Source organism: Chlorogloeopsis sp. ULAP02, assembly GCF_038404745.2.
GTDB lineage: Bacteria > Cyanobacteriota > Cyanobacteriia > Cyanobacteriales > Nostocaceae > Chlorogloeopsis.
The window spans coordinates 115,344-173,014 of record NZ_JAYKTT020000081.1 but is presented as its reverse complement, the minus strand read 5'-3'; the positions used below and the strand labels follow the sequence as shown (position 1 = coordinate 173,014).

Genomic DNA, 57,671 nt, shown 5'->3' with positions numbered 1-57,671 from the left:
AAGTAGGAGAGAAATTAGCAGTTAGTAGCTTTTTACCTTGATAATACAGTTAATTTTATCTTTTGCATAATTAACTTTAAGATGTCAAGAAAATGTCAAGCCCAATTTGCGTAGTATACAGAATTCAATACTCAAAAGTAGTAAAACATACATAACTACGTTATTCTTGGCTAGACCTCAAGTTTGTAACTATATTTTAGCTAGCAGGTACTAGATAAAAATTTAAAATCATTTTATTTTTCAATTAGTATAGTAGTTAAACTCTTATAGATTTTATGCACACGACATTGAAGATGAAACAATGATTAGTTTTTCTTACTGTTTTAACAAGCAGGATTAATGAATCATGTCTTCCATTATGTCCAGCAGAACAATAATTATTCTTGGTAAAGTTGCTCCACGAATCGGAAAATGTGTATAAATTCTGAGTATGTCTGATACTACTTTGCCAGTAAATAGCCAATCAATTCCACAATAGCAGTAAAATTAGTCAAAATTCTGGACGACGAGTAGCCATAGGGCATTCTCACTTGCAAGGGACGCACGAGGAAAAAGCGTGAAAGTTTTAGTTGTAGGTAACGGAGGGCGGGAACACGCCCTTGCTTGGAAGCTATTGCAATCAAAGCAAATTGAGCAAGTTATATGTGTGCCAGGCAATGGCGGCACAGCAAGTATGCCAAGTTGTCGAAACTTGTCGTTAGCAGCAGATGACTTTGAACGAATAAGCCAATTTGCTAAACAAGAAGGAATTTCTCTGGTTGTAGTAGGGCCGGAAGTGCCTCTAGCTCAAGGAATTTCAGATTATCTCCAAAATAGTGGTTTTAAGGTTTTTGGTCCAACTAAGGCAGGAGCGCAAATTGAGGCAAGTAAAACGTGGGCTAAAACTCTGATGCAGGAAGCAAAAATTCCTACTGCTCATGCTGCGGTATTTACGCAAGCGACAGCGGCAAAATCCTATGTAAAAGAACATGGAGCACCTATTGTCGTCAAGGCTGATGGTTTAGCAGCAGGCAAGGGTGTGACAGTTGCACAAACAGTGGATGAAGCGATCGCCGCAATCGAGGCTATTTTTAGGGGACAATTTGGCAAGGCTGGGAATTTTGTCGTCATTGAAGAATGTTTGAGTGGGCAAGAAGTTTCTGTTCTCGCCTTAACTGATGGGTTAACAATTCGAGCACTATTACCAGCTCAAGATCATAAGCGTATCGGTGAAGGCGACACGGGAGAAAATACTGGAGGCATGGGAGCTTATGCTCCGGCACCGATCGCCACTCCAGAATTGATGGAACGTGTGCAAAAAGATGTACTAGAAAAAGCGATCGCGGCTTTAAGAAAAAAGAACATTGACTATCGAGGCGTACTTTATGCCGGATTGATGATTACTCCGGATGGCAATTTTAAAGTTCTGGAATTTAACTGTCGGTTTGGCGATCCAGAAACACAGGTAATTCTGCCGTTGTTGGAAACTCCTTTAGAAGAGTTGCTGCTTGCCTGCGTAGAACAGCGATTAGCAGCAATGCCACCTATTGCCTGGAAATCAGGTGCAGCTGCCACTGTTGTTGCTGCTTCAGGAGGTTACCCTGGAGTTTATGAAAATGGTATGGTAATTACAGGAATTTCAGAAGCTGAATCCTCAGGAGCCACTGTATTTCATGCGGGTACCAAGTTAGATAGACAACAGTTGGTCACAAATGGTGGTAGGGTGCTAAATATTACAGGAACAGGAGAAAATTTTGAACAAGCTTTAGCCCAAGCCTACGCAGGAATTGAGCGCATTCATTTTGAGGGAATTTATTACCGAAGAGATATTGGGCATCGAGTCAAGGCATTGAGAAATAGTTAGTGGTTAGTTAGTAGGGGAGGCAGCGCGTTGCGGAGCTAGTGCGCCCTTGCGGCTCTGCGGACTTGTAGCACCTGGCGTCGGGTTAAGCGCGTTGCAGCGACTGCCGTGCGGGTTTTGCTGATTATATGAACGATTGAAATAGATAATTTATCTTCTAAACCCGCCCGTACAGTGGTTAGTAGTTAGTGGTTAATAGGTTGCTTGTCTATTTGTCCCCTTATCCCCGCGTTTCCACCTCCCCGTGTCCTCTTTCTCCTTGTTCCCTTAACGGGGTGATTTCAATCCTTAAATTTGGATTAATGCTAAATTGGCTATTTAATTGCCTAGATTAGTTAATATCATTCCTTGATTCGGAGTAAACAAACGATGTTGGCAACTAGTGAATGAAAATCTTACAGCTTCTGCGCTTTAACTTATCTTTGGGGCGGGTGTTTGGTAAATTGTACACTATATACTTTAACTTTACCTACTTCAACAAAGTCGTACTTGATGCCAACGACTACCGCTATAACAACCTTTTATTAAAATGCTGGCTCCTTTAAAAACAATCCGAGAAGCGATCGCTAATTGGTGGTCAGAGTTTACCCTCCAGACCAAGCTTTTGGCTGCCGTAACTTTGGTGGTATCATTGGTGATGAGTGGACTGACTTTCTGGGCAGTAAATACAATTCAGCAGGATGCACGTCTGAATGATACTCGCTTCGGTCGTGACCTGGGACTGCTACTTGCAGCCAATGTTGCCCCACTGATTGCGGATCATAATTTGACTGAGGTGGCACAATTTTCCCAACGCTTCTACAGCAGCACTTCGAGCGTCCGTTATATGCTCTATGCTGATGAAACTGGGAAAATATATTTCGGTATTCCCTTTTGGGAACCAGAAGTTGAAACTTCCCTGACGATAGAACGGCGCATACAACTGCCAGATGATTACGCTAGTGATGCCGAGAAGCCGATGGTGCGGCAACATATGTCTCCAGATGGTGTAGTCACCGATGTATTTGTGCCTCTCACGGTTGATAAAAAGTATCTGGGGGTTTTGGCGATCGGTATCAACCCCAATCCAGCTGCGGTGATTTCTACAAATTTCACTCGTGATGTCACTATTGCTGTGTTTATCTCGATTTGGGTAATGGTGATTTTAGGAGGGGTAATTAACGCTTTGACAATTACCAAGCCTATTAAAGAACTGTTGCTAGGGGTTAAGCAAATTGCTGCGGGGAATTTTAAGCAGCGCATTGACTTGCCATTTGGAGGAGAACTCAAAGAATTAATTTTCAGCTTTAACGAAATGGCAGAGCGTTTAGAGCGCTATGAAGAACAAAATATAGAAGAGTTGACTGCCGAAAAAGCTAAGTTGGAAACTTTGGTTTCTACAATTGCTGATGGAGCAGTTTTAATTGACAATGATATGCAGGTGATTTTAGTCAATCCAACGGCACGGCGAATTTTTAGCTGGGAAGGAGTTGATGTAGTTGGTGAGAATGTTTTGCACCATTTGCCATCAGCGGTACAAGCCGAAATCACCCGTCCTTTGTACCAAATGGCAGCAGGAGATTGTGAAAGTGCGGAGTTTCGTATTCACCTCATCCAAGGAATTCATCGCACAATCCGCATTCTCTTGACAACAGTACTCGATCAGCAAAGGGAAAATGTTAAAGGCATTGCCATTACAGTACAAGATATTACCCGTGAAGTAGAGTTAAACGAGGCAAAAAGCCAATTTATTAGCAATGTTTCTCACGAACTGCGAACACCCTTATTTAACATCAAATCTTTTATTGAGACTTTGCACGACTACGGCGAAGAACTCAGTGTAGATCAAAGGCAGGAATTCTTAGCAACTGTCAATCACGAAACTGATCGCCTGGCTCGTTTGGTAAACGATGTTTTAGATTTGTCCAGACTAGAATCTGGACGGCGCTACAACTTAGATGCAGTAGATTTAGGACAAGCAATTGAACAGACTTTGCGAACTTACCAACTTAATGCTAAAGATAAGGGTATTGAAATCATTCAGGAAGTAGAACCCAAATTACCTCTAATAGTAGGTCATTACGACTTATTGCTGCAAGTTTTAGCTAATTTGGTTGGTAATGCCCTTAAATTTACTAAAGCAGGAGGCAAAGTCGCCATCCGTGCCTATGGGCTGACATCGCATTCCCACAAAAGCGATCGCCCCTATCGTGTTCGTGTAGAAATTGCCGATACAGGTATTGGCATTGCCCCAGAAGATCAAAAAGCTATTTTTGATCGCTTTTTCCGGGTAGAAAATCGTGTTCACACTCTAGAAGGCACTGGTTTAGGACTATCAATTGTCAGAAATATTATTGAAGACAAACATCACAGTAAAGTCCATTTAGTGAGTGAGGTTGGGGTAGGTACAACTTTTTGGTTTGATTTAGCAGTTTTTGAAGAAGAAATAACTGTACCGGAACAACCAACAGTTGTGGAGACTGTTACAGAAACACACACTATTTCCGCAAGTTGAAGATTGAAAGGATCAGTTATCAGTTATCAGATTAATCAGTATGATTGATAACTGTTAACTGAAATTCAACAAAGTAATCAGTAAACACACTAATAATAAAGCGAGTAGCAGAACTAAAGTCTGATTACGTCTGATCCAATTTTTTACAGATGTATTAAAGCTTTTCGCTTCACGAATCTGCTGCAAATCGAACTTGCTCTGTTCTATATTTTGATACAGCGTACACTCTTTAGCATAGGGGCGCTGAGGAAAATTACAACTGTCGTCGGCATGATAGGTACAACTGTCACAAAGATATTCGTCTTTGCCAGCCCGGTGCAGAGGAATACCAGGATGCCCGTAAGCTTTTAGTTGAGTACGACAATAGGGGCAAGTGATAGCCTGCGGGCTAACTTTTTGATGACAGCGAGGGCAAGTAGCAGTGTCCACAGCCTAGATGTCAAGAAATGAACATTATGATTTTAGCTATTTACTAGAAGAATGGGTAAAAAACTCATGATGGAGTTCTAATGCTCGGTAAAAAGGTTCTCAGATGCTATTGGATGTCATACGTCGTAACGCTGATGCAGAGGGATATCTCAGCGCTGCTATCAAAGCTTGTCGTTCAACCACTCGTTCATCGTTATTAAAATTTAGAATTCATGCCGTCACTTCTCCAATATCTGTCAGTGGTTGAATCACAGCCTCATCTAGTTGAAAGTGTTCTCCCCAAAAGTCTCTACGAGGATTGAAAAAGCGTACAAGTTCTCCCGTTCGCCAATTAATTGAGCCTAAATCAGTACCTTTTTGAAGATTTGAAGATTACAAAAATACAGGCATAGCAGCAAAAATTATCCTCTGTTGTCAGCCCTCCATGTTTAACGCTAATAATATGGTCAGCTTGAAATCTAGATGCTCTGTCTGTTTCCAAGATGAGACAGTACTCACACATAAAATCAGCACGTTCAGCAACTAAACGCCTTAGCTCTAAACTAATGTATGAACGAGACGCTTTAAATCCTTACTTAGTGTTAATGTACTTATAAGCTCGTGCTTTTGCTAGCGTCATAATATACTCTAAAGTGAGGAAATGGTCTAATTCTTTCTTGTCCTCTGAAGTCAGTTCTCCCATTTTGTGGCGGTAAACTAGATCCTCTAAACGCTCTTGTGCCGCTTCTGAAATTTTAAAATTAACTACACTTTGGGGGGTAGTTCCACTAGCAATAAAGTCAATGATTTCGTCGTAAACTTTAGTTGTCTGAGTATGTGTATTCGTTAGCATATTCCTCCTGCTGATAATTTTACTGCTCTAATTTGGCCAACTTATTTTGAATAAATTGACTGTATTCAAATGTGCTAAATTTATGTCATTTGTATGCCAAAGATTAGGTTTGCAACTTACGCAGATGGGGTTGGTATGTTTAGTTGCTAATGCTATTCGCCAAACTGCCTCCTCTACAAAATGGTAGTCAAATGTTGTTAAGTAATGTAACAATAAAAGTTAGATATATTTTTCTCAACAAAAGTTCAGGCTAATAATCACACAGTCACTCATAAAGGTTGACAAAAATAAGCAATCTGCTTGAGTAGACTTGAACTATCAGCCAAGAAATCCATTTCTTGGTTTGGTTGTGCTGCTCAGAAAACATCAAAATTAACTGGCATCCGCTGTGAAAGTATTTCGTACATTTGATACCCAATTACAGCGAAACCTGCTGATTTTATTTGCAGCAGGTTTATTATTCTGGTCTAGTTTATCTTCTTTGTTGCCTACCTTGCCGCTCTATTTGCAAGATGTTGGTGCAAGCAAGCAACAAATAGGGATAGTCATGGGCAGTTTTGCAATAGGAATGTTAGTATTCCGCCCGTGGCTAGGGCAATTAGCGGATAAACACAGTCGTAAACTTGTATTACTGATTGGTATTTTAGTAGAAGCGATCGCTCCTATTGGTTACGAACTAGTCACATCCATTCCTCTATTAATGGTGCTGCGTGCTTTTCATGGCATCAGTATCGCTGCCTTTGCCACTGGCTACATGGCACTCATAGCAGACTTAGCACCTCCCAAGCATCGTGGTGAAATCATTGGTTACATGAGTCTGGTAAATCCGATTGGTTTAGCGATTGGGCCTGCTTTAGGCGGTTATATACAATCTATGGTTGATTATACTGCTGTTTTTTTCTTAGCTGCGGTATTGGGTGGGTTGGGGGCGTTATGTGTTGTGCCGATTGTGAATCCACCAGTTCAAACGCAGCAAGCAACCGAAACTCAAGATACTAATTTTTGGCGTATATTAATCAGTCCAAGGGTAAGAATACCAGCTTTAGTCATGTTAGTAGTTGGTTTGGCAGTAGGAACTTTGCATACGTTTGCGCCCTTATTCATCAAATCTACTCAAGTCGAGTTGAATGCTGGGTTGTTTTATACAGTTGCAGCAGTTTCAAGTTTTAGTAGCAGAGTATTTATTGGTCGTGCCAGCGATCGCTTTGGTCGAGGATTGTTTGTCACCATTGGCTTAATTTTGTACTCTGTGTCAATGGCACTGATGTGGCTAGCAAACGATAGCACTACTTTTTTAGTAGCTGCCTTGATTGAAGGTGCAGGAGGTGGTACGCTAATTCCCATGATTTCTACTATGATGGCAGACCGTTCATTTCCTCAAGAAAGAGGGCGAATTTTTGCTGTTTGCATAGCTGGATTTGATTTGGGAATAGCGATCGCCGGGCCGATTCTTGGTTCCTTTGCCGAACAAGTCGGCTACCGTCATATGTTCGGTATCACTGCTGGTTTAACTGCACTTGGCATCATCATCTTTGTTACTAAGTCCAGCAAAGATTTAGGTGCCTCAATACGCTTCGCCTTCGGTCGCACTCAAGATGCTTACGCCTTAAACAAAATATAAGTATAGAAAATACAACAGACGCCAATTGTGCGTCTGTATAATCAGCGGGCGAGGAGGGATTCGAACCCCCGACACCGTGGTCCGTAGCCACGTGCTCTAGTCCACTGAGCTACACGCCCTTATCTGTCACGAGAATCTATACTAACATAACATTAGCAAATGACACAAGAAAATTCTCACTTTTTATCTGCCAATCTCACACACTTAGATCGTGAGGGACAAGCTCAAATGGTGGATGTTTCTGAAAAAGCACCTACAGTTCGCCAAGCTGTAGCTGCTGCTAAAGTGCGGATGTTACCAGAAACCTTTGCAGCCATCCAAGCAGGCAATGCTCCCAAAGGCGACGTGTTGGGAACGGCAAGACTAGCGGGAATTATGGCAGCTAAACAAACGGCTAATTTAATTCCTCTATGCCATCCCTTGCCGCTGCAAAAAGTAGAAGTGCTTTTAACACCCGATGCCCAGCTACCTGGTTATCAAATTCAAGCTACAGTCAAAACAAAAGCTGAAACTGGTGTAGAAATGGAAGCTTTAACTGCTGTTTCTGTTGCGGCTCTTACCCTATACGATATGGCAAAAGCTTTAGAAAAGTCGATTCAAATAGAATCGATTCAATTAATCAGTAAAAGCGGAGGGAAATCAGGAGATTATTTACGTTGATAGTTGGTAGTTAGTAGGGGCAGGTTTAGAAGATAAATTATCAGTTTAAACGGCAAGATTATCAACAAAACCCGCCCGTACAGTAGTTGGTAGTTAGTAGTTAACCACTATCTACTAACAGCCAGCACGAGAAATCCCTGAATTGATGCTGCCCTCACTTAAACTTATTCAATATTACCTACAGCTTCACTAACATCAGTTGGAGTTTGATACTCCTGATCGGGTATCTGCTGTAAGACAGAGATAGCGTTTTCATCGGCACCTTGTTGTTTTGCGCGCTCAATCAACTGTTGTTTATTAGCTGGATAATCAACACCTTTCAAGTGTTTTTGTAGTTGAATCGGGTTTACTTTAGCCATTTTTACTTACCTCTAACCTTCCATCTTGAAAAGTCATTTCCATATTTACAACCAGATAGATTTGTGTCCTCTGTCAAATAGATTAGGTAGAAAGATTCAGCAGTTTTAATTATTTAAAGCAAAGCTCATCCGTTCGGCTGATGAGGAGAATTTATGCCTTTGATAGGTTGAAGTTGAAGCAAGAGGTTTGTAAATCTTGCATTCGATAGATATCGGAGGGTAGAAATATGACACTATCGCGTTGGGATCCCTTCCGAGAAATGGAACGTTGGGATCCTTTTCGAGAAATATCTGGTTTGCAACGTGAAATGAATCGCCTGTTTGATCGCATGATGACTACTAGCGGCGAGAGTGGCGAAATGACTGGCTATGCTTTTATACCAGCAGCAGAAATGCATGAAAACTCCAACAATATAGAACTGCGAGTTGAACTTCCTGGTATGGAAGCAAAAGACTTAGATGTGAAAGTTACAGCTGAAGCTGTTTCTATCAGTGGAGAACGTAAATCTGAAACTAGTAGTGAGCAAAAGGGAGTGAGACGTTCGGAATTTCGCTATGGCAGATTTCAACGGATAATTCCTTTACCAACTAGAATTCAAAACGATCAGGTGCAAGCAGAATTTAAGAATGGCGTTTTATGCCTAATAATGCCTAAAGCTGAGGAAGAAAAAAATAAAGTTGTAACTGTTAACCTCGGCGGGCAACAAACTCAGGCGATCGCTGGAGAATATGACAGACAAACTCAACAGCAATTACAATCTGAGCAGCAATCACAATCTGGTCAAAAATTACAATCTCCAACCAGTTAATTTAATTAAATTTTGTAATTGCTGAAGTCTATATCTAGCTGTTATTTCTGCTAGTTAAACTAGTAGTGGTACCAGAAAAATTCAAAGCAGGATTGATGGGACAATCTCTACAAAAAATTGTGCTGTCAGTCCTATTTTTGCTTGCTCAAAATGATAGGAGTTGAGCATTATGGCAAAAGTAGTTGGAATTGATTTAGGAACAACAAACTCTTGTGTTGCTGTTATGGAAGGTGGGCAACCCGTTGTCATTCCCAATGCTGAAGGACAACGCGTTACTCCTTCTGTTGTAGCTTATACGAAAACAGGTGACCGTTTGGTTGGTCAAATTGCCCGACGCCAAGCAGTCATGAACCCAGAAAATACTTTTTACTCGGTCAAACGCTTTATCGGCCGCAAGTATGATGAAGTTACCAGAGAACTAACCGAAGTTTCTTACAAAGTCCTGCGCGACAGTAATGGTAACGTGAAGCTTGATTGTCCCGCGGCACGCACACAATTTGCTCCGGAAGAAGTTTCCGCTCAAATACTGCGCAAGTTAGCAGACGATGCTAGCAAATATCTGGGAGAAAGAGTAACTCAAGCTGTTATTACCGTCCCCGCCTACTTTAACGACTCCCAACGCCAAGCCACCAAAGACGCTGGCAAAATAGCGGGTTTAGAAGTGCTCCGGATTATTAACGAGCCGACTGCGGCAGCTTTAGCCTACGGTTTAGACAAAAAGACTAACGAAACCATTCTCGTTTTTGATCTTGGTGGCGGAACCTTCGATGTTTCCATTTTAGATGTGGGTGAAGGTGTTTTTGAAGTCAGAGCTACCAGTGGCGATACTCACTTGGGTGGTGATGACTTTGATAAAAAGATTGTAGATTGGATTGCTAACGAATTTCAGCGCCACGAAGGCGTAGACTTGCGTAAAGACAGGCAAGCACTACAACGGCTCACCGAAGCAGCTGACAAAGCCAAAATTGAACTTTCTAGCGCCACTCAAACTAATATTAACCTGCCATTTATCACCGCCACTCATGAAGGGCCGAAACACATTGACACAACCTTGACACGGGCAAAATTTGAAGAAATGTGTGGGGATTTGTTGGATCGCTGCCGCATCCCTGTGGAGCAAGCTCTCGGTGATGCCAAAATGAGTAATGCAGATATCGATGAAGTCATATTAGTGGGTGGTTCTACCCGGATGCCTGCCGTTCAACAGCTAGTGGGGCGCATGACGGGTAAAGAACCTCATCAGGGTGTCAATCCCGACGAAGTGGTTGCAGTAGGAGCGGCTATTCAAGCTGGTGTTCTGGCTGGGGAAGTCAAAGACATTCTCCTATTGGATGTTACACCTCTGTCTTTGGGTGTGGAAACTCTCGGCGGTGTGATGACTAAAATTATCAACCGCAATACAACCATTCCTGTCAAGAAATCAGAAATCTTCTCTACCGCCGCTGATGGGCAGACGAATGTCGAAGTTCACGTCTTGCAAGGCGAGCGAGAAATGGCAAGCTATAACAAGAGCTTGGGAAATTTCCGCTTGGATGGTATTCCCCCTGCTCCTAGAAGTATACCGCAAATCGAAGTTACCTTTGATATCGACGCTAACGGTATTCTCTCTGTCACTGCCAAAGATAAGGCAACGGGTAAAGAACAATCAATTTCAATTACTGGCGCTTCTACGCTCGATAAGCGGGATGTAGAGCGCATGGTACAGGATGCGGAAGTTCACGCCGAAGAAGATAAAAGACGCCGTGAACAAATTGATACTAAGAATAATGCCGACTCCTTGGCATATCAAGCCGAAAAACAATTGCGAGACTTGGCTGAGAGAGTTCCTGCAAATGATAGAAGTCGGGCAGAAGCGCTAATTAAAGATTTGCGTGAAGTGATCAATCAAGAAAATTATGATCGGATGCGATCGCTAACTCAAGACTTGCAACAGGCAATGATGCAAATCGGTAGCGCTATTTATGCCCAAGCTGGTGGTGGTACAACTGGAACTACCGGTACTACTGGTACTACTGGTACGCGTGACGACGGTAAAGATGTAATTGATGCCGATTTTGTGGGGTGAACCCAGATATTAGCACGTAGTGATGAGCGTGTACGCTACTTAATAGGTATAATTTCGGCTTTTAATTTAAACGCAGAGGAACACAGAGTCAGCGCAAAGAACGCAGAGTGTTTTCAAATTTAATCTGTTACGCCAATTGTATTAAGGAGGAAATCTTTAAGAGCGTAGTGGCTCCTGTGCCTTCTGCCTTCAGAGCACTAATGCCATACTGACGACAGATTTCCCCTGGCAATCCCTTAATTAAACTGAAGTCAGGTTTTCCACTTAGCAATGAAACAGCTATGCCGGCTGCAAGCGACTTCAAGGACTATTACCAAATTCTAGGGGTGAGCAAAAATGCTACACCGGAGGAAATTAAGAAAGCCTACCGCAAGCTGGCACGTAAGTATCACCCCGATATCAACCCTGGAAATAAAGAAGCAGAGGAACGCTTCAAAGAAATTAATGAAGCTAACGAAGTACTTTCCGATCCAGAAAAACGCCAAAAATACGATGCTTTTGGACAATATTGGCAGCAAGCGGTGACAACTGGAGCAGCACCACGCAGTCGGGGTACAAGAGTAGATGTTGGTGGCTTTGATTTCGATCAATACGGTAACTTTGATGATTTTATCAATGATCTGCTAGGTCGTTTTGGTGGTGTGGGTGGAGGTGGTAAAACTTATAGTTATCGTACTTATACAGGCGCTCAACCTGGGTTTGGCGATTTTTATGAAAATGTTGCCACTGAAGCACCTGCTCCGGATACAGAAGCAGCGATCGCCCTCAGTTTTTCTGAAGCGTTTCACGGCACGCAGAAGCGGCTGCAAATCGATGGGGAAACGGTTACTGTGCGCATTCCAGGCGGTGCAAAACCTGGAAGTCGCCTTCGCATCAGGGGTAAAGGACGTCCTAGTCCATTTTCTCAACAACGAGGAGATTTATATTTAACAATTGAAGTTTTGCCCCATCCATTCTTTCGATTTGAAGGCGATAATATCACTTGTGAAATTCCCATTCGACCGGATGAAGCCGTTTTGGGAGCGGAAATTAAAGTACCTACGCCCGATGGTAGTGTCACAATGAAAATTCCTGGGGGTGTGCGTTCTGGGCAATCTTTGCGGTTACGGGGTAAAGGATGGAAACAGCCCAAAGACGGACACACTGATTTAATTGTCAAACTACAGATTGTATCTCCCAAAGATTTAAGTCCGGTGGAACGCGAGTGCTATGAAAAAATTCGCGACAGTAGCACTTTCGAACCGCGTGCAGCTTTACAAGAGGTGAAATTATGAATTCAGCTGGGCTATCACGGGTGGTTATCTCCGAAGAGGGCGATCGCCTTTACACTTTTGAATATGCGGCTTTAATTACACAAACATCAACTGCACTGGTAGAACGCTTTGCCACACTGGGATTGATTTCACCGATTAACTCGATGTTGCGATCGCGCGATATTGCTCGGATTAGTCAAATTTTACGTCTGCGTCGCGATTTAGGACTCAATTTAGTGGGAGCTGCAATGGTATTAGATATGGCTGAAGAAATTGCCCAACTGCGCGCCCAATTGCAAGCTTATCGCTCACGCTCATCTTAAAGGCTAAGAGGCTGGTTAGCGGATGGGAATTTGAATTACAAACTGAGTTCCCTCACCAGGAGTGGAAAAACATTCCAATTTTCCCCTATAAATTTTAGTAATAATTTGATATGGGAATCCGATTTGATTACTGAATAAATTAAGTGTGTTATGACTTTAGTCTCGCACCCAACCCTTGAAAACGGTGCGTTATGCTTCGCGACAAAACACCCTACGTGTTTTTCAAAAATCAAATCTGAGTCCTATAGCTGTGATGTTATGAAGGTATGCATACTATATATTAAAATAGCCAATTTATCTCTCTTGAGTCACAAATGTTCCAAAATTGCTTTGATTGAGTATCTTAAAGCCTGATTTTCAGTATTCCCAAGCAAAACTATTTTTATCACTATGAACAAAGTTTTGAAATAAGTATAGTAACACACCAATAAATACAGTACATTCAAACAATGCTTAAAAACTCTACAATTTGAGGTTTAGTTTATGAATCATTTCTAAGTGTAAATATGGCTAATATGCTGCTATATCATTGATGAATTGAAATTAGCCATTTCCCAGTGTGCAGTTTATGATTTTAGTTCGCACAAATACAAACCTCAAACCCCTACCAAGTTATATCTTCAAAATAATTGAATTACTATAAATTTATTCGCCTGATCAGACTAAATGTAATCAAATAGAAAAAGGGATAGGCGATTAACCTATCCCAAGGCAATAGCCTTAGAAAACCTAGTTCTAGCTTAAGCTTTTATCCTATTGCCGTAATTAAATTCTCGGTAAAGATTAGGTGCCAGAAGTCCAAGAGTTCATGTACTCGATTTGCTCTGGCGTCAGGGTGTCAACTTTAATTCCCATTGCCTGCAATTTCAAGCGTGCAATTTCTTGATCTACTTCTGTAGGAATTGCATGAATACCGGGTTCCAATTTACCCTTATTCTTGATTAGGTATTCGCAACCAAGGGCCTGGTTAGCAAAGCTCATATCCATCACTGCACTAGGATGTCCTTCAGCAGCAGCAAGGTTAATTAAGCGCCCTTCGCCAAGAACTACAACTGATTTACCATTTTTTAGGCGATATTCTTCAGTAAAAGGACGTACTGTTTTTACTTCCTTAGCTTTATCACCTAGAGCAACAAGGTCAATTTCGATATCAAAGTGACCGGAATTACAAACAATTGCACCGTCTTTCATCACGTCGAAGTGTTCGCCGCGAATTACGTGCTTGTTACCAGTAACTGTGATAAATAAATCACCTAATGGTGCGGCTTCTGCCATTGGTAGGACGCGGAAACCATCCATCACTGCTTCAATTGCTTTGATGGGGTCAATTTCGGTGACAATTACATTAGCACCAAGTCCCCGTGCACGCAGGGCAGTACCTTTACCACACCAACCGTAACCTACAACCACAACGGTTTTGCCAGCCAGTAGGATATTTGTAGCGCGGATAATCCCGTCGAGTGTAGATTGTCCTGTACCGTAGCGGTTGTCAAAAAAGTGCTTGGTATCAGCGTCGTTGACGTTAATAGCCGGGAAGGTGAGAACACCATCTTTGAACATGGCACGTAGCCGAACAATTCCCGTGGTGGTTTCTTCGGTGGTGCCGATGATATCAGCGAGTTGCTGCTGGCGTTCTTTGACTAGGGTAGCAACCACATCACAACCGTCATCAATAATAATGTTGGGACGGTGATCTAGAGCGATTTGGACGTGGCGGCTGTAAGTTTCGTTATCTTCACCTTTGATGGCAAAGACGGGAATTTCATAATCGGTAACGAGACAAGCAGCTACGTCATCTTGAGTGGAAAGGGGATTGCTGGCAATTAATACGGCGTCTGCGCCACCAGCTTTGAGAGCAATTGCTAGATTTGCTGTTTCTGTTGTGACATGACAGCAAGCAACAAGACGAATACCCGCAAAGGGTTTTTCTTGAGCAAAGCGATCGCGAATTTGCCGCAAAACAGGCATCTCGCGTCCAGCCCATTCAATGCGCTGTCTTCCCAAGGGAGCTAGGGCGAGGTCTTTAACCTCGTGCTTTAATCGGGGAGATGTTGCAGTCATCAAATAGTTCCTCAAAAAAGTAAAAAATTAGCGTAAATGCTTACGCACTCTACTAGATTATTCTAAGACTGGCAAACTCAGCTAAGATTTAAGCTTCTTTCTTAAAATTCATCTTTAAGGTAGAGGGAAGAGACTGGATTATTAGCGAACCGTAAAGTGTGTACTATTACCAACGTCAAAATAAGGGTTTGAGGAAAGTTAGGTAGTACCCACCCTACAAAAATTGCTTGATAATCTTGATGATTTAGAAAAATTTAATAACTTTTTCTAAAGTCAAGACCAACAGACACTTGACTATGGACAGGTACAATTACTTAAATTGTTTGCCAGCATGGCTCGAAAAGGACTAACAAAGATGGGGGCATCGGGGAATAATTGACGCGAAGACTAGGAGATGCGGCGACGCCCAGAGAAATGAGGACAAGGAGAAGGATCGTGACTCACGTCTTCTCCCTTTCCAGATCACCTCTTTCCCCGCGTCCCCGCGTCTGGTTGTCCCCGTGTCCCCTATCCCCAGTCCCCAGTATTGTAAAGAGCAAGGAGGTGTCAATTGCGCTTTAAATTTGTAGCGATCGCTTTTTCTTCAATGGTGATAACTATTGGAGTAATGCCAAAAGCTACAGCGCAGTTTCCTTTTTTCCCTAACCTGCAACCACCTACTTTAAGATCTGCCGATCCAGAAGGCAGAATAGTTACAGGATGGGTTTATTTGGATGGTAGGCGCTTGTTTCAGGTATCCGCACCAAGAGCGAACTTTACGGAGCGTTTGGAGAGTATTCAGAGTAATTTGTACAGAGCTACCCAAAATTACTTGGATTCCTCTTCTGAGGAAGTCAATGTAGACATCGAACCGAACAATGGACTACCAGTCATCACAGTTAATAATCAATATTTAATGACCGTTACTGCCCAAGATGCTAATCTGCGACAGGTAGATCCTTTAACGGCGGCGAATCAAATCTCCGAAATTTTAAAGGAAGATTTAAAACAGGCGAGACAAGAACGACGCACTGAGTTTATACTTAGCCAAGGCGTAATTGCTACCACAACTGGACTCGGCGTGATCGTCATCAGTTGGGGGCTTTATCAGTGGCGGCAACGCTCAAAACGGCATTCACTACAGCTAGCCTCCCCGACTTCAACCGCAGCTAAACCGATTACTTCCCAGCTCAATCAACAGCATCATCGACATCTTGAAGAAGTAAAAAGACGGCTGCATCAGCTAGCTCAAACGATGCTTTGGGGAGGTAGTACATTCTTCATACTTGGTTTATTTCCCTATACGCGATCGCTACAATTAGGAATTTTCATCGGTTTACAAATTCCTATAAAATTGGCTGGTGTGGGAATTGGAACTTATGTAGCTATCCGTCTTAGCTATGCCCTGATTGATCGCTTCACTTCTGCTTTTGTCAGTAGTAGTGCGCTACTAACTCCAGAAAGTTCTGAAAGGTTGCAGTTACGAGTTTCTACCATTTCTGGTGTCACAAAAGGTATTGTTGGTGTTGCTTTATTGGGAGTTGGTACTTTATTTGCTCTCATTTCTTTGGGTATAGATATTGTTCCATTGCTAGCGGGTGCTGGTTTGGTGGGTGTAGCAATATCTTTGGCTTCCCAAAGCTTAATTAAAGATGCAATTAACGGTTTTCTGATCATCTTAGAAGACCAGTACGCGCTAGGTGATGTTATTAATGTGGGAAATGTGGGAGGTTTGGTAGAAAATTTGAATCTGCGCATGACCCAAGTTCGAGATTCGGAAGGACGCTTAATTACTATCCCCAACAGTGAAATTAAAATAGTTGCTAATCTTTCTAGTCGTTGGTCGAGAGCCGATTTAACTATTCCGGTTGCTTACGAAGCCGATATTGACGAAGCTTTGCAATTAATTAAGACTGTTGCCCTAGAAATGGATCAAGATCCGCAATGGCAACTTCCAATTGTAGAAACACCGCAAGTTTTAGGAATAGATAATTTTGGCGATCGCGGTTTATTAATTCGTGTGTGGATTAAAACACAGCCACTCAAACAATGGGATGTGGCACGCGAATTTCGGCGCCGATTGAAAGTCGCCTTCGACAAAGCCGGAATTGCCATTCCTGTGCCGCAGCAAGCTGTCTGGGTAAATGATGTTCACTTGCTCAAATCTCAAGCTGATGGAAAGACAAATTAGTTTAAAGCTTACTTTCATTCTTGGACTATGAGCAATTACCCATGAAAGCCTCTAGCTCTATCAATCGTAGGGCGTAGCCCTTCCCACAGGATATAGTGCCATCAATTCATTGTCCCACCATCCACTAACCACTATCTTACTATTTAATAGTACTTTTGTACTATACTAAAAAAGTAGCGTTCACAAAGCCGCTTTATACTTGAGCAGGCTTTGTGACAGTCCTCTCGAAGATGGATTCAAGGGTTCTGTTCTATGAAAAAGCACTATATTCTTAGCCTCAATCCGACTGCCAAGCACGATTGGGATCGCTGTATCTTGCGCGATCCATTGACTGCCAAGCGCCCAGATCTGGCGAAATTAGTTGCTGAAGCAGTCGGTGCTAATACAGGCAATTATTTGATAAGTGTGAATATCGAAATACAAGTTTTAGAGCAAGCAGCAGTGCCTCAGGCTGAACAATTATCTTTGAATGTTCCAGAGGTAAATGAAAAGCCACAACTACGGGAAGCTGCCTAGAGAAAATAAGTAGAAAGCAGGAGGCAGATGGCAGGAGGGAAAAACTTATCTGTCTAGTTTTTGGCGATAAGCATTTTATGTCTAATTATGTCCACCAACCTATAAACCCAAGTGTTAAACCAACTTAGCAAGGCAAACAAGGATAATGGTTAATTGTAGAGACGTGCCACTCACATCTCTACTAAATATCCTTATTTTTTTGTATAAATTCCCATGAACGTTGCAATCATTGGTTGTGGTTATGTTGGTTCTGCTGTTGCTCACCATTGGCAACAAAAGATGACTTTAGTTGTTACTGCAACCACAACAACTCCTGAAAGAGTGCCAGAATTACAATCACTAGCTCAACGAGTTGTAACAGTCCAAGGAAGTGACTTGGAAGGGGTAAAATCAGTCTTAAAAAATCAAGATGCTGTACTTTTAAGTGTAGGTACAAAGGGAAGTGGCACCTACGAAGAAACTTATTTACAGACTGCCCAAACTTTAGTTTCAGCCTTAAAGCAGACACCAAGCGTTCAGCAACTTATATACACAAGTAGTTGTTCTGTATACGGTGAACAACACGGCGCTTTGGTAGATGAAGAAACGCCAGTTGCACCAATAACCCCTAGTGGAAAAATTCTTAATGAGACTGAGCAAGTATTGCTTTCGGCATCTAGTGAAAATCTCCGCGTTTGTATCCTACGCTTGGGCGGAATTTACGGCCCTCGTCGAGAACTGATAAAAATATATCAGCGACTTGCTGGTACAACTCGCCCAGGCAGTGGTGAAGAACCAGCCAACTGGATTCATCTTGAGGACATTGTTGCTGCAAGCGAGTTTGCGCGTCGTCACCGCTTTCAAGGTATTTACAATCTTGTGGATGATGACAATCTCACAAATGGTGAAATTGCTAACCGCATATGCGAAATCCATAATCTACCCAAAGTTAAATGGGATTCTTCCCTAAGCAGTAAGCGTTCCTATAATGCTAAAGTGTCAAATAAAAAAATAAAAGAAGCGGGCTACAAGTTTGTTTATCCACAAATGATTTTTAGCTAGTCATCGAGGCTTAGAGATTATGTAGAAATTTTCTGCTTTTCTTTAAGATAACAATGACGGTTGTTTTTCAAATATTTCTATGATTACTCAAGATAAATCAGCATCTTTTACCCAGTTTTATACCTGGCATAATTATCGTTGTGCATATGAAGTTTTTAAACCAATAAATTCTACTTCTCAGAGTATTCCTTTACTATTAATTCATCCTGTTGGGGTTGGTTTATCAAGACAATTTTGGCAACGCTTTTGTCGGGAATGGTATCAACAAGGAAATAGCAATCAAATTTATAATCCTGATTTACTCGGTTGTGGCGAGAGCGATAAACCCCACGTAGCTTGTACTCCAGGTGATTGGGCTGAACAGTTACGACACTTTGTACAAACAGTAGTTCAAAAACCTGTTATTGTCGTAGTCCAAGGTGCTTTATTTGCAGTTGCAATCGAATTAGTTAAAAAAGAACCAAATTTAATTGCTGGATTAGTAATTGCTACTCCTCCTGCTTGGCCTTTAATTCAGAAAGAAGCACCAGAATGGCAAAAGAAAGGTGTTTGGAACCTTTTAAATTCTCCTTTAGGTCATCTTTTTTATCGCTATGCCCGCAGGGAGAAGTTTTTGCGTAATTTTTCAATTAAACAGCTATTTGAATCTGCCAATAGTGTTGATGCAGAATGGTTAAATACTTTACGCACGGGTGCAGAAGATATTGCCAGTCGCTATGCAGTTTTTTCTTTTTTGGCTGGCTTTTGGTTAAAGGATTACAGTAGTGCAGTTGTCTGCATCAAGCAACCAGCATTGGTAGTTGTGGGTGAAAACGTATCGAGTATTTCCCAAGAAGGAAAAGAACTTACAGCAGACGAGTGGTTGGCTGACTATCTCACAGCTTTACCTCAAGCTAGTGTGAAAAAAGCTCCCGGTAGAAATGTTTTACCTTATGAGTCTACCACTGAGTTTGTAAGTGCGATATCGCCATTTATTAATGAAATTAGTTCCGATTAAATTAATTGACTATGGGACTCATATTTGATTTTTGAAAAACACGTAGGCTGGCTGATAGTGGAGCTTAACGCACTTTTTCAAAGTTTAGGTGCGTGAGACTAAAGTCATAACACAACGGCAGTTTTGTGGGAAGAAAATCTACACTGCAAACTGCCTCCCCTACAAATACTTAATTTTTTCAGGAATAAACCGGATTCCTATATTTATTGTCTTATTTATAGTCAGCGATCGCTTTTTCGATGAGTTTCTCTGCTCAATCAATAGTATCAGCTTTTTTAAAAGATAATACAGGGAATAAACCTAAGTTTATCCCTGTATTTAATATCTTTAGATTGTCGAGTTTAGTAATCAGAAAAATTACAACTTCAGCGAGGATATTTAAATTTCGGCGCCTGCTTTTGGTTGAGCGCCCATTGGCGACACGTAGTCACGGAAAAGAGTAATTTGTTGACCAAAATCTAATTGTTTAATCTTGTTAAAAAGCTCTTGAGCTTGTGAGGAAAGCTCGTAATTAGCAGGCATTGGGATAATTGTAGAGTTTTCCATTCCTTGAGCAAGGCGATACCAAAATAGCAGTTTTGTAGTATCGCTAAAAGAGCCATACTCACGAGCTAATTGATTATCTACTTTATTAATTAAGTCTCGCTGAAGTTGTAGTTGTTCTTCGTGAGATAGTTCCTTAACTTGATTGAATAAACCTTCAGCAACTTCTGGAGAAACTGTACTAGCACCAGGAGCAGCAGGAGTAATAGAATCACCCATCTCTTTGTAGATAAACCAGAATAATGCAAGCTGTTCATCTACAGGTAAACTTTGAAAAGCTTGTACGTGTTCACGAAGATTTGGATCGTTAGATTGAGTGAATGTCATTATAAACTCCGATTGCAATTACATTAATCAACTCCACTAGCAAAGTTATCAAAGTAGACTTTGGAATCGAACCCTACTGAAGACAGATGTATCTCAATCAAAGAGAAGAACAATTGAAAAATGAAAACGGCTAATGCGAGTGAACAATTAGCTATCAGCAATCACACACTAGTAGTTAAATATTCATAAGGGTGAAAAAGATGGATAGACGTTTAGAAGGCAAAGTGGCTATTATCACGGGTGCTGGTACTGGTATTGGAGAAGCCATTGCCCATAAATTTGCCAAAGAAGGTGCTTCAGTTGTTGTCAATGGACTACCAGACGATCCAATAGAAGATGTAGTGCAAAAAATAAAACATTATGGCGGCAAAGCGATCACTTATGCAGGTGATGTTTCCCAAGAATTTCATGCTCAAAACTGCGTGCAAACAGCACTCAACGCCTACGGTAAGTTGGATATTCTAATTAATAACGCTGGAGTATTTCTTGCCACAGCCGAAACTCAGGACTACCCGATTGAGGTATTTGATGAAACCATCCGCATGAATCTCCGTTCAGCATTCTTGATGACAAAATACGCACTGCCACACCTACAAAAAACACGGGGTAACATCGTCTCGGCTGGTTCGGAAGCAGGCTTTAATGGTTTAGCATATAATACGCCATACGGCGGTACGAAAGGCTGGATGCATTCGTTTATGAAAGGTGTTGCTGTTGAGCAAGCCAAACACGGCGTTCGAGCTAACTGTGTATGCCCTGGCGCAATTGATACCGCTTGGACACATAAAGAAGAAGGGTCAATGAATGCGGAGATGGAAAAGACTCTGATTCAAGCCACACCTATGGGAAGACGCGGTACAAGTGAAGAAATGGCAAACGTCTACGCTTTCATAGCCTCTGATGAAGCTAGCTACGTAACAGGTGCATTGTGGCTAGCTGATGGTGGTGTCACTGTTGCTAAAGGAGCAGTTGGCAAAGAAACTCCATTCTGGTTGCGCTTTGAGCCAAAGGATGAATTACGTCTCGATCACTCTCGCGAAGGATTAGAAAATAAGGAAACGCAGTCACGGCTGTAGGCGAAGAGGACACGGAGACACGGGGAATATATTTGATAATTTCTCCGCGTCACCCTCCGGGTACTCTACGAGAAGCCGCCTTTCAGGCGTCTACGCAGTTCCTACCCTACGGGAAGGCGTTCCGCCTACAACGGAGGGAACCTCCCTCCGGGTTCGCCAGTTCCCCTACCCTTACGGGAAGCCCTTCGGGTTCATGGGTTCGCAATCGTGACGGAAACCGCCAAGACTGCGCCATTCACCGCTACACGTCTACGTGACGGGAACCGCCAAGACGGGGACTGGACTCACCGCAACGGACTGCTCACCGCGTCTCAATCTCTCCGCGTCTTCTTCACTCTCTTCGCTGCTCATAATCTTCGCTAGATGTGGGATCTAATTCCCAACGGCGATCATCGCGTTGCTCTAAAATTTCGTTTGTTCGCAGGAATGCCTTATCATCCATCTCTAGTCCTACGGCGGCACCAAGTTCATCGACAATATCTTGATCGGGAGTGGGAGCAGTACCACCAACTGCTTCATCTCCTACGTCTGCCTCAAGTTCCCAAGCTGCATCTATATCTCCTCCTGTTATCTCTGGGCTAGCTTCCGCGTTTCCCTGTGTCTGATATCGTTGTTTGCGATCGCCTATGTTATACCCCGGCTCATCCTTAACACCAGTACCGTAAGATTCTGTAATTTCTTGCGGTAAATCAGAAACTTGGGATGACAAATCTTTTTGTTGAGGTTGCTCATCTGGATCTATTTGATTAAGTTGAGCTTCTAAATCTTCTTCAGATTGTGGATTTACCATAAACACTTAACCTTTCTGCACACTCACAATAACGCTTTATTTTTCAAGCTTTGTCATCCTCAAGGTCTATCCCTTTAGGATGAAAACTATTTCACTCTTTGGAGCGAAGAGCAAATAGAAATTTATGCATAACCTTAAAAGAGTGAATCCACGCTATAGCCACTTCATCTAAGTTATGAGTTATGGAATACAGGCATGAATAATTTTATTATTGCCTAGAAAAATCATAGCTCATAACTATTTTTTTAATCCATATCTTAAACAAAAATATTTTTTGTTTCTTTCCTAAGACATATCAAATTCATATTGTTGAATATTTCTCTTGAATGAAGAAATCTAAAATCTTAAAATCCAAAATAGCTGTATAACTAAGAGTTCATGGTCAAGTCACATAGGATTGAGTTGGGGTTTATAAAATGAATGTTCTCTCTTCAATTCACTAATTCTTAATTGAATAGATTGTAGTAGAGCGTGATTTTATAAATCCTAACCATTTTTTAGAAAAGCTACAATTATTTCTATTCATTTAAATAAGAAAGTTATATCATCAATCTGAATATTGTGTCAAAGTTATAAAATTTAATCTGATTGTTGTATTTAAAAGAAATAGATAAAAAATAAAGATTGATTTTATGTCGTTAGCGGAGGCAGAAAGGTGAAATATGAAGAATTCCTTAAACACGTTGAAAGTGTTGCTCAATTAAATTCTCGTGAAGAGGCAGAACGTGCTACCCGTGCAACACTCGAAACAATTAAAGAACGGATAGTTGGCAATGAAGCCAATCACTTAGCCGCCCAGTTACCAGAAGAATTAGCAGGATACCTACGTGGTCGAGAAGGTGAGAGTGGTCAAGCATTTTCTATAAAAGATTTTATATCTAGGGTAGGTGAAAAAGAAAACGTTGACCCAACAGCAGCAGTCATACATATCCGCTCTGTATTTACAGTTTTACAAGATGCAATTACACCTGGTGAATTTGTTGATTTTCAACATAATTTTTCAGAGGATTATGCAGAACTATTTCCTCCTAGTAGTGAAATAACTGCGTAAAAGTAGGGGCTTATACGCACTCTGCAAAGCTTTTGACAAAGTACGTCAACTTGCCCGTAAAGAAGTTATGAGTTTGGAATCAATACAGTATTACTCATAACTTTTAGTCAACAACCTTTAGTGAAATAACTAATATCAAGTTGTAAAAAAAATACAAGGAAATTCAATGGCACTTAACAATTCTAGTAAGAAGAAAGTCGCTTTCCTGATTGAAAATGATGTAGAGGATGCAGAATTTCAAGTACCATACAATGCGCTTAAACAGGCGGGCATGGAAGTTGTTGTCCTTGGTTCGCGCATGAACGAAAAATATCACGGAAAACAAAATAAAGTTTCCATGCAGCCTGATGGTACGGCAACCGAAGCAGTGGCTTCTGAGTTTGATGCTGTTATCATTCCCGGTGGTGTGGCTCCCGACAAAATGCGACGGAACCCCAACATGGTGCGCTTTGTTCAAGAAGCCATGCAGCTAGGAAAATTAGTGGCTGCCGTTTGCCACGCACCGCAACTTCTAATTGAAGGCGATTTACTTAAAGGTAAACAAGCTACTGGCTTTATAGCAATTCGTAAGGACATGATCAATGCTGGTGCGAATTACATAGATGAACCCCTGGTAATTGACGGAAACTTAATTACATCTCGTCAACCTGGAGATTTAGCGATATTTGCCACAGCGATTTTGAGCCGTTTGGGATATGGCGGTAAAGATGCTGCATTACCTCATGAAAATGATCAAACAGCCGAATGGTGGAAACTTGCCGATGCTTGGGGTGGTTCTACCAAAGGTGATATAGTCAAAGCTTTAAATACCGCCTTGGCTGGTGAGCGCTATGCACTAGAAGCGCTAGAAAAGTACGCTGAAAAAGAATCGGATGCACAAATAAAATCTCTATTCCAAGAGATGATTCCGTTGAGACAGCGCCATATCCAAAGATTAGAAGGACGACTTACCGAACTAGGCGAAAAATCTTCCTTCGCTGCCAATATTGCCGATAAATATGCCAAAGTCAAAACTACTTTTACAGGTAGTGACGATATCTATCAGTTACCTTCCGCCTTAGGCGATCTACAAACTGGTATAGGCGATATCGGTAATCTGTGTGTAGCAATTACTGATCCAGTGTCAACTAGGATTTTCACAGAAATTCACAAAGACCTCTTGATCTACGAGCAACGTCTAGCAGATCTGTATCGAACAAGAATGGGCGCACAGGTAAAGCCGACTCAGCCTACTACAGGAGCAGCTGTGAGCTAGGTAGGAACTAGGGGCTAGGATGAGGAGGGGGGGAAGGGGAGAGGGGGAGACAAGGAGCAAGAACGTGAATCAAGATTCTCCGTGTCCCCACGTCCCTTTGTCTCCTTGTCCTCTTCCCAATCCCCGATAACTTATTCGCTCAGTGAAGGAGATATACAAGTGACATCAACATCTGGAAATCAGTTGAGTGGTGGTAAAGGTGAAGCCAGTGAAGCAGAACGTTGGGCTTCTTTAATTGGTGGTGGTGCATTGGTGCTAATGGGTTTGAGAGAACGATCGCTCAAAGGCGCATTGATGGCACTAGCGGGCGGAGGTTTAATTTATCAAGGTGCGACTAAACAAAGCACAGCAAAACAAGTGCAGGAAGCAATAGGCATGAGTCAAGCTATCAGAGTTGAAAAGACAGTAACAATAAATAAATCAGCAGATGAACTTTACCGCTTTTGGCACAACTTCGAGAATCTACCCAGGTTCATGAAACATCTTAAGTTTGTGAAGGTATATAACGATAAGCGTTCTCACTGGACAGCAAATGCACCCTTAGGTCAAAGTGTAGAGTGGGATGCAGATATTCTAGAAGACCGTGAAAACGAGTTTATTTCTTGGGCATCGGTAGAAGGGGCAGATGTTGACAACTCCGGTTTTGTCCGCTTTACAAAAGCACCAGGCGATCGCGGCACTGAAGTCAAAGTTGTGATGGAATATAACCCGCCTGGAGGAGCGCTGGGAGCTGCGATCGCTAAACTCTTTGGTGAAGAACCAGAACAACAGATTGGTGATGAGTTACGCCGCTTCAAAATGCTAATGGAAGCAGGTGAAATTGCCACAACCGAAGGACAGCCAAAAGGGAAAGGATAAAGGATGAAGGCTAAAGGCTGAAAAATTTAATACTTCATCCTAGCTACGGAAAGTTGCCCTGATAGGCATCTCATACTTGATACTTCATATTTCATACTTTAATACTTCATACTTCAGATTTTTTATGAAAGCAGCTTGCTGGCATGGTGCCAATGATGTGCGGGTGGAGACAGTTCCTGATCCGAAAATTCTTAATCCGCGTGACGCTATTCTTAAAATTACATCAGCTACAATCTGCGGTTCTGATCTGCATATTTATGATGGCTATATCCCAACAATGCAACCTGGTGACATTATCGGTCACGAGTTCATGGGAGAAGTAGTTGATATTGGTAACGAAGTTAACCTTTTAAAAAAAGGCGATCGCGTTGTTGTCTCTTCAATTATTGGTTGCGGTCAATGCCACTATTGTCAACATCAGATGTGGTCATTATGTGATAACTCCAACCCCAACGCCTGGATGCAAGAAAATGTTTATGGGTTTGGAACATCAGGTATCTTCGGTTATTCCCACACCTTTGGTGGCTATGCAGGAGCCTTTGCAGAATACGTACGAGTACCGTTTGCTGATTTTGGTGCTGTCAAAGTTCCAGAAGGGATTGCTGATGAAAAACTACTACCCATATCTGATGCTTTCCCCACTGGTTACATGGGAGCGGATCTGTGCGATATTCAACCAGGGGATATTGTAGCGGTTTGGGGTTGCGGCCCTGTGGGATTGTTTGCCATGCGTAGCGCCTATATGTTGGGTGCAGAACGAGTGATTGGTATTGACCGTTTTCCGGAACGTCTGCAAATGGCCAAAGACTTTGCCAAAGCGGAAGTCATTAACTATGAGCAAATAGATGCAGGCGAAGCCCTCAAAGAAATGACGGGAGGACGTGGCCCTGATGCGTGTATTGACGCAGTAGGATTAGAAGCTCATGGCACAGGTTTAGAAGGATTTTATGATGAAGCCAAGCAGGCGGTACGACTTGAAACTGATCGCCCGCACGTACTGCGGCAAATGATGCTTGCTTGTCGTAAAGGTGGAACTCTTTCGGTAATGGGAGTTTACGGTGGCTTTATAGATAAAATTCCAATGGGCGCAGCCTTCAATAAGGGTTTAACTTTCAGAATGGGGCAAATGCACGGCCAGAAGTATATGCCCTTGTTGTTGGGTTATGTCTTGGAAGGCAAAATTGATCCGTCACAAGTTTTTACCCATCGCTTACCTCTAGAAGAAGCGAAGCAGGGCTTTGAAATTTTCAAGCATAAAAAGGATAACTGCATCAAAGTTCTGCTGAAACCATAAACAGATTTGGTTGGTTGTTAATGGTGAATAGTTAATAGTTAATTGCAATTAGCTATTAGCTATTAAAAATTAGCAATCAACAACTATCTACTGTCTACTAACAATTAAAAGATTTAATTGGGGGATATTTATGAACAAATTAATTTCTGTACTGAAAAATCTGCGCTTGCATAAAATTCTCACAGTTTTTGTGTTAGGATTAGCTGTTTTTATCATGCAGGCTTTTGGTAACACAGCGCAAGCTCTAGCTGATGAAACCGTTAAATCTCCATACGGTTATTATTACAAAGGCACACCTGATGAAAACGTTTCCAAGCAAGATAGAAACATTTTCAATCAAGACAGAAATATTTCTAACAGAGATAGAGATATTTCCAATCGAGACAGAAACATTTTCAATCAAGGCAGAAACGATAATCGGCAGTTAGAACGTACCGAGAGATACTCACAAGGTAGTCTTAATAATAGTGGAGAAACGGTGAAATCTCCATACGGTTACTATTACAAAGGTACACCTGATGAAAACGTTTCCAATCAAGTAGTAGATAGTGCGAAAAGAAACCTGAAAGATACTGCTGATAATGTTCGCGCTCGCCTTAATCTTGATGAATCAGCCCCTGAAGCGACAAAAGATTTTTTACAGTCAGCCAAAGAAAAAGTTGGCGAGGCAGTAGAATCCTTAACTGGTAGCCAAAATCAACCAGATTATTCCCGACGGCAAGAGTATCGAGATCCAAGATATTACCAAAAACCACTCGATAAATAATGCCGTTTCTTAGTGAAGTTGGGTCTATATATCACCCCCAGCTTCACTGTACCCCTGCTAGAACAGGCTAGGGTGTACATACAAGTCTATTTTTCTCATTACCATGCTCTGCATGCTGATAAAAACTGTGAGGCTCCGCCTCTTCATCAGGCAGAGCCTTAGTCAATGCTTTCCCAGGCTGGAGCCTGGGAAAGAGAAAAAAGGGGATTTGCGTGTACACCTTAGCTAGAGCAGGGGGGTCAAATGTTGAAATTTACATATTGATTATGAAAGCAGTTTGTTGGAATGGTGCCAAGGATGTTCGAGTCGAGACTGTCCCAGATCCGAAAATTTTAAATCCCCGTGATGCGATTATAAAAATTACCTCCACAGCGATTTGTGGTTCCGATCTGCATCTTTACGACGGCTTTATTCCCACAATGGAAAAGGGCGATATCCTTGGCCATGAATTTATGGGGGAAGTCGTTGAACTGGGTAGCCAGGTAAAGAATGTGAAAGTGGGCGATCGCGTGGTCGTTCCTTTTACAATTTCTTGCGGTAATTGCTTTTTTTGCAACCGCGATCTATGGTCGCTATGCGATAATTCCAACCCCAATGCTTGGATTGCTGAAAAGCTGATGGGACATTCACCGGCTGGTCTATTTGGCTACTCTCATATGTTGGGTGGCTACGCAGGCGGACAGGCAGAGTATGCCCGCGTACCCTTTGCTGACGTTGGCTTGTTCAAAATCCCCGATGGTTTAACAGACGACCAAGTACTCTTTCTCACCGATATTTTTCCCACAGGCTATATGGCAGCAGAAAATTGCCACATCAAGCCAGGAGATATTGTTGCAGTTTGGGGTTGTGGCCCTGTCGGACAATTCGCCATCAAAAGTGCTTTTCTTTTGGGTGCAGAACGTGTGATTGGTATTGATCGCATTCCAGAGCGCTTGCGTTTAGCTGAGAGTTATAGCGGTGCGGAAACTATTAATTATGAAGAAGTCGATCCAGGGGAAGCCCTCAAAGAAATGACTGGCGGGCGTGGGCCTGATGCTGTTATTGATGCAGTAGGAATGGAGGCACACGGTACCAATTTCGATGCACTTTATGACCGGGTTAAGCAAGTAGTGCGCCTAGAAACAGACCGACCTACAGCACTACGGCAAGTACTACTTACCTGTCGAAAGGGTGGACATGTCTCGATTCCGGGTGTTTACGGTGGTTTCCTTGACAAAATTCCAATGGGCGCAGCTTTTAACAAAGGGCTGACATTTAAGATGGGACAAACCCACGTCCACAAATACTTGCGCCCCTTACTAGAACACGTTCAAAAAGGTGATATCGATCCGTCATTCGTGATTACTCACCGCCTACCCCTAGAACAAGCACCTCATGGCTACGAAATTTTCAAACACAAAAAGGACAACTGTATAAAAGTAGTGCTCAAACCATGAGGCAATCTCCCAACCACAGAATTGGAACTCTGCTAAATCCCAATTGGTGGACGTTAGCATTTCGTGGTGTGTTGGCAATTCTCATTATTCTCATTTGGTGTGGCAGTTTTTATTTGGCCGGCAATTAGTATTGTTGTGCTGGTAGTATTATTTGGTTTCTTCGTGCTGCTAAGTGGTATCTTGCCTATGATCGCTGCATTGGGAAGTCGAGGGTCAGAAGAAAATCGATGGCTATTGCTGTTTAAAGGAATAGTAGGCATTATTGCTGGTGTGCTGGTGTTCTTCTGACCTGGAATCACAGCTTTAATACTGCTTTACTTGATTGCTGCTTGGGCTATTATCACTGGCATTCTCGAAATTATTGCTGCCATTCAACTACGAAAAGAAATTGAGAATGAGTGGTTGGTTGCGATCGCTAGAATTGCCTCAGTAGTTTTTGGCATTTTAGCGGTAATTTGGCCTGGTGGAGGTGCTTTAGCAATTCTCTGGGTGATAGGAGCTTACGCAATTATCTTTGGCATCACGCTCTTAATTCTTGCTTTGCGGTTACGAAATTGGCAAACACCAGGCCCGCCAGTTGTGTAGTGAGATAGATGCAATTTAAAAACAAGAGAGAAAAATATGTCTGATACAACTGTTACAAAGATTGACTCTGCTCATTCTCCCAAAGGTGAACATGGGGAAAAATATCTTGCCTCTGGCAAATCTATTTCTATGCGTCTGTGGGAAGATGAACAACCCGGTGAACCTAAAGAGCAAACTGCGCGAGAGTATGAAACCGTTGGTTATGTAATTAAAGGTCGCGCCGAATTGCACATTGAAGGTCAAACAGTTTTGCTGGAAGCTGGAAATTCCTGGGTGGTTCCGAAAGGAGCTTCTCACACCTACAAAATCTTAGAACCATTCACAGCTGTAGAAGCAACTAGTCCGCCAGCCCAAGTTCACGGACGGGATGATAATTAAGTTGTAAAAAGCGTCCTGTAAGATTCTCGACTTCTGTCCATGATGTTGTTAGCCAATGGTGGATCTGACCCTCGTTAGCGCACAAATTGGTTCGTACCAGATGCGATTAATCGCATCTGGTAGATCTGGTGGAATGACGAAAATCTTCATTCAATCAGGAGTTAATATCCCTGATTCGCCAGTTATATCCTGTTAAAGAGTCGAGAATTTGTATTTTTTCTAACAAAGCTTAAAAAGTTAAATAACCTCAGTCAGGATAGTTATTTTTACGTATTTTTTTATGTAACTAGAGAATGATGTCGAGCAAAGTTTTAGTGGGTTTCCTATAAAGAATAGGCAGCACAAATTATTAGAGTTTGAATTTGTGCTAGCCCAACAAGTTGTAATTAATTAAGGAATAATAATGTTTTATCACACCAAGAAGCTACAGTACTTCAAACCGCCAGAAAAACCAGACCCGATCTACGCGAAGAAGATTCAAGAACTCATCGGTGGCACCTTTGGGGAAATGACAGTAATGATGCAGTATTTGTTTCAGGGCTGGAATTGCCGAGGCCCTGCAAAATATCGGGATATGCTCCTCGATATAGGTACTGAGGAAATCGGTCACATTGAAATGCTGGCTACAACGATCGCTCACCTGTTGGATAAAGCGCCGATCAAACTGCAAGAAGATGGTGCTAAAGATCCAGTTGTGGGTGCGGTTATGGGCGGTAGCAATCCACGGGATATAATTACCGATGTAATGGCGGCGGCGATGAATCCCCAACACGCCATTGTTTCTGGTTTGGGTGCTATGCCAGCTGATAGCGTTGGTTTCCCCTGGAATGGTCGCTTTATCATTGCCAGTGGTAACTTAATGGCAGACTTCCGGTCAAATCTCCATGCAGAGTCTCAGGGACGCTTGCAAGCGGTACGTCTGTATGAAATGACTAACGATCCGGGTGTGAAAGATACCCTGAGTTTCATGATCGCTCGCGACACTATGCATCAAAACCAGTGGTTAGCAGCTATTGAAGATTTGAAAGCAGAGGGGCTGGAAGATACTCCTGTTCCCAGTTCTTTCCCATTGGAATTGGAAAAGCGCGAGTTTGCTTACCAGTTCTGGAATAATTCTGAAGGAACAGAAAGTGCTGAAGGACGCTGGGCAAAAGGCCCTTCAATGGACGGCAAAGGAGAATTTCAGTACGTTAAAAATCCCCAACCCTTAGGCCCGGAACCAACACCACCCCAGCCCGAACCAAAACTGCACGGTACGCCCCAAGCCAGAGAAGAAGCTAAGGGACAACAGAATGCGAGCGATCGCATGATTATTGGTGGTTAGAATTGCCAAAATTCAAAATTGAATAACGCATTTGCTCAACATAATAATCCATAAACTGGCATCTACTTCTAGGTGTCAGTTTTCTTATTACTGTTTTGTTTGCCAAGACTTTAAACGTTCAATTACAGCCATTTTCAGATGAATAGACCAGACAATACTCTAAGGGCGGGTTTTGTTTTAATCTCTAGCTCATACCGAGTTGCCTTCAAACATATTAGTTTTGGCAGGCAGGGGACAGGGGAGCAGAGGGAGAAATACTACCTCCAAATTGCAACTTAGTATCAAAACGAAAGGATATCTGCTAAACCCGCACGCCAGTTGACGCCACTTGACGCCAGTCGCTTCAACGGGGGGAACCCTCCGAAGTCGCCTCAACGGGGGGAACCCCCGCACGGCGCTTCTCTCCGCAACGCGCTGGCTCCCCGAAAAAAAATGTGGTTCAAATGAATGAAATTTGCTGTAACTTGCCTGTGCTGCTTAATTTAGTTAAAGTCGAGTCAAACTTCAAAGCTACTTTAGCAAGCATTATTTTGTTAACAATCTTTGCATACTAGAGATCTTACAGATATATCTATGAGTGCTCAAACTATTACCCAACTTCCCATTCCCAGTCATTTCGATGCCCGCCGTGTTAGTGAAGTATGGCGTGTTCCTTACCAACAAAGAGCAGCACAAGCAAAAGATTGGGCAAAGCAGCACCAACTCCAACCTGCTGCTGAGGATAAAACTCGTATCTTTCTAATGGCGATCGATGTCCAAAATACCTTTTGTATTCCCGATTTTGAGCTATTTGTCGGTGGACGCTCTGGCATGGGTGCGGTAGATGACAACGTGCGGTTATGTGAATTCATTTATCGCAATTTAAATGTAATCACGGAAATTGCGCCGACAATGGATACTCACACGGCTATGCAGATTTTTCACCCTATTTTTTGGGTGAACGATGTTGGAGAGCATCCCGCACCCATGACGATGATTTCCTTTGCTGATGTACAGCAGAGCAAATGGCAGGTGAATCCAGCAATAGCCTATAGTATTGCTGAAGGTGACTACATGGGATTGCAATCTTATGCTTTGCATTACGCCCAACGCTTGAGTAAAGATGGCAAGTACCCACTCACTATTTGGCCTTATCATTCTATGCTGGGCGGCATTGGTCACGCTTTGGTGTCAGCAGTTGAAGAAGCCTGTTTCTTTCATGCGATCGCTCGCCACAGTCAAACCAATTTTGAGATTAAAGGCGGTAATCCGCTCACTGAAAATTACTCCGTACTGCGTCCAGAGGTGTTAGAGGATATAAACGCTCGTCCCATTGCCGAGAAAAATACCCGCTTTATTCAAAAATTACTGGAATTTGACGCGGTGATTATCGCTGGACAGGCAAAGAGCCACTGTGTCGCTTGGACGATAGATGATTTGCTGACGGAAATTCAAGCACAAGATCCTAAACTAGCCCAGAAAGTTTACCTTTTAGAGGATTGCACTTCTCCAGTGGTGGTGCCAGGTGTATTAGATTTTACTGACCAAGCCAATGCTGCTTTTCAACGTTTCGCTGATGCAGGAATGCATTTAGTGAAGTCTACGGAGCCAATTGCATCTTGGGTAGGTATCAATATTTAGGGTGCTGGGAAGAGGACACGAGGACGCAAAGACACGGGGACAGGGGGAAGGATCGTGAGTCACGTCTTCTCCCACTCTCCCCCTCTCCCACTCTCCCCCTCCTCTTCCTTCTACCCTCTGCCTTTGACTAGCAAACACTAACTCTGCCACGCGTTTAGAAACTTATTCACAACTCTATTGAAGGTTTGTTTGAGTTGATGCTTACGATACCACTTTTGGAAAGCTATTTCGTACTCTTCTCCTTTAATTTGGAAAGTATTCCAAGCATCAAGACCTATACCCAGTCCCCAGAATAGTAAAATATACAGTGACCAAGAAAGACCACCACCACCAACTAAATCTACAAGCAGCAAAACACCGTTGACAATGCTAAACTTGCCAAAACGCTTTTTGAATCTTTCTGTACGGTAAGTGTTAAAAGCTTGTCGCTGTAGAATTTCTCCCTGAGCCACTTGCCAATCGCGTTCTGCTAGTTTAAGCGTTTCTGGGGAAATGTCTAGTTCCGCAGCAATTTCCAACAGTTGTTCGTAAGAAAATTCTTTTTCTTGATCCTTAGATTGATGAGCGATCGCCAGCTTGAGAATTTGCTGTACATCTTCTTGGCTATAGGAAGGGGTGGATTTAGCATCAAATGCCGTCATAGTTCTGTCTCTTTAGTTACTTGAATAAAGTTTTGCTGCCTAGCAGATATCATGTACCTGTGCGATCGCGCCTCATGCGATTCTATTATTATTAGGCTAGCAAATCTTCCTTGGGCTGGAAGCAATTTGCGATCGCCACAGCCAACTAATCGAAACCGTGATGTCACAATTAATATTCGGGTACACCAGGCGCAACGTAATTTAATCGACAGTGCGGCAGGTGCTCTTGGTAAGAGCCGCTCCATTTTATGATAGAGACAGCTTGCCGAGAAGCCGAAGCGGTTTTATTATATCGGCGGCTATTTAGACTAGATAATGATAAATTCCAACAATTTTTAGAACTCCTTGATGCACCACCCTCTGCTAATGAAAATATCCGTAAATTGCTGACGACAAAAGCACCGTGGGATTAAAGGTGGTTAACGAGCAGAATCAAATAATGCAACCACCTCAACCTATAAAACCAGATCATCAACTAGAAGATTTTGATTCTAGCAGTTCTGAATTAATGATTACTTGAGGAAACGTGCGCTCAAGAATGAAGCTAGTGGCGCTTACCACATTGCAAGCAGCTAAAATTGCTGGCATCAGAGCCATTCTTGTTCACGCTATTTCAGAACAAGAAAAACAATTTTAGTTAAAATGCGGTTTTATCCCTTCACCTGTTGCTGCGATGACGCTGATAGTAACGATTACAGATGCAAAAGTGCTTTAGGCATTATTGAGTAATTCCTGCAATTTAGCGAGCACAGCCTGAACGTGACCTTTAACTTTCACATTCGACCAAGCATAAGCTAATTTACCATCAGGAGCAATCAAAAAGGTCGATCGCACTACACCCATGTATTCCTTGCCCATAAATTTCTTTAACTGCCATATACCGTAAGCTTCACATACTTGGTGTTCTGGATCGCTTAATAGCTGGATCGACAGGTTGTGTTTGTCGATAAATTTACAATGGGATTTTTCCGAATCGGGGCTGACGCCGACAATTGTGGCTCCCAAGGTGCTGAACTTTAGAGAAAAATCAGTAAATTCTTTGGCTTCAGTTGTACAACCTGGAGTGTCATCTTTGGGATAAAAGTAGAGGACAAGCCAATTTGATTGGAAATCACCAAGACTAACTAAGTTCCCATTCTGATCGGGTGCAGTGAAATCGGGTGCTTTTTCTCCTAATTTAGGCATATTTTTGAGCGTCTAACTTCAGTTCAGCAAAGAAATAGTATCACTTGCCTGGTAGGATGTGAAAACCGAGGGCAAGCGAAAAAAACCGCAAAGACGCGTTAGACGCGGTAGACGCGTTCGCCGTCAGGCGTTGCGTTAGCTAGCGGCTTCCGTAGGTACGGCTTCCCGTAAGGGTAGGACACAAAGGTAAGCAAAGAAGAGAGAGGGTAATCTAAGTTATGTTGTCAAAGCGATAGAAATTGGCACGAAAAAGAATTATGCTGTAGAAGTTGACATCACTCGCCGAACAAATATACTCGAAATGTACTATTGGATGGCACAAGTGGTATGGGTTGGACACCGTTAAGAGAACGAATTAACCAAATACCACTTGTTCTTGCAGGGCCTATTTTACGACGTACCGAACCTAATGCCGTTACTGTCTGGATTGCTTTAAAAGAAAGTCGCACTGTTACTTTAGTTATTTTCGATACTCATAAAAAAGTATTAATTACAGGTAGAAAGAAGACAACGCAACTTGGAGTTAATTTACATATTGTTGCTGTTACTGCCAAATCTTCCCGTGCCGTACTTTTATATGGTGAAAATTATCTGTATAATTTAGCTTTTGCTCCTGGAGAAACACTAACTCAGCCAGGAGTTTTAAATCTAGAAGGTTCGATTGCAGATATTACCTATCCTGGATATGAATTGCCTAGTTTTGCACTTGTACCAAAGAATTTAAAAGATTTACGCCTTATTCACGGTTCTTGTCGCAAGCCACATGGCGAAAGCACAGATGCGCTAGCTACTGTGGATAAAATGATTCGAGAAGCTTTAGCAAAAGATCCGAGAAAACGACCACATCAACTTTTTCTGACAGGCGATCAAATTTATACAGATGATGTGGCGGATGCTTTACTATTCATGTTAATGGATGGCAGCCAAACACTTTTGGGATGGCTAGAAATACTGCCAGTTGTCACAAATCCCGAACTATTAAATCCTGGCAAGCGTAATTATTTAGCAACTTATGTGGCTGGTTTAACAGCTAGTATTAATAAAATAAACAGAATTTCTAATATTGCTAAAAGCCATTTATTCACATTTGGCGAATTCTGTGTCATGTATTTATTTGCCTGGTGTGATGTGTTATGGCCGAAATTAGAAGATTTACCAACTTTTGCAGATGTGCATCCTAATTCATCACAATTTGCAAGCGGTGAAGCTGAATTTAAAAAAGAACTGAAACATTTACAAAATTTTCGGGAAACGCTCAAAAAAATTAGACGTGCTTTAGCTAATGTTCCCACTTACATGATATTTGACGACCACGAAATTACCGATGATTGGTATCTAAACATGGCTTGGTGCGATCGCGTTCTCAGTAAACCTCTTGGTAGGCGAGTTCTGCAAAATGGTTTACTAGCTTATGCTATCTGCCAAGCTTGGGGAAATACACCAGATGAGTTTGAACAAGGTAAACCAGGAGCAGCATTACTGCAAGCTGCACAAACATGGGCAACTTCACAAGGACAAAGCCCAGAATCCGAGGATGAGATCACTCGGCTGATTGGTTTACCATTGCCTGCCAATATTCGCAATAGTAATCCCAGGCAAGTATCCCATCATCAAGATTCTTTAAATTGGCACTATACTGTAACAGGGCCAGGTTATGAAGTTTTAATACTCGATACTCGTACTTGGCGGGCATTTCCAGGCAAAGAATTCGATTTTCCCGGACTTTTGAGTGAGGAAGGATGCAATCAGCAAATATCAGCGGTGATTCCTCCCAAGGATGCAGAGGTGACTTTGGTAATTTCACCAGGGCCTATCATTGGTGTGCCTTTGTTGGAGACAATACAAAAAGCTGCCAAAACTTTTGCTGAAACAATTGGCTCTGCGGCTTGGGGTTTTGATCCAGAAGCTTGGGGTTTAGAAGCAACTGCTTTTGAAAGATTACTTGCTGCTCTAGCATTAAGAACTTCGTCGGCAAACAAAGGACGTGTAATTGTTTTATCTGGTGATGTACATTATGGTTTTGCAGCTCGCCTGCAATATGCAGCAACACATCCTTTTCAATCTTCACATAATAGTAATACTGAAATGATTGTTGTTCAATTTACTAGTAGTTCCTTCAAAAATGAAGTGAGTGGAACTGGTGGTAGTCATTCATTACATAAAAAAGGTTTTTTCCCAATTCAAGCAATTAAACATTTGCCAACAGCAGAAATTTTAGGATGGAACAATCAAGAACAAAAGGAACTAGAAATTGGTGTCATAGATTTTTTGGCTGATGAGATATTTCAACGCATTCCTTGGAAAATTAAGGGTACACCCGCCAAAATAGATTTAGTTCAAGCACGCAGTTGGCATAGATTATTAGAAATTACTCAAAAACCTGAGTGGTGGTATCGAATTGATTTTATATTAGGAAAATATGAACAAGTTTGTGAACCACGAAATTCGGATTACATCAAACCTCAATATATATCTGCTCCCTTACCTGGAGAAGAGCGCGAGCAATATTTAGAGCAGTATTTAGCAATGGCTAAAAATTATCGTGATTATCGTGGTAAAAAGGGACACGGTAAAGAAATTGTCGGATTAAATAATCTCGGTGAAATTACTTTTGACGTAGTTGATGGTAAGCAGGTAGCTGTACAAACTCTTTGGTGGCAACTAGAGAGTTGGGACAAAGGTACATTTTTGGAACCTTTTCCATTAACTAGGTATGAAGTTTCGCTTGAGTTTGATGATCGTGAACATCTTATGAGTGATTTACTAAAAGATTGTTTGTAAATATTTCAGTATTGCTGTTGACATCAAAAGCGCGATCGCCTCTCTCAATTTTTTGCTCCTATTTAACTACAGTAACTATTCAACCGATCCTGAGGCGAATGGCTGAAAATAGCATACCTAAGCGGCTATTCCACTGGCTACGCTCACTTTCATTCAGTACTAGCAACCATGCCATCACAAGGTAAAGTATTGCAGACACAGCCATTTCAGCAGCTAAACCAAACCATCCCCAAGGAGTGTGGCTTCTGGCAATCCACCAAACTGCTAAACCATAAGGTATGCCAACTATCACGGGTTTAGCCACTGCAAAGAAAAGCTGTCTCAAAGATGTGCCAAAAACCTTTCGCAGTAGTAATGGTAGCTGCCATAAGCTAATAGTTATAAATGCAACAAAAGTACCCAGCAGAGGCCCGACAATACCTAAAAACTGTGTACTTATAATACTGACTATGAAATTGATTACAGATCCTAGCGTAGCAGGTAACACCACAATAGCCTGCATTCCAGTCCCACAAAAACACCATGCCCAGAGGGACAAAAGTCCTAACAGAAAACCATTACAAACAGCGAGTAAGGTAACTCCGTCGCCACCGAAGCGGTCTTGTCCAACCCATAAATTAATAAAGTAAGGGTTATAAGCAGCGATCGCTATCATCAAAGCTAATCCTATTACTGCTACCAACTTCGTCAATTCAATTAGACGGGAATTGAACTTTTCTCGCTCTCCTTTAGCATGGAGATCGGCAAGAGCAGCCCAAGTAGCATTACCAATGCCTTGTATTTGTGATTGCGCCAGCATTGCCAGACGTTGAGTAACAAAAAACGGCACAACGGTTGCCGGAGTTAAGCTGTAGGAGATGATAATATTATCAGTGAACAAGCTCAATTGACCTGAAAGATTTATAGCCAATGTTGGCCAGTTAAGTTGCCAGAGTTGTTTTTCAATCGGAATTTGAGACTTGCGGTCTGTCAATGCTGTAAAAACGTCTGGATAGCGACGAAGCCCATCCCAGCACATGACAAGTTGAAAGGAAATAGTACCCAACACCGTGGCTATATATTGTCCAGTGATGCCAAATCCTGCCCGTGCTAATATTAGTGCCACAGTTGTCATTAGCAGGCTTTGAAACATCATAAAGAGATTAGCAAAATAACTGCGTTGGCTAGCATCTGCAAAGAGGCGAAAGGGGGTTAAGGGTAGCAAAAAGATAGGTAGCAATCCTAACCAGTAGCCCTTTTGCAGTTCATCTACTAAAATTCCTTTAACTGGCACTAAATTGGTGATAAAACAGCCTAATCCAACTGCCACTACTATCATGACAGCCATAATGCTCAGGTAAGCTTTGATTCCTGTTGCTAGCGTGAGGCGGATTTGTTGGCGATCGCCAATTCCAACTGCTTTGGCTAACAGTGCCATTAGTGAACCACCAATACCTAGTTCTAAGAGATTGAGATAATTTCCCCAATCGCTCGCGGCGCGAAACCCCCCATAGCGATCATCACCTAGCCAATACAGTAACAGAGGTGTGCTAACTAAACCTATGCTCAATGAGATGATCTGTAATAGAAGTCCACTGGCAAAGTTAATTACTGATCGTCCAGTTCGATGACTTTTCACTTTTATTGCACTCTACTACCGATTCTTCATTGAGTAAATTTTGGAAAATTTCTAGGTGTAAATTTGCCAATCGTTCCCAACTAAAATGTTTAGCTAGTGAATGGCTACCAATAGAAAGCTGCTCCCTGAGTTCGCGATTTTGAAGTACACTTTTAATCGCTGCGCCCCATGCTTGCGGAGTAGATTCCTCTACTAGTAAACAATTTACGCCGTTTTGGATTTCTGGCTCTTTCGCGGATGGCAAAGTCGTAATTACAGGTAGACCAAAAGCCCAAGCGGCTTGCAATGAAGTACGCCGAGGAGATGCACCATCTGCAAAAGGTAAAATCATAATATCTGTTTGTGCTAGAAAAGTTCGCAAAGTCTGATCATTTATGTTGTCGAACTCTCCAGTAAACTCTACCCATGATACGTTAAAGCGCTCTGCTAGTTCAGAATGATAAGAATCAGTTTCTGGATGAAATGGCCCAATAATTCGCCAACGCAAATTTAAACCTTGCTGGCGCAAAAATTGTAATGCTTCAAATACTATGGGAAGTTGCTTAATAGGAGAAATCAACCCAAAAGTTGTAACTAACCCTGCAATCGGTTTTACAACCGTTTCTGGTTCTGGTAGAATATTAGCTGGACTCCATCCTTGCAAATCAGGAATCCGTCCAGTGTATTCTCGACAGCGATCGCTTGTCCGTGCATCATTAGCAGTAATGATATTAGCTGCTTTCACTAGTTGAATAGTGTGTTGCACACTAGGCAATTCATGATGAAATTCATGTAATGTGACTACCACAGGGCATTTGGCAGCTTTTGCTATTTGCACAGCAGCGTCAGTTTCAAAATAAGAGTGAATTTGGTCTTGGATATGAATTAAATCTGGTTTTAACCAACGAATAATAGCTGTTGTCGATTCTATGCCAAAAGAATTCCATGTATGCGTAGGGCGAATCATACCCAATCCGTAATGAGAGGATATCGGGTTATTGAACCAGCGCGATCGCCTACTCAGCCAACTCCAATTCCAATCTGGACGAAGGTGGCGTAAAGTGTGTAGCAAATTTGCCGTATAGTCACCGATACCACAAATAATTGGTGGACTACTGCCACTAACCATTAGTAATTTAGGTTTTCTCATACTTTAGTCTCAGGTGCTTTCAAAGCTACCATTACAAAGCTATAGTTTTCCCCATGCCAGGTAATTGGGCATTCAGTATGAGTATTCATTACTCTATCTGGTTCTAAAAGCTGGAAACCCACATCTATAAACTTCTGAATTAGCTCCTGCAAAGTTACTTGATTAAATATTGTCCAATTCAAGCCAAATATTTGGAAATCCTCAGGGATCTTATGTTCCTTTCCAGTTGCATCATAATCTGTCGTTAAGATAAATAAACCGCCAGGTCGTAAAATACGACGAACCTCTTTAACCAGATTGTCTAGTGGTACTCCATGCTCTATGACTGACAAACAAGTGATAGCAGCGAAATAGTGATTAGGATAGCTTGTTTGAGTCAAATCAGCTATGCAGTAGCGAATTTGATGCCAAAAGAACATCCAATGACAGATAGGATTAAGGTCGCATCCATGTAGAGATTTATAACCTAAAGCATGAAGTACATAAAGAATTTCCGAATTAAAACAGCCCATATCGAGAATAGGAGCTAGCTGATTAGGAACTGTAGATGTAATTACTTCAACTGCTTTAGCTACATCCCAACTCTTAGTTAAATCTGGTTGTGGTGGTAGTAGTTGATAACGAAACCGCAGATCAAATAGAAAGCGCCAAAAACGAGTTTTCAGAGGATCTGTAAAATCTAGCCCTCTTTCTTGAAGTTGTTCTCGACTCTTTTGAATTTCTTGCCAAGATTGAAGTGTCTGTAGCATATTTTTCTATGTTTTACATTACTTACATTATGTTGTATGAAATCAGCAATCAGTTAATCTCTGTGGTAACTGTTTGAATTTTTAATGATAATTGTCTTTCTAATTGCACTTTCGTCAATACTGTTTTTTCCAAGTATTTCAAATATAAGTAATTCCATAAATAATAATCTTCATATTTTTGCTCTCTATCATTCCTCAAAAAGATGATTTTAATGATAAATAAACATTCTGAGTAGCGACAGCATTATTAGACCATAAATAAAACTGTGATTTTAGTTGAGCGCGATCGCTTAAGTTTTCCCTAAACTTTATATCAGTCCATACTTGAATGAGTAACTTTGTTAAATCACTATAATCATCTAGAGCAAAAGTTTCACCTCCACCACCTAAAACCTCTGGCAAGCAAGTTGCTCTTGCTGCCAAAACTGGACACCCAACCGCCATTGCTTCACAAAGTTGCAAACCAAATCCTTCGTATTCGCTAGGATACACAAAACAAAGAGCCTCAGTATAAAGTGCTGGCAGATCTGCATCATCCACCCAGCCTAACAAATGTAGATGTTCTAAAATTTCTAGTGATTCTCCTAATTGCATTAGTAAATTACGTTGCTCATCTTTACCGCCAGCAAGCACTAAATCCACACCATCTAAATTTGCCTCTGCAAAGGCTTTAACTAAAAAAGGAATATTCTTACGCTTGTCCCAACCACCAACATAGAAAATATAAGGACGATTCAAGCAATATTTACTACGAATTAACAACCTTTGTTCTTGGGTTACCTGCTTATGAAAACTTGCATCAGCAGCTTCGTAAATAACTGTAATTTTATCTTCGGGAATATGCAAAAATCGGCTAATATCTAGTTTCGAGTAATTACTAACAGTAATAATATGCTCTGCCCTAGTTCTAGCAACCCAATGATATATTTTTGTCTGCATATGATCCAAACTTAACTGTTGATACCAAGGTATATCTTGGGAATAGTAAACTTGGTCTATCGCATCATGTAAAGTTAGTATACGCGGACAAGGACTTGACCAAGGAAGACCAAAGTTCATTGGACAATGTAATATATCCACTCTGTCTTTTTCACACTGTTTTGGTAACCAATTTTGTTCCCAATAAATATAGCGCATAGAGGGAGCAATGCGTACTTGATAACTATCTTTTGGTAATTTTGCCAAATGAGTTTCATGTAAAGGTTGATCGGAGTATAGAAAAAGCTCAATACCCAATGAAGATAATTCTGTTAACAGATTGATAGTATAACGATTCCATCCTCTGAGAGTGGGAGAGCTTAAAAGTCGAGCATTAAAAGCAACTTTCATCATTCTTAATAGTTACTAAATCTAATATATAGTGAATAGATATTAAATCTTTTCCCAGATACCTATTACTGACTTTCCAGTGGAGAAAAATAATAATGGATCAAGCATTTTAGAAATAGGGACAAGAACTCTATCCCAAAATAAAATTTGTTTCAATGAGGGAACTGCACTTTTTAATAATATTTTATTTGCTATTGATGCTAACATTCCCACAGAATCGATATAGCTCAATTTAATACATTTGAAACCTTTGGGTACAATAGAGGTTAAACTTCTTTTCGTGTATCGTCTATAGTGGCCAATGTTTTTATCAAATGGCGAATAAAGCCACTGATGTGCAGGTGAAATAATAACTAGCTTTCCCCCATGATTGAGACTTTGTAATGAGTTCTTCAACTCATTGTAATCATTTTCTATATGCTCAAGTACATCAATATAAATGATTGTATCTAGCGAGACTTCATTTAATTCAGAAAGTGTGCCTACTTTGGCTTCGCAAAAGCGAGGAAGCTGATTGTTATCAATTAATTCTTGTATTTTTGCTAATAGTAATGGATCGGGTTCTAAGCAAATCCATTTCTGATAGTTTGCTTGACATAAAACTTTGGTTGTCATTCCCATTCCTGCACCTACTTCAAGTACTCTACCGCTTAAGTAAGGATGAATAATTGAAGCATAGTAGTTTTTCCAATTAGTAGCATATGCAAATATTTCTAATTCAGTTCCAATATATTTATTAGACATGAGAAACCTCTGAATAAAGATTGTAAGACTGAATAATATAGCTTTGATAGTCTCTGCAAGGCAATGTAGTATACAAACTTCTAGAACCTAAAACAATAAACATTAACAATAAAGAAATTGTCATAGTTTGTAAAATGAAAAGACAGAGTAAACCAATAGTAAATGTTGACCAACCTGGAATAGCCAAATTTGTAAATAGCTTTATACTAATAACAATTGTGACTAAAATAAATCCAACTAAAATTAATATTAAAGAGAAAAGTAGTAATCTAGTTCCGATGACGTCGCTATATACAGAAAGAGAACTTAACCCGTGAGTAACAAGAGCAGTAAAATTCATCTTTGACTCACCAGTAATGCGCTCGCCTCGATCAGTTACTATTTCTGAATACTGTAAACGCGATCTAATGACTCCGGAAGCATAGTGATTCCATATTTCTGCCACTGCAACCAAACGATTCAAACTACGTCGAGGAACAATACTAAAGTTTCCAAAGCGAATTTGCCTACCTGTCAGTAGTTGAAAAACTTTTTTATAAATCAAGTAGAAAATTTTAAACTGCTGACTTTCTGAACGCTTCCGTCTGTAGGCAAATACAACTTTCTTTAGCTTCTCTTCACAGCATTTCTCAATCAGTCTAGAAACATCCTCTGGTTTATCTTCTCCATCCCCATCCATAACAACTACAGCATCACAACTGATATTTGCCTCTATGTATGCTAAACCTATCGCGATCGCTCTTTGGCTTCCTAAATTTCGCTTCAGCTCAACTACCAGCAAACTATCTATACATTTCCATCCATTAGTAAACCAAGAACTAACAGATACCACTGTAGATGCATCATCTACGATCACGACAGATACTTTGATATCCAGCTTCGATAAAAAATCATCAAGATTTTTCAACAGTATAAAAAGGCTTTCCCAATCATTAAAAACTGGAATTAAAATCACAACAGAATGAAGATAAGGAATCATATTTTTGTCCACAAAACCCATTTTTTTGAACTGGAAACTATTATCCATTTACCCCCTCTGACTGGTTTATTTTCAGAACTTAACAGCAGATAATTAGGTGAATATTTTGTTAAAAGTTCCTCCTGTCTTTTTCCTGAAAGAATAGATTCAAAGATATCTATGCGTACTTTTCTTATAGACTCTGGTTGCCATTTTATAGGCTTTAAGTATGCATGACCTACTGTAAAATTCTGCTCAATATCTATGTTTTTATATTCATTGAGCGTATAGCCAAGGAGCCATGCATTGAGAGCATGACGCTCTAGTACTGTAGTATCAGAAATCACAGAACTATGAGAAGTTTGATTAAATTGAAAAAGTTGCCCTCCCTTAGTAAACAAAGAAGCTACATTTGCTTCAAAGGAACCAGCAATAATTGAATTTTTATCAATTTGTGAAAGTGAAGAACGTAAAGGTTTCAGTTCTTCTAGAGTCTTAGTATATTGAACAGGTTCTGTGGCATGAAGAGCTTCATAAGTTCTTCCCCAAACACCAGTTATAAGTATAGCTATTACTATAAATTTAATAACTTTATCTAAAATCTTTTTTTCTTGAAATATTAGTACCAATGAGCCTAAAAGTAGTATTTCTCCAAATGGTCTATTAACGTAGCTCCAGTGGTAATTTTCAAATTCTAAGCCCGTCACGATTGCACTATTCAGCAAAAGATAACTTGAAAATGTCATCAGCGAAATAATGACTAAACTAAAGTGACGAAAGTAAAAAATGGCAATTGCACCTACTATTAAATGCATCCATGTCCAAATATTCACAATGTAGTTTCTTCGGAAAGGATCATCCAATAATAGCTTTGCGCCTCGACTCATTCGTTCTAAAATAGGTTTAAATTCAGGCTTTGAGAAAATAACTGAATTTGAAGTGATTTGGGGAAGACCAATGATGAGACCACCTAGCAAAATTAGCCCCACAAACCATAATTCATGGAAACACCTCTCTCTTGAGATAATCCCTCGCCATCCTAAAAATAAATATATAAGTCCATAAAGTGTCAGGCCAATAAATGCTGCCGTCCAGTAAAAAAAATATAAGTGTATGCAGCTACCCAGAAGGATTCCACCAACTAGTGCTGTTTGCCAATTCCGACGAACAACAGGTAGAAATAGGCAAGAAAGTAATAATAAAAATGGCAGATTGAGGAGAGGTGTCACAATTCGATATTGTGGCAGTACCGCGTTTCCAATCGCGTTAGGTAAAACACCATTATGAATTACACTCTTGACATTAATAAAGTTTTCTAAGAAGGAACGACCTATAAATCCTCCATCACACAGGCAAATTATTGTACATATAAATGCCCAAAAAGTTGAGCGTTTAGTATTCTGAAATAGTAATCTAAATAAAATGTAAAGTGATAAGCTAAAAAATGCACCACCTAGAATACGCCAGACTATAGGAACAAGAATTAAAGGAACTCCTAGCCAACTTGCTAATTTAGCGATCGGCACAAACTGAAGCCAAGAATAAAGCGTGGGTATAGAATCAGAAGGTCTAGTGAAAGGATCTCGTAATAGCCATTCTCCATAGTAGGGAGCTTTTGTTATAGCAAGATAGAGTACATCATCTCCATCTGCTAAGTATTCAAAAGTACCGAGTTTAAAGAAGACCACCAAATGGGGCAATATTGACAAAATTATCCCAACTATACAACAGAAAACTATTGCAAATATATCTTGTTTTTTCCATATATTAATAATAGATTTTTCAGGAGTTTGGTAACTTTTATGTGTAAATAGCATCTTAAAATCACAAAATCACGGCAATAACATTCATCTACAAAAGTTCTAATCTTAGAAACAGTAAAGCTAATAACTATAAACTCTTTCAATTTGTTCTATTGTTACTTGGGGACTACAATAGTTTTCTAATAATTTTCTAGCTTGTACCCTTCTTTTCTGTTGCAACGATGAATTATTCAATAATTCAACAGTCCGTTCAATTAAACCTTGGTCATCTTCGCAAATACCAGCATGAACGCCGTCTAAAGCTGGGATACCTTCAACACCATCAGATGTAGTTACAACTGGTGTACCTAAAGCGAAAGCCTCCATAACTTTGACTTTCATACCACTACCTGCAACAGGTGCATACAGCATGACATCTGTCTTAGCGAAGTAGGGCAAGGTATCAGGTACATCCTGATAAATTTCCAAGTCCTTGGTATGCTCAAAGTCTGCAAGGGCATCTTTAGCAGCCCTGCCAACAATTTGCAGTCTGGCATTAGGAACACGACGTTTGATTTCTGGCCATAGCCTAGTCAAAAGTCTTTCAGCCGCAGAATAAGTTGGTGACCAGTTAAATCCACCAATGAGTCCTAATATTGGTTGTTGGTTTATTTGCTTTTGTTCTAGAAATGGATAAAGTGAGAAATCTATACCTAATGGAACTGTATAGATAGAAGCTTGAGGATTGATTTGATTAATATGTTTGGCTAAACGCTCCGACAATGTAATAATCCTGGGAAAAGCTTTCAGTAATTTTTGTTCTGCTTGATAAGTGAAAAACCGTCTAAAGCGAGTTTCGAGAGAATTGTTATACTCAAAGCTGCGGTCTAAAGAAAATAGGTAATGAACATTCACTACCGCCCGTTCCTTATGTTCAAGTCCTAGCCAACCACTCCAGAGCTGTTCGAGATGAAGGATGTCGTAAGGTTTGGCAAGTTCTGATGCTAAATCTTGGCACAGATCTGGACTGAAGATATAGGAGTAAGGTCGTTTTAGGGTTTCCATCTTTGCTATCAGTCCTTTGTTTCGGTTGGGAATGGGATAGCAGCGCAAGTCGTAATCTGATGCTGGAAAAAGAGCTTGAGTTTTGGCGATATCTTCTAATTTGCTACAAGCTGTAAATGCAGTGACATGATGACCTTTGTTAACTAATCCTTTAAGTAAAACATAGTACCACCTAGCATCAGCGTTGCCAAAAGGTAGAGGTGGTGAATTTATTACTAATAGAACTCGCAGAGATTTCATTTACTTAAAAATATTTATTCAATCTTGTTTAAAATTTTTCTTGCCATGTCATCCCAACTATAATCTCGTAATTTTTGCGAAAAAGAAGATACTAAATTGCTGTAATGGTGTTTATTGCACGACCACTTTTGAAGTCGTGCTGCTAAATCAATCGCATCTTCAGGATTGGGAGTTAACAAATCTTGTAGTTGTGGTGGATAGCGTTCTGCTACGCCAGCCCTAGCACTAACTATACTTGGTAGACCACAACATAAGGCTTCATATACTCCCAAACCATAGGCTTCATAACGAGTGGGAGCAACCAAGCAATCAGCAGCCTGTAACAAACGAGGAACATCAGAGCGGAATCCCAAAAAATGAATGCGGGAATTGATACCAGCAACTACAGCGCGACGTTGCCATTCTTCTAGTTCTGCTCCAACTCCAATCACTATCAAATCTGCATCCCATTCTGAAGAGGCACATAACTGTTGCCAAGCTGCAAATAGTGTATCGAATCCTTTACGGCGATCGCCTAAAGCACCAATAAAAACTACAATTGGTTTGTCATCTGCCCATCCTAGTTGCTGGCGAAGTGCAGTCCGCTCTTGTTGTGTAACTGGATAAAAGATTTGTGGATCGATTCCATAATAGACTACGTGCAATTTATCTTCAGGAATTTTCAGTTTCTTAATCAAATCTCGTTTCGTGCTATTTGAATTGACAATAATTACTCGCGCAGATTGGCATGCCTTTCGTTCTGCATCTAAAAACATTTGATGGGAAACAGCTCCCTTACACTGACTTAATAAGCCAGCTTGATTATTAGGGTGGTAAGCTGCATGAACATAGTGTACCCAGTTAACATCTCCCCACTGGCAATTACCACCATTAACCAATACTCTACTACCATTGGCAGCAACGCGCTGTGCTTGAAGACGACCTATCCAGTCAAGTAAGGGACTGCTGAGTAGATAAGAATTAGCTACCTTTGGTACACGATGAAATTTAACATTGGGATAAGCTAACAACTCATTTGCCACTCGGTGGGCTACTAGATGTACCTGTTGCCCTTGTTTTGCTAGGTAATCAGCCAAAGCATAATTAGCTCTGTCCATCCCACCAGTCTTAACAAAATCACCTGTTACCAGCAGATAAGACTTCATAGCTAAACAGTTGTTGAAAGTTTATTATCTACTATCCTGCTATTGCTAGCAGCCACAAACAGTGCAGTATTTAGTAACCAAAATTCCATGCCGCTCTGACTTATAAATAGAGGATAGTTAAATGTAGTCGCTACTGCTCCAATGTCGTAAGCAAAAATCAACCCACCCCAAAGAGCAAAGTCACCCAATTTGCGATTGATAGCAATTCTCCAAGCAGTTTGGCATGCTAAGTAAAGTGCAGCTATATATGCAAATATCAGCGGTAATCCTCCATCAAGTAGCCATCCAGTCCACTGAATCTCTACCCAAATCGGTTGGGACACTAAGTCAGTGTTATCGCCAAAATAGTTATTTATCATTCCCCAACGCCCCAGCCCTGCCCCCAAAGGATATTGAGGCAACAGCCTTTCAAAAGTATCTTGTAAAAATTGACCTCGGTGTTGCTGGTAAATTTCCTTAGGAGACGCAGCAAACAAACTATATATACGTTTTAGTGTAGACTGTCCCCCAACGGCGATCGCCCAAGAAAATGTTGCTGCAAACAAGGCTGTCACACCCGAAGCCATCGCGATCAGACGGGTGATTTGTCCTGTTCTGAGCAACACGGCTGCGAAAAAAACCATAGAAATAGCAGCCAAAACCAAAATAGAACGCACTTGAGATAGATAGATACAAAACAGACCAACACCAGCACTACCCATACAAGCAATTCGTAAAATTGGATTTTTGTATTTGAGTGCGATCGCCACACTAAACAAAAGAGCATAAAAACCTGCTGTTGCTGCTCCTCCTGGCATATCAGTTAAACCCATCGGTCTGTAAACCTGTTTACCATTAGCTAAAGCAATTAATAATCCCTGCCTTTGAAAGATACTACTTTGAATCACTGTGGACAGAGGTAGTTGAAATATTGTTGGAAAGTACATCTGTAGTACTCCAAAGCCAGCACTTAAGGTATGAATGCCCCAAATCAGAAAAATTAAGCTCTGAAAACTATGAGGTGTAATTTTTAAATTTCTCACCCAAAAGAGGGGGCTAAGAATGGCAAGATACATGGCCCATTGAGCAGCCCCTGCCGCTATAGAATTAATATGGGGGTGTAAACAAAATTGCAAAAGCACAATTACCAGCACTATTAATGCTGGGTTAGTGGCTGGATGTTTACATCCTTCTGGTTTCAACCGTACTAATAAAAACAAACCCAGGGTAAAAGATGCAATTCGTATTGGTATACGAAAAATACTAATTTGAGGAAACAACAGAAATATCTGCAAGCTGAACTGTAGCAGGATAAAGGTGTGGCCCCATGTCCAGTTTAATTTTGTCCATATAGAAGAATTTGGTAATTGCTGACTTGCTTTTGTGATCACTGAATCTACCTAACAAACTTTTTTAATAATTCCTAAATATAAAATTTAAAATTTACTCCAAGTTTAGTTAAAGTTAGTCCATGTTCTTGATCAATTAAGATTACTATACTCAATTACTCTTCAATTTTAGAAGAAAGTTAGAAGCTCCATAGAAGCATTCTAAATCTAGCTTATACTCTTTTATTTCAATCAAACCTTGATTCAAAATGAGATAAAAATCATATAAATAGCTTAACATTTTCCATATATCAAACAACATAGATTTAGTAGTAATTGAGGCTGCACCAATCTCTATTTGTATAAATTTAATTTTTTTGTTTACAATCATTTGATAAGCACCTTTGAGTGCTAAAAATTCAAACCCTTCAATATCAAGTTTTAAAAAATCAACTTCCTCAATCTTATTTTGCTGACAAAAGTCATCCAATTTAATAGTATTTACTATTTCATGCGGTGGAGAATCTTCTAAGTCTGCCATCATTATATTCAAATATTCAAGTTCAACAAGGCTGGCTCCAGGAGAACCTCTCCAAGGCGAATATAATCTAGAACAATTATTCTCTTCTGAAATAGCTAATTTATGAAGTTTAATATTTTTGAAATATTTATTGTTTTCTAATAAATAAGAAAAACAAGTTGCAGATGGTTCAAAAATATATAAATCAAAGTTTTTTTTTGCAGAATCACATACCTTTTTAATCATGTCTGAATAATGACCATAATTTCCACCTACATCAAAAATAATCAAATTCGTATTATTATTTAACGTCTTCAGTGCAAATTTGAATGCTATTTTTTCGCCAGTACAATCAGGAGCTAGTTGAGAAGCGGCGATTCTATTCATTGCATTTAAACAGATTTTGTTCAATCCATAAAAAAAAATAAATAAAGATGGTCTTGAGAAAATAAATAGAAAAATTCTCAGTAGTTGAATTTTAATACTGTATTCCCATTTCATACGCTACCTAATTTATTTTAATTCCTTAAAATTTTATCAAGTCTCCTGAGATAAAGTTTTAGGTTTTCCTACACAAAGAATATTGTCGCTAAATGCACGTCCACGAAAACCTAGATTTTCTGACCAATGCCACGGTGTAAAGGGCATACGTCCATAGTTGCTGTATTGTATTTGAATCTCAGTAATTTTACACTCCGTAAAAATACGGAAAATATCAATCTCCAGCAAAGCTGTTATATGTGCCGGATAAAGCCCAGGTGCTTCTTGAAATGCATTGAACTGATTTTTCAAAATAAAGGTTAACTTGCTTAACAAGCTTAATTGATTGGGTGTGGTGACAATTACCAATCCTCCAGGCTTGGTTAACCGAACCAGTTCTCGCACAAAAGCCCGTGGGTTTTCTAGGTGTTCAATAGTTTCAACCGCACAGACAACATCAGCGAAACTCTCTGGCAAAGGTGCTTTGCCAATATCGAAGTTAAAGGGGATAAATTCTAGTTGTGGTGGAAAGTCAGGGTAGCGTACAGCATCTACACCAATATAACGGTCAAAGCGATCGCGTACAAACGACCAAAGCTTACCTCTACCACAACCAACATCTACCAACACACCACCAGGATGTCTCTGCGCTACTGTTCTAGCCACCATTTGGTAGATAGGATCGCTACTACTGCCAAGGCTTTGCCGCGCTCTGTTTTCAACATTTATTTGTGTTTGCGTCATTATTTGCTTGTTACTCTAGTACTTCAAATATCGTGCTGTTTCCCTACCCAACTAAATCATGCTTGTATTCAGTAATGCTCAAAGCGCCATCACACAAGTCTTGATATCCTATTGTTGGACAAGTCTAATATTAATGAGTGTAGCTATCTTGTTTTGCCTATAGTTTGTCCACATACCCTAACTTTTAGTCTTTTGAATCTGACACTTGCGTTTCCACCAAGATAGTCCAAACATGATGCCAACAAAGGAACCAATACCTAGATTAGAGGAAAACTCAAAGGGAACAGTGGGAGGGTTAGAAGTGCCATTGTATTCTACTGTGATGCTTGCTGAAGCAAGTGTTGTAATATTGGTCGCAACGTTACCACCACCACCACTAACACCAGTGAATATTTCCGTAAAAGGCTCAAAAGAAAAAGTCCCTGTTCCTAAAAAACCTGCGATGTCTGTTGGTTGACTAAAAGTCACTATAATCGGACTAGCGTTATTATTGATTGTGAATGGACCAAACGGTGTAGGTGTGTTTGGAGCCATATTATTGTAAGTCGTTCTTCCTATCCGAGTAAAAGAAGCCAGAGGAGAATAAGTTTGTAGTGCGATAGGAGCATTTGCACTTGGAGTCAAGTCAAATTGACTGGGTATGACACTAACAGTAAAAGTCTGAGGATTTGCAGCTGTATTTGTAACTGTACCACTACTGCTTAAAGTAGCAGTTATAGTAAATTTGACATCAGTTACTATTTCTCCTGGTTGTGGATTATACTTGTCTAGTGTTAATACAGGAGTTCCAGCAAGTTCAGTCACTTGGTTACTGAACGAAGCAGTTTGAGTGAAAAAAGTCAATGCATTAGCTTTTGGAGCTACAAACAAAGAACCTACAGAAATCGAAGCGGCTAATCCAGCTACATAAGTTATGTTTTTTGCACGTTGCTTCAGTGTCATAATTTTTTCACTGTTAGTTAGAACAAAAGAACAAAAAAGCTAGTTTTTTTCCTAACCTTATGTAAGGCTTGCTATCCCTTTTTAAGTGTTTCTAATCAATTCGGTTAACTTGTCATAATTAGCTCTCAGGAAACGCGGTTTCCAATGCAGATTTTTATCAAATCATGCTACAGCCTTTTGTTTAACAACTTGAGAAAGCAGATTGTAAAGCTGATTCAGTTGCCTTTCAGGATTACAAAGATAAGCCGCTCGTGATTTTCCAGCGTCTGCTAAATATTTTCTTTCATGAGGACTAACAATCAATTTACTTAAAACCTCACTTAAGGCATTAATATCATTAGGTGTAACCAACCGTCCGCAGGAATCATTAACAATTTCTGCTCCTCCCCCTATAGCAGTTGTAATGACTGGCAAGCCTGCATAAAGAGCCTCTACAAAAGCTATTCCAAATGGTTCTGCTCCTATATTAGGTTGACAGTATATATCAGCAGCAACCAACAAGCGTGGCACATCAGCTCTTTGCCCCAAAAAGCGTACTCGCTCATGAATACCCAGATGTTGCGCTTGCATTTCTAGTTCTTGTAAGTACTCTGACTCATGAGGACGTTGCACTCCTCCAGCCAGCCAACATATCCAATTTGGTACTTCGCGTAATTGCCCCAAAGCTGCAAGTAACACATTTTGTCCCTTCCACCGCTCTAGACGAGATGCCTGGATAATAGCGATCGCATCATCAGGAGTATCTAGTTCAATTCTGACATCATGGCGAATCAAGGTATGATTGCCAATATCAGGACAAACTACAGGTAAATAAAGAGTCTCATTGTAGCTTTGATAGAGCTTTGATACAGTAGCTTGGGTGTAACGACTATTAGCAATTACCAAATCTGGCACCACCAACTTCGCCAATTGTTCTAAAGGATGCTTCCCATTCAGCACGTCATGACACCAAAATACCAATGGTATATGATTTGCTCTGACTGTTGAACCAAAAATCGCTTGCGGCCAGCATGCATGACAAATCACTACATCAAATTGCTCTTGCCTTAAGAGTTGCTGGAGTTGCAACCTCGCTCTCCACACCGTCCAAGGATGGCTTACTCTTACATGACCTAGTATGTGTACTGTAGCGCCCAAGCTTCGCAGCTCATTCACTAATCTACCTTCAAAACACAAGGCAAAGTGAGGCTGCATTTGTGTGCATAAACTTTGCTCCTTTGCTAAAGTCAGCAGCAAAGTCTCAATTCCACCGAACAGATTTCCGGCAGAGATATGTAGAAGTTTCATAGTAAATCTACTGCTTTTGGTATTGCAGTATAGTCCCATCCTTGACTTATAACTTTGTCATAGAATTCAAAACTTCTTTGAGCCATATTTGTATGGTTGAAATACTCAGCTCGTTTTTGACTTGCTATTACCAGTCGCTCGCGCAGATTAGGTTCCGAAAGAAGACGCTTCGCTGCCCTAGCTAGAGCAAATGGATCGTTAATTGGTACAGTCAAACCTTCCTTTTCATCTCGGCTCACCCAAGGGACACCACTACAGAGAATGTTGGCATTAATGACAGGACAACCACTTGCCATCGCTTCTACCTGAACTAACCCAAATCCCTCACTGCGTAAGTTAGAAGGAAACCAAAGAGCAGTTGCAGCATGATAAGCTCCTACCAGTTCGTCTTCATTCACACGACCTAACCAAACAATGCGGTCTTCTACTCCTAGTTTCTGCGCTAAAGTCTTTAGTTGTGTTTCCAAAGGGCCAACACCAATTACAACCAATTTCCCTGGCACCAAAGTTAGGGCTTCAATTGATATATGCAATGCTTTGTAATAAACAAGTCTACCTACTGCTAACCAGATTATTTCTCCATATTTATTCTTCAGGCTATGACTAAAATCAAGTGCTTTTTGATTAGGGTTACTGTATATTGCAAGATTTAAACCAAGTGGAAGATCACTTAATTTATGATGATAAAACCGCAAAAATTTTGAGCCTTGAATATACTGCAAGCTAGTTGTTAAGACTTGCGAACTTCGGCTGTAAACTAAATATTCAAAGGGTCGCAATGCATACTTTAAAATTTTTTGCTTAATGACGTCACTGTGGTGTGTAATTACTAAAGGTATAGTCCTATCCAATATTGTTAAAGCCATCAGCATTGTTGGATTAGGAGTATGAAGATGGAATATAGTTTTTGGTTCGTTAGCTAATCTACGAAGTTCTTGACACAGTCCAAAACATATATCAAATCGGGCTAATGAAAAAAGGCGACCGAGGCGGGTCACGCTAACATCACCATCTATGTCACAAACGGTATTTGTTTTAGTAGATAAATGCCCTTTTTCATTAAAACCATTCACACAAATTACACTAACTTTTGCACCCAAAGCAGCTTGAGAACGAGCCAGAGTTTGAACGTGTGTCTCCATACCTCCTCTGTCTGGAGGATAATATTTAGACAAATGAATTATCCGGTAATTGAGTGTTGTTGACATCTATAAATAAAGGTAATTTAGCTGTTTTTTGTAGATGTGAAAAATCAGCCTCAAGCTTTGAATAAGAATGATTAGGTTTAAAATATAGTTAACAAGCTATTTGCTTTTTCTCTCTAAAGCAAACAAGTTTATTTTGTTTACTTTTTATATTTCATACAACAGTAAATATACGTAATTAATACAAGCTTAATTTTGTTTTTTAAATAAAAATCTAGAGATAAAAGTACTTTGTCATACACAACATAGACAAAAATTTTATATCAAATAAAATAAATAATCTTAAGAATATATATTATTTACAAATAGCTTTTTACAAATATTTATATTGAAAACTAAAAAACTTATTATTGCACTCTAATCTATTTTATCTATCAATAGGGATTGCCATGCAGTATAGTTCTTGTTCCAGACAGCTTCCAAAACTAGGTAAATATTAGAAGCTGATACCCCATTCAAAGGAAGAGATAACTGCGCCCATATACAACGGTCATCTCTAAGCACTTCCTTTCCTAAAACCCAAGGTAATATGCGATTCCAGACTAAATCATATTTGTATCTATTTTGCATAAATTGAACCGAAGTAACAGTACTACCTCCACGAGGATTAATACAAGCTGTGAGATAAGCTTGTTTGCTGTCATGATAGAGTGTATAGAAGCCAACTCCTTTGATATATTTAAATTGTTGATGGCTATTTTTAATTAAGTTTTCACTTAGCATCTCCAAAAAAGGATTTGGCTCGCCTCTAGTATTAACGACATAGCGCATTTGCAGCTTTAACTGTTGAGTGTTTTTCAGATAGCTATAATCCTTGCCAGATAGCATTACAATAGACTTTATAGTGTCTTGATTATCTTTTTGTTGCTCAATCAGAGGTTTGACAGTCACTTGCTGCCAGCTATTTAGAGCAAGTTTATCCGGCAGGAGAGAGGTAGTTACCAACCGTTTATTGGTTATTAAATAGATAGCAGTTAATATAATTCCTACCCAGGTAGCAGCAAGAAAAAAGCCCCGTTTTGACGTAACTGTCGCTGTGGCAGTGGGATTGTATTCTTTTGTCGGGGGGGATAAATTTTCTAATGGCAGTATCCAATTGCATAAAGCAGCATAAGTAATAGTTGCAATTGCTATAAAAATAGAGCCACCTGTATAACTGTGCCAATAATCAAAAATACTGCGGTTATTTACGACAACAGCTAACAAAGCTACACGAAAACAGCCAACTAAAAAGCCAGTACCTATAGCAGATATAACTAATCCCCATCTCTGCTGCCAACTTAAAGGAAAGACAACTACCATAATCAAGAGGCTGAGTCTGAGTAACCATACAATCAAAAGACCACCAGTACAGTAATAAAGAACCTCCACCTGACCTGTAGGTAGTATAACAAAGGCACCTTGGGCAGTAGCTTGCAATCCTAAATAGTGGAGAGAAAAGGCAGATATAGTTGCAGTTAAATCACTAAAGTGCAACCAGGAAGCAAAAAAATTATTGATGTGGCCAAAAGGAAACAGCATCAAGCATAACAATAAAAATAAGCGCCAACGTTGCTTTAATCCTGAAAATCCAAAAGATAGCAATCCTAAGCCTAAACCAGCAACAACAGAACCAAATCGAAATAAAATTAAATCAAAGTGCCATAAGTACAAGGGTCTAAATATGACAAGAAACAGTAGCCCTAAACCCAAGCAACTGGAAATCCAATCGGTAACAATTTTATGATGTCTGTTTTGCCATAGTAAAAATAAAATTCCTGCCCAATAAACTCCATATACAGCTATTTCTTCACGTTCAACATCATGACTATTAACTATACTTAAATGTAGAATTGCAAGTGTAGAAAATATACCTAATGTGTAAAATAGATGTGATTTAGGTAAATCTTTGAAAGAAAATAGAGAGCTTTGTGTGTCTTGGTGATTTCTCTCGTTAATCTGAACATTTTTCTTCACTATACCTTACCCAAAAATTTTATCAATAACGCGCGCCCAGTCGGTTAGCTTCCACAATGTAATAAAGCAAAATCCTGATAAGAAAAGTCCTAAGTTAGTCTTTACAGAAGCTTTGATCAAGTTTTTAATCTGTTCTTGCCTGGCTATATTAGCAGTATTGGAGGCATTGTTAGCGAATGTCTTAAGTTGCTGAGATAGTTTGTTCTGCAAATCTTTGGACGATTGATTAGAAACAGCTTCATTCGGTAGATTTAAAATCCTTGCTAAGTTATTTAGTTCTTGAGTAGAGCTTAGTGTATTAACTTTGGTGGTTAATTGTTGTAGCTGTTCTTGTTGTTGTACCTGTTGAAGAGTAAATTGATTATTAATGTTTCGGTAGAGTGTAAGGCTATTATTAATAACCAAAGGTAACATTAAGATGTAAGCTATTCCTAAAAATAAAGCAGACCACGAGAAAAATCGCAAGATTGAGAGTTGTCGATAACTAACTATAGTTTTTCGATTGTATAAAAATATAAATGTCATTCCCAACAATGGTGCCCAAACTATATCTACTAATCTTCCAATAACTTGCAATTCCCAACTAGGATCTGTTAAACGGAGAGGAATTAAGGCAGCACAGTAGTCGATAAATGTAAATATTAGAAGTGCATAGCCAATCACACGTAACAAAGTGAAGACCCGCTGTTCTATAATTTCTGTGATTTCTACTGGCTGTCTGGAAATTTTTGCTTGTTCCTTGGTTTTCATTATACGTAGTTTAGATTAATCTTTTTTGCCCTGAGTTAGACTTTCTCTAATGCGATCGCATATTCAGGGTATATGCAGGAAAATAAATAGAGTCGCTCTCTGGTAAGCTAGCAAGCCAGAATTTCTACATCACTTGGATAGTAACAACAATATATGTCTGCATGGCAACAATCTAGTGCTGCATGACCCAAAATTGAAAATCAGATCTTACCCAAGAATATGTCGTATATTAATATATTAAATTTAAATTACATCAGTACTAATACGTAGGATTGAATTTAAAGCCTCTTCACTATTTTTTGTTTAGTGGTGATTCTGTGATTCTAGAAAGTTCTTAGTTTTGAGATAACTCATTCTGATGAAGCGATCGCACTGATGAAA

53 protein-coding genes, 1 tRNA gene and 1 pseudogene are annotated in these 57,671 nt (G+C 40.5%); 28 read left to right on the top strand and 27 right to left on the bottom strand.

The features are described from left to right. Positions 1-556: 556 nt before the first annotated feature. Both purD and nblS read left to right on the top strand, forming a co-directional pair. On the top strand, positions 557-1,843 hold the full coding sequence (gene purD / locus U2718_RS29625; RefSeq protein WP_342001044.1) for a phosphoribosylamine--glycine ligase: 1,287 nt from the start codon (positions 557-559) through the stop codon (positions 1,841-1,843). A gap of 526 nt (positions 1,844-2,369) precedes the next feature. Further along, a complete protein-coding gene (nblS, locus tag U2718_RS29620) occupies positions 2,370-4,334 on the top strand; it encodes a two-component system sensor histidine kinase NblS (protein ID WP_342001042.1) in 1,965 nt (654 codons plus the stop codon). A gap of 54 nt (positions 4,335-4,388) precedes the next feature. Here the strand turns inward: nblS and U2718_RS29615 are convergent, their stop codons facing one another. Then, positions 4,389-4,763 carry a zinc ribbon domain-containing protein gene (locus tag U2718_RS29615; protein WP_342001040.1) on the bottom strand — a complete coding sequence of 125 codons (375 nt, stop codon included), beginning with the start codon at positions 4,761-4,763 and terminating at the stop codon, positions 4,389-4,391. Between the two features lie 103 nt (positions 4,764-4,866). On the opposite strand from U2718_RS29615, the gene U2718_RS29610 reads away from it, so the two are divergent. Then, a complete protein-coding gene (locus U2718_RS29610) occupies positions 4,867-5,010 on the top strand; it encodes a hypothetical protein (protein WP_342001039.1) in 144 nt (47 codons plus the stop codon). 99 nt (positions 5,011-5,109) lie between these two features. Here the strand turns inward: U2718_RS29610 and U2718_RS29605 are convergent, their stop codons facing one another. Together U2718_RS29605 and U2718_RS29600 are read right to left on the bottom strand one after the other, a co-directional pair. Further along, complete coding sequence (locus U2718_RS29605) at positions 5,110-5,265, bottom strand: HNH endonuclease (RefSeq protein WP_342001037.1); 156 nt, start codon at positions 5,263-5,265, stop codon at positions 5,110-5,112. A gap of 69 nt (positions 5,266-5,334) precedes the next feature. Next, positions 5,335-5,595, bottom strand: a complete 261-nt coding sequence (locus U2718_RS29600) for a hypothetical protein (RefSeq protein ID WP_342001035.1) — start codon at positions 5,593-5,595, stop codon at positions 5,335-5,337. A gap of 388 nt (positions 5,596-5,983) precedes the next feature. On the opposite strand from U2718_RS29600, the gene U2718_RS29595 reads away from it, so the two are divergent. Further along, the gene (locus U2718_RS29595) at positions 5,984-7,216 is read left to right on the top strand and encodes an MFS transporter (RefSeq protein WP_342001033.1); all 1,233 of its coding nucleotides are present in this window, start codon (positions 5,984-5,986) and stop codon (positions 7,214-7,216) included. Between the two features lie 45 nt (positions 7,217-7,261). Here the strand turns inward: U2718_RS29595 and U2718_RS29590 are convergent. Then, positions 7,262-7,335: transfer RNA gene (locus tag U2718_RS29590), tRNA-Arg, on the bottom strand. Between the two features lie 40 nt (positions 7,336-7,375). Here U2718_RS29590 and moaC point away from each other — a divergent pair. Then, positions 7,376-7,876 carry a cyclic pyranopterin monophosphate synthase MoaC gene (moaC, locus tag U2718_RS29585; protein WP_342001031.1) on the top strand — a complete coding sequence of 167 codons (501 nt, stop codon included), beginning with the start codon at positions 7,376-7,378 and terminating at the stop codon, positions 7,874-7,876. 164 nt (positions 7,877-8,040) lie between these two features. Here moaC and U2718_RS29580 read toward each other — a convergent pair whose 3' ends face one another. Then, the gene (locus tag U2718_RS29580; RefSeq protein ID WP_342001030.1) at positions 8,041-8,235 is read right to left on the bottom strand and encodes a DUF2795 domain-containing protein; all 195 of its coding nucleotides are present in this window, start codon (positions 8,233-8,235) and stop codon (positions 8,041-8,043) included. A gap of 227 nt (positions 8,236-8,462) precedes the next feature. Between U2718_RS29580 and U2718_RS29575 the strand changes: the two genes are divergently transcribed. The 4 genes from U2718_RS29575 (at position 8,463) to U2718_RS29560 (ending at position 12,685) form a co-directional block, all read left to right on the top strand. After that, a complete protein-coding gene (locus U2718_RS29575) occupies positions 8,463-9,044 on the top strand; it encodes an Hsp20/alpha crystallin family protein (protein ID WP_342001028.1) in 582 nt (193 codons plus the stop codon). Between the two features lie 169 nt (positions 9,045-9,213). After that, positions 9,214-11,109: a molecular chaperone DnaK gene (dnaK, locus tag U2718_RS29570; protein WP_342001027.1), complete on the top strand. Its 1,896-nt coding sequence runs from the start codon at positions 9,214-9,216 to the stop codon at positions 11,107-11,109. A gap of 281 nt (positions 11,110-11,390) precedes the next feature. Beyond that, a complete protein-coding gene (locus tag U2718_RS29565; protein WP_342001025.1) occupies positions 11,391-12,383 on the top strand; it encodes a J domain-containing protein in 993 nt (330 codons plus the stop codon). Further along, positions 12,380-12,685: a chaperone modulator CbpM gene (locus U2718_RS29560; protein WP_342001024.1), complete on the top strand. Its 306-nt coding sequence runs from the start codon at positions 12,380-12,382 to the stop codon at positions 12,683-12,685. Before U2718_RS29565 ends, U2718_RS29560 begins: the two co-directional genes overlap by 4 nt. A 783-nt stretch (positions 12,686-13,468) precedes the next feature. Here the strand turns inward: U2718_RS29560 and ahcY are convergent. After that, positions 13,469-14,746, bottom strand: a complete 1,278-nt coding sequence (gene ahcY / locus U2718_RS29555; protein ID WP_342001022.1) for an adenosylhomocysteinase — start codon at positions 14,744-14,746, stop codon at positions 13,469-13,471. Positions 14,747-15,296: 550 nt separating this feature from the next. On the opposite strand from ahcY, the gene U2718_RS29550 reads away from it, so the two are divergent. The 4 genes from U2718_RS29550 (at position 15,297) to U2718_RS29535 (ending at position 19,470) form a co-directional block, all read left to right on the top strand. Next, on the top strand, positions 15,297-16,916 hold the full coding sequence (locus U2718_RS29550) for a mechanosensitive ion channel family protein (RefSeq protein ID WP_342001021.1): 1,620 nt from the start codon (positions 15,297-15,299) through the stop codon (positions 16,914-16,916). 252 nt (positions 16,917-17,168) lie between these two features. Next, complete coding sequence (locus tag U2718_RS29545) at positions 17,169-17,432, top strand: hypothetical protein (protein ID WP_342001019.1); 264 nt, start codon at positions 17,169-17,171, stop codon at positions 17,430-17,432. Positions 17,433-17,645: 213 nt separating this feature from the next. Then, entirely contained in the window at positions 17,646-18,473 is an 828-nt protein-coding gene (locus tag U2718_RS29540) for an SDR family oxidoreductase (protein WP_342001018.1), read from the top strand. A 79-nt stretch (positions 18,474-18,552) separates the two neighbouring features. Next, positions 18,553-19,470 carry an alpha/beta hydrolase gene (locus tag U2718_RS29535; protein WP_342001016.1) on the top strand — a complete coding sequence of 306 codons (918 nt, stop codon included), beginning with the start codon at positions 18,553-18,555 and terminating at the stop codon, positions 19,468-19,470. Positions 19,471-19,848: 378 nt separating this feature from the next. Here U2718_RS29535 and U2718_RS29530 read toward each other — a convergent pair whose 3' ends face one another. Further along, positions 19,849-20,340, bottom strand: a complete 492-nt coding sequence (locus U2718_RS29530; RefSeq protein WP_342001015.1) for an orange carotenoid protein N-terminal domain-containing protein — start codon at positions 20,338-20,340, stop codon at positions 19,849-19,851. Positions 20,341-20,540: 200 nt separating this feature from the next. Here U2718_RS29530 and U2718_RS29525 point away from each other — a divergent pair, with 200 nt between their 5' ends. Then, entirely contained in the window at positions 20,541-21,416 is an 876-nt protein-coding gene (locus U2718_RS29525) for a glucose 1-dehydrogenase (protein WP_342001013.1), read from the top strand. A gap of 331 nt (positions 21,417-21,747) precedes the next feature. Here the strand turns inward: U2718_RS29525 and U2718_RS29520 are convergent, their stop codons facing one another. Further along, a complete protein-coding gene (locus tag U2718_RS29520) occupies positions 21,748-22,206 on the bottom strand; it encodes a DUF6335 family protein (protein WP_342001011.1) in 459 nt (152 codons plus the stop codon). A 655-nt stretch (positions 22,207-22,861) separates the two neighbouring features. Between U2718_RS29520 and U2718_RS29515 the strand changes: the two genes are divergently transcribed. The 11 genes and pseudogenes from U2718_RS29515 (at position 22,862) to U2718_RS29465 (ending at position 32,773) form a co-directional block, all read left to right on the top strand. Beyond that, positions 22,862-23,257, top strand: coding sequence for a DUF2267 domain-containing protein (locus U2718_RS29515; RefSeq protein WP_342001010.1), 396 nt, complete (start codon positions 22,862-22,864; stop codon positions 23,255-23,257). A gap of 166 nt (positions 23,258-23,423) precedes the next feature. Beyond that, positions 23,424-24,512, top strand: a complete 1,089-nt coding sequence (locus U2718_RS29510; RefSeq protein WP_342001008.1) for a DJ-1/PfpI/YhbO family deglycase/protease — start codon at positions 23,424-23,426, stop codon at positions 24,510-24,512. A gap of 159 nt (positions 24,513-24,671) precedes the next feature. Then, complete coding sequence (locus tag U2718_RS29505; RefSeq protein WP_342001006.1) at positions 24,672-25,370, top strand: SRPBCC family protein; 699 nt, start codon at positions 24,672-24,674, stop codon at positions 25,368-25,370. 124 nt (positions 25,371-25,494) lie between these two features. Next, a complete protein-coding gene (locus U2718_RS29500; RefSeq protein ID WP_342001005.1) occupies positions 25,495-26,664 on the top strand; it encodes a zinc-dependent alcohol dehydrogenase in 1,170 nt (389 codons plus the stop codon). 130 nt (positions 26,665-26,794) lie between these two features. Further along, the gene (locus tag U2718_RS29495) at positions 26,795-27,430 is read left to right on the top strand and encodes a hypothetical protein (protein WP_342001004.1); all 636 of its coding nucleotides are present in this window, start codon (positions 26,795-26,797) and stop codon (positions 27,428-27,430) included. A 266-nt stretch (positions 27,431-27,696) separates the two neighbouring features. Continuing rightward, positions 27,697-28,866 carry a zinc-dependent alcohol dehydrogenase gene (locus U2718_RS29490; RefSeq protein ID WP_342001002.1) on the top strand — a complete coding sequence of 390 codons (1,170 nt, stop codon included), beginning with the start codon at positions 27,697-27,699 and terminating at the stop codon, positions 28,864-28,866. Then, positions 28,863-29,451 (top strand): annotated as a pseudogene (locus tag U2718_RS29485) (HdeD family acid-resistance protein). Before U2718_RS29490 ends, U2718_RS29485 begins: the two are co-directional and overlap by 4 nt. A gap of 36 nt (positions 29,452-29,487) precedes the next feature. Then, positions 29,488-29,829 carry a cupin domain-containing protein gene (locus U2718_RS29480; protein WP_342001001.1) on the top strand — a complete coding sequence of 114 codons (342 nt, stop codon included), beginning with the start codon at positions 29,488-29,490 and terminating at the stop codon, positions 29,827-29,829. Positions 29,830-29,884: 55 nt separating this feature from the next. Further along, positions 29,885-30,025, top strand: coding sequence for a hypothetical protein (locus U2718_RS29475; RefSeq protein ID WP_411813387.1), 141 nt, complete (start codon positions 29,885-29,887; stop codon positions 30,023-30,025). Positions 30,026-30,232: 207 nt separating this feature from the next. Next, positions 30,233-31,153, top strand: a complete 921-nt coding sequence (locus tag U2718_RS29470; RefSeq protein ID WP_342000999.1) for a manganese catalase family protein — start codon at positions 30,233-30,235, stop codon at positions 31,151-31,153. Between the two features lie 573 nt (positions 31,154-31,726). Further along, positions 31,727-32,773, top strand: a complete 1,047-nt coding sequence (locus tag U2718_RS29465; protein WP_342000998.1) for an isochorismatase — start codon at positions 31,727-31,729, stop codon at positions 32,771-32,773. Positions 32,774-32,910: 137 nt separating this feature from the next. On the opposite strand, the gene U2718_RS29460 is transcribed toward U2718_RS29465, so the two are convergent. Beyond that, the gene (locus U2718_RS29460; protein WP_342000996.1) at positions 32,911-33,414 is read right to left on the bottom strand and encodes a 2TM domain-containing protein; all 504 of its coding nucleotides are present in this window, start codon (positions 33,412-33,414) and stop codon (positions 32,911-32,913) included. Positions 33,415-33,465: 51 nt separating this feature from the next. Here U2718_RS29460 and U2718_RS29455 point away from each other — a divergent pair, with 51 nt between their 5' ends. Next, positions 33,466-33,666 (top strand): hypothetical protein, encoded by a 201-nt coding sequence (locus tag U2718_RS29455; protein WP_342000994.1) that lies wholly within the window; start codon positions 33,466-33,468, stop codon positions 33,664-33,666. After that, positions 33,663-33,827: a DUF1778 domain-containing protein gene (locus tag U2718_RS29450; RefSeq protein ID WP_342000992.1), complete on the top strand. Its 165-nt coding sequence runs from the start codon at positions 33,663-33,665 to the stop codon at positions 33,825-33,827. The genes U2718_RS29455 and U2718_RS29450 overlap by 4 nt, the downstream gene beginning before the upstream one ends. A gap of 298 nt (positions 33,828-34,125) precedes the next feature. On the opposite strand, the gene bcp is transcribed toward U2718_RS29450, so the two are convergent. Continuing rightward, complete coding sequence (gene bcp, locus U2718_RS29445; protein ID WP_342000990.1) at positions 34,126-34,599, bottom strand: thioredoxin-dependent thiol peroxidase; 474 nt, start codon at positions 34,597-34,599, stop codon at positions 34,126-34,128. Between the two features lie 327 nt (positions 34,600-34,926). On the opposite strand from bcp, the gene U2718_RS29440 reads away from it, so the two are divergent. Beyond that, the gene (locus tag U2718_RS29440) at positions 34,927-37,380 is read left to right on the top strand and encodes a hypothetical protein (protein ID WP_342001301.1); all 2,454 of its coding nucleotides are present in this window, start codon (positions 34,927-34,929) and stop codon (positions 37,378-37,380) included. A gap of 79 nt (positions 37,381-37,459) precedes the next feature. Here the strand turns inward: U2718_RS29440 and U2718_RS29435 are convergent, their stop codons facing one another. The 17 genes from U2718_RS29435 to U2718_RS29355 form a co-directional block, all read right to left on the bottom strand. Further along, complete coding sequence (locus U2718_RS29435; RefSeq protein WP_342000988.1) at positions 37,460-38,998, bottom strand: lipopolysaccharide biosynthesis protein; 1,539 nt, start codon at positions 38,996-38,998, stop codon at positions 37,460-37,462. Further along, a complete protein-coding gene (locus U2718_RS29430) occupies positions 38,964-40,127 on the bottom strand; it encodes a glycosyltransferase (RefSeq protein ID WP_342000986.1) in 1,164 nt (387 codons plus the stop codon). The genes U2718_RS29435 and U2718_RS29430 overlap by 35 nt, the downstream gene beginning before the upstream one ends. Further along, positions 40,124-40,876, bottom strand: coding sequence for a class I SAM-dependent methyltransferase (locus U2718_RS29425; protein WP_342000984.1), 753 nt, complete (start codon positions 40,874-40,876; stop codon positions 40,124-40,126). Before U2718_RS29425 ends, U2718_RS29430 begins: the two co-directional genes overlap by 4 nt. Before the next feature lie 195 nt (positions 40,877-41,071). Continuing rightward, positions 41,072-42,208: a glycosyltransferase family 1 protein gene (locus U2718_RS29420; RefSeq protein WP_342000982.1), complete on the bottom strand. Its 1,137-nt coding sequence runs from the start codon at positions 42,206-42,208 to the stop codon at positions 41,072-41,074. Positions 42,209-42,247: 39 nt separating this feature from the next. Then, the gene (locus U2718_RS29415; protein ID WP_342000981.1) at positions 42,248-42,949 is read right to left on the bottom strand and encodes a class I SAM-dependent methyltransferase; all 702 of its coding nucleotides are present in this window, start codon (positions 42,947-42,949) and stop codon (positions 42,248-42,250) included. After that, on the bottom strand, positions 42,942-43,976 hold the full coding sequence (locus tag U2718_RS29410; protein WP_342000978.1) for a glycosyltransferase: 1,035 nt from the start codon (positions 43,974-43,976) through the stop codon (positions 42,942-42,944). Before U2718_RS29410 ends, U2718_RS29415 begins: the two co-directional genes overlap by 8 nt. Beyond that, positions 43,925-45,724 (bottom strand): hypothetical protein, encoded by a 1,800-nt coding sequence (locus tag U2718_RS29405; protein ID WP_342000976.1) that lies wholly within the window; start codon positions 45,722-45,724, stop codon positions 43,925-43,927. Before U2718_RS29405 ends, U2718_RS29410 begins: the two co-directional genes overlap by 52 nt. A gap of 66 nt (positions 45,725-45,790) precedes the next feature. Beyond that, entirely contained in the window at positions 45,791-46,954 is a 1,164-nt protein-coding gene (locus U2718_RS29400; protein ID WP_342000974.1) for a glycosyltransferase family 4 protein, read from the bottom strand. A gap of 14 nt (positions 46,955-46,968) precedes the next feature. Beyond that, entirely contained in the window at positions 46,969-48,099 is a 1,131-nt protein-coding gene (locus U2718_RS29395; RefSeq protein WP_342000973.1) for a glycosyltransferase family 4 protein, read from the bottom strand. A 2-nt stretch (positions 48,100-48,101) separates the two neighbouring features. After that, a complete protein-coding gene (locus U2718_RS29390) occupies positions 48,102-49,469 on the bottom strand; it encodes a hypothetical protein (RefSeq protein ID WP_342000971.1) in 1,368 nt (455 codons plus the stop codon). 109 nt (positions 49,470-49,578) lie between these two features. Further along, the gene (locus U2718_RS29385) at positions 49,579-50,313 is read right to left on the bottom strand and encodes an FkbM family methyltransferase (protein ID WP_342000970.1); all 735 of its coding nucleotides are present in this window, start codon (positions 50,311-50,313) and stop codon (positions 49,579-49,581) included. A gap of 150 nt (positions 50,314-50,463) precedes the next feature. Continuing rightward, positions 50,464-51,150 carry a class I SAM-dependent methyltransferase gene (locus U2718_RS29380; protein ID WP_342000968.1) on the bottom strand — a complete coding sequence of 229 codons (687 nt, stop codon included), beginning with the start codon at positions 51,148-51,150 and terminating at the stop codon, positions 50,464-50,466. Positions 51,151-51,327: 177 nt separating this feature from the next. Next, the gene (locus U2718_RS29375; RefSeq protein ID WP_342000966.1) at positions 51,328-52,092 is read right to left on the bottom strand and encodes a choice-of-anchor E domain-containing protein; all 765 of its coding nucleotides are present in this window, start codon (positions 52,090-52,092) and stop codon (positions 51,328-51,330) included. Positions 52,093-52,254: 162 nt separating this feature from the next. Further along, positions 52,255-53,379, bottom strand: a complete 1,125-nt coding sequence (locus tag U2718_RS29370) for a glycosyltransferase family 4 protein (RefSeq protein ID WP_342000965.1) — start codon at positions 53,377-53,379, stop codon at positions 52,255-52,257. Next, entirely contained in the window at positions 53,376-54,521 is a 1,146-nt protein-coding gene (locus U2718_RS29365; RefSeq protein ID WP_342000963.1) for a glycosyltransferase, read from the bottom strand. Before U2718_RS29365 ends, U2718_RS29370 begins: the two co-directional genes overlap by 4 nt. Positions 54,522-54,941: 420 nt before the next feature. Continuing rightward, positions 54,942-56,540 carry a cyanoexosortase A system-associated protein gene (locus U2718_RS29360; protein WP_342000962.1) on the bottom strand — a complete coding sequence of 533 codons (1,599 nt, stop codon included), beginning with the start codon at positions 56,538-56,540 and terminating at the stop codon, positions 54,942-54,944. A 6-nt stretch (positions 56,541-56,546) separates the two neighbouring features. Continuing rightward, complete coding sequence (locus tag U2718_RS29355) at positions 56,547-57,290, bottom strand: HpsJ family protein (protein WP_342000961.1); 744 nt, start codon at positions 57,288-57,290, stop codon at positions 56,547-56,549. Positions 57,291-57,671: the final 381 nt, after the last annotated feature.

What these genes read in the sequence shown, in the direction of transcription:
- nblS (WP_342001042.1), top strand. Translation starts at nt 2,370, where the DNA reads ATGCTGGCTCCTTTAAAAACAATCCGAGAAGCGATCGCTAATTGGTGG.
- U2718_RS29610 (WP_342001039.1), top strand. Translation starts at nt 4,867, where the DNA reads ATGCTATTGGATGTCATACGTCGTAACGCTGATGCAGAGGGATATCTC.
- U2718_RS29605 (WP_342001037.1), bottom strand. Translation starts at nt 5,265, where the DNA reads ATGTGTGAGTACTGTCTCATCTTGGAAACAGACAGAGCATCTAGATTT.
- U2718_RS29600 (WP_342001035.1), bottom strand. Translation starts at nt 5,595, where the DNA reads ATGCTAACGAATACACATACTCAGACAACTAAAGTTTACGACGAAATC.
- moaC (WP_342001031.1), top strand. Translation starts at nt 7,376, where the DNA reads ATGACACAAGAAAATTCTCACTTTTTATCTGCCAATCTCACACACTTA.
- U2718_RS29580 (WP_342001030.1), bottom strand. Translation starts at nt 8,235, where the DNA reads ATGGCTAAAGTAAACCCGATTCAACTACAAAAACACTTGAAAGGTGTT.
- U2718_RS29575 (WP_342001028.1), top strand. Translation starts at nt 8,463, where the DNA reads ATGACACTATCGCGTTGGGATCCCTTCCGAGAAATGGAACGTTGGGAT.
- dnaK (WP_342001027.1), top strand. Translation starts at nt 9,214, where the DNA reads ATGGCAAAAGTAGTTGGAATTGATTTAGGAACAACAAACTCTTGTGTT.
- U2718_RS29565 (WP_342001025.1), top strand. Translation starts at nt 11,391, where the DNA reads ATGCCGGCTGCAAGCGACTTCAAGGACTATTACCAAATTCTAGGGGTG.
- U2718_RS29560 (WP_342001024.1), top strand. Translation starts at nt 12,380, where the DNA reads ATGAATTCAGCTGGGCTATCACGGGTGGTTATCTCCGAAGAGGGCGAT.
- ahcY (WP_342001022.1), bottom strand. Translation starts at nt 14,746, where the DNA reads ATGACTGCAACATCTCCCCGATTAAAGCACGAGGTTAAAGACCTCGCC.
- U2718_RS29545 (WP_342001019.1), top strand. Translation starts at nt 17,169, where the DNA reads ATGAAAAAGCACTATATTCTTAGCCTCAATCCGACTGCCAAGCACGAT.
- U2718_RS29540 (WP_342001018.1), top strand. Translation starts at nt 17,646, where the DNA reads ATGAACGTTGCAATCATTGGTTGTGGTTATGTTGGTTCTGCTGTTGCT.
- U2718_RS29535 (WP_342001016.1), top strand. Translation starts at nt 18,553, where the DNA reads ATGATTACTCAAGATAAATCAGCATCTTTTACCCAGTTTTATACCTGG.
- U2718_RS29530 (WP_342001015.1), bottom strand. Translation starts at nt 20,340, where the DNA reads ATGACATTCACTCAATCTAACGATCCAAATCTTCGTGAACACGTACAA.
- U2718_RS29525 (WP_342001013.1), top strand. Translation starts at nt 20,541, where the DNA reads ATGGATAGACGTTTAGAAGGCAAAGTGGCTATTATCACGGGTGCTGGT.
- U2718_RS29520 (WP_342001011.1), bottom strand. Translation starts at nt 22,206, where the DNA reads ATGGTAAATCCACAATCTGAAGAAGATTTAGAAGCTCAACTTAATCAA.
- U2718_RS29510 (WP_342001008.1), top strand. Translation starts at nt 23,424, where the DNA reads ATGGCACTTAACAATTCTAGTAAGAAGAAAGTCGCTTTCCTGATTGAA.
- U2718_RS29500 (WP_342001005.1), top strand. Translation starts at nt 25,495, where the DNA reads ATGAAAGCAGCTTGCTGGCATGGTGCCAATGATGTGCGGGTGGAGACA.
- U2718_RS29495 (WP_342001004.1), top strand. Translation starts at nt 26,795, where the DNA reads ATGAACAAATTAATTTCTGTACTGAAAAATCTGCGCTTGCATAAAATT.
- U2718_RS29490 (WP_342001002.1), top strand. Translation starts at nt 27,697, where the DNA reads ATGAAAGCAGTTTGTTGGAATGGTGCCAAGGATGTTCGAGTCGAGACT.
- U2718_RS29480 (WP_342001001.1), top strand. Translation starts at nt 29,488, where the DNA reads ATGTCTGATACAACTGTTACAAAGATTGACTCTGCTCATTCTCCCAAA.
- U2718_RS29475 (WP_411813387.1), top strand. Translation starts at nt 29,885, where the DNA reads ATGGTGGATCTGACCCTCGTTAGCGCACAAATTGGTTCGTACCAGATG.
- U2718_RS29470 (WP_342000999.1), top strand. Translation starts at nt 30,233, where the DNA reads ATGTTTTATCACACCAAGAAGCTACAGTACTTCAAACCGCCAGAAAAA.
- U2718_RS29465 (WP_342000998.1), top strand. Translation starts at nt 31,727, where the DNA reads ATGAGTGCTCAAACTATTACCCAACTTCCCATTCCCAGTCATTTCGAT.
- U2718_RS29460 (WP_342000996.1), bottom strand. Translation starts at nt 33,414, where the DNA reads ATGACGGCATTTGATGCTAAATCCACCCCTTCCTATAGCCAAGAAGAT.
- U2718_RS29455 (WP_342000994.1), top strand. Translation starts at nt 33,466, where the DNA reads ATGTACCTGTGCGATCGCGCCTCATGCGATTCTATTATTATTAGGCTA.
- U2718_RS29450 (WP_342000992.1), top strand. Translation starts at nt 33,663, where the DNA reads ATGATAGAGACAGCTTGCCGAGAAGCCGAAGCGGTTTTATTATATCGG.
- bcp (WP_342000990.1), bottom strand. Translation starts at nt 34,599, where the DNA reads ATGCCTAAATTAGGAGAAAAAGCACCCGATTTCACTGCACCCGATCAG.
- U2718_RS29440 (WP_342001301.1), top strand. Translation starts at nt 34,927, where the DNA reads ATGGGTTGGACACCGTTAAGAGAACGAATTAACCAAATACCACTTGTT.
- U2718_RS29430 (WP_342000986.1), bottom strand. Translation starts at nt 40,127, where the DNA reads ATGAGAAAACCTAAATTACTAATGGTTAGTGGCAGTAGTCCACCAATT.
- U2718_RS29425 (WP_342000984.1), bottom strand. Translation starts at nt 40,876, where the DNA reads ATGCTACAGACACTTCAATCTTGGCAAGAAATTCAAAAGAGTCGAGAA.
- U2718_RS29420 (WP_342000982.1), bottom strand. Translation starts at nt 42,208, where the DNA reads ATGATGAAAGTTGCTTTTAATGCTCGACTTTTAAGCTCTCCCACTCTC.
- U2718_RS29415 (WP_342000981.1), bottom strand. Translation starts at nt 42,949, where the DNA reads ATGTCTAATAAATATATTGGAACTGAATTAGAAATATTTGCATATGCT.
- U2718_RS29410 (WP_342000978.1), bottom strand. Translation starts at nt 43,976, where the DNA reads ATGGATAATAGTTTCCAGTTCAAAAAAATGGGTTTTGTGGACAAAAAT.
- U2718_RS29405 (WP_342000976.1), bottom strand. Translation starts at nt 45,724, where the DNA reads ATGCTATTTACACATAAAAGTTACCAAACTCCTGAAAAATCTATTATT.
- U2718_RS29400 (WP_342000974.1), bottom strand. Translation starts at nt 46,954, where the DNA reads ATGAAATCTCTGCGAGTTCTATTAGTAATAAATTCACCACCTCTACCT.
- U2718_RS29395 (WP_342000973.1), bottom strand. Translation starts at nt 48,099, where the DNA reads ATGAAGTCTTATCTGCTGGTAACAGGTGATTTTGTTAAGACTGGTGGG.
- U2718_RS29385 (WP_342000970.1), bottom strand. Translation starts at nt 50,313, where the DNA reads ATGAATAGAATCGCCGCTTCTCAACTAGCTCCTGATTGTACTGGCGAA.
- U2718_RS29380 (WP_342000968.1), bottom strand. Translation starts at nt 51,150, where the DNA reads ATGACGCAAACACAAATAAATGTTGAAAACAGAGCGCGGCAAAGCCTT.
- U2718_RS29375 (WP_342000966.1), bottom strand. Translation starts at nt 52,092, where the DNA reads ATGACACTGAAGCAACGTGCAAAAAACATAACTTATGTAGCTGGATTA.
- U2718_RS29370 (WP_342000965.1), bottom strand. Translation starts at nt 53,379, where the DNA reads ATGAAACTTCTACATATCTCTGCCGGAAATCTGTTCGGTGGAATTGAG.
- U2718_RS29365 (WP_342000963.1), bottom strand. Translation starts at nt 54,521, where the DNA reads ATGGAGACACACGTTCAAACTCTGGCTCGTTCTCAAGCTGCTTTGGGT.
- U2718_RS29355 (WP_342000961.1), bottom strand. Translation starts at nt 57,290, where the DNA reads ATGAAAACCAAGGAACAAGCAAAAATTTCCAGACAGCCAGTAGAAATC.